Below are 57,671 nucleotides of genomic sequence, written 5' to 3'. Positions count from 1 at the left end.
AAAGAATACCGAAAAAACAAATTTACATCCAAGGAATCTACACCGATTTGGATATGACTTTGAATTATTAGCACAAAATAATCCTGAATTAGGGAAATTTGTTTTTGTTAATGAACACAATATAGACTCGAGCGATAGCGAACAGGCGAAGCAAACAATTGATTTTAGTAATCCCGATGCCGTAAAAGCGCTTAATAATTCCTTATTAATAGCCAATTACGACATTCAAAACTGGGATATACCAGAGAACTTTTTATGCCCTCCAATTCCCGGAAGAGCTGATTATATACACTATCTAGCCGATTTATTGGCTACTACAAACAATGGCGTAATTCCGAAAGGAGAAACAATTGTAGGTCTGGACGTTGGTATTGGAGCCAATTGTATTTATCCCATTCTTGGAAATGCCATTTATGGTTGGTCATTCGTAGGTACTGATATTGATGAAAAAGCGATTCAAAATTGCAAAAAAATCATAGAGCAAAATCCAAAATTAATAGAAGCCATCAGTTTACAATTACAAGTAAACCCGCGTTTTATTTTTAAAAACATAATTGAGCCCGAAGATAAATTTACATTTACCATCTGCAATCCTCCCTTTCATTCTTCTCCAGAGGAAGCTACGAAAAGTGCGGTTCGAAAAGTAACTAACTTGGCTCCAAATGCTCCCAAGACCACAAAACCTGTGCTCAATTTTGGTGGTCATAATGCAGAACTTTGGTGTGAAGGTGGAGAACTCGGTTTCATTAAACAAATGATTTACGAAAGTGCCAAATATCCTATGCAGTGTCTTTGGTTTACCACATTAGTATCGAAACAATCCAACTTGCCCACTATTTATAAAACATTAAATAATGTGGCAGCTATTCATAAAACCATAGACATGGCGCAAGGCCAAAAAAATAGCCGCATCGTTGCTTGGACTTTTATGACTGAAGCACAACAAAAAGCTTGGAAGTTTTAGATTTTCAGTAGACTATTTACTTCGTATCTTTACCACCAAGTACCATAGCAACTCTAAATAAATGAATTTCCAAGTCATATCTGAATACCAACCCAAAGGGGATCAGCCCCAAGCCATTGAGAAATTAGCTCAAGGCATTGAGGCGGGCGAACGTTACCAAACCTTGCTTGGTGTTACGGGTTCAGGAAAAACTTTTACCGTTGCCAATGTTATTCAAGAAGTCCAAAAACCAACATTGGTCTTGGCACACAACAAAACGTTGGCAGCGCAACTGTATTCGGAGTTCAAACAATTTTTTCCTAATAATGCCGTAGAGTATTTCGTATCCTATTACGATTATTACCAACCCGAAGCTTTTATGCCAGTTACAGGGGTTTTCATTGAAAAAGATTTATCTATCAATGAGGAGCTGGAAAAAATGCGTTTAAGCACCTCCTCTTCCCTTCTTTCTGGCCGAAGAGACATCATAGTGGTCGCTTCTGTTTCCTGTATTTATGGTATTGGAAATCCCGTGGAATTTCAGAAGAACGTCATTGCCATCGAGAAAAACCAAATGATTTCCCGAACCAAATTATTGCACAGTTTGGTTCAAAGTTTATATTCCAGAACCGAAGCCGATTTTACCCCCGGAAATTTTCGCATAAAAGGCGATACGGTCGAAATATACCCGAGTTATGCCGATGATGCCTTTCGGATTCACTTTTTTGGGGACGAAATTGAAGAAATGGAAAGTTTCGATGTAAAAACGTCCAAAGTCATTGAACGATTCGAAAAACTTACCATATATCCCGCCAATATGTTTGTGACATCACCCGATGTGTTGCAAAATGCAATATGGGCAATCCAACAAGATTTGGTCAAGCAAGTCGATTATTTCAAAGAAATCGGCAAACATCTGGAAGCCAAACGCCTCGAAGAACGCACCAATTTTGACTTGGAAATGATTCGGGAATTGGGGTATTGCTCCGGAATCGAAAATTATTCCCGTTACCTTGACGGAAGAGAAGCCGGATCAAGACCTTTCTGTTTATTGGATTATTTCCCAAAAGATTATTTGATGGTCGTTGATGAAAGTCACGTAACACTTTCTCAAGTACAGGCAATGTACGGTGGGGATAGAAGTCGTAAAGAGAATTTAGTGGAATATGGTTTCCGTTTACCTGCCGCAATGGATAACAGACCATTAAAATTTGACGAATTTGAGGCCATGCAAAACCAAGTCATCTATGTTTCTGCAACTCCTGCCGACTATGAATTGCAAAAATGCGATGGTGTTTACGTAGAACAAGTGATTCGCCCAACGGGATTATTAGATCCTATAATCGAAATACGTCCGAGTCTAAACCAGATTGATGATTTGATTGAAGAAATTCAACAACGTTGTGAACTGGACGAAAGGGTTTTGGTCACTACTTTGACCAAAAGAATGGCTGAAGAACTGGCCAAATATCTGACGAAAGTTTCCATTCGTTGCCGCTACATCCACTCCGATGTGGACACGCTGGAACGCATCGAAATCATGCAAGATTTACGAAAAGGCATATTTGATGTTTTGATTGGAGTCAACTTATTACGCGAAGGATTGGATTTACCTGAGGTTTCATTAGTTGCCATACTCGATGCCGATAAGGAAGGTTTCTTGAGAAGTCATCGTTCACTGACTCAAACCATTGGTCGTGCGGCAAGAAACTTAAACGGGAAAGCGATAATGTATGCCGATAAAATCACCAATAGTATGCAAAAAACTATCGATGAAACCAATTACCGAAGAACCAAGCAAATCAATTTCAATACTGAGAATAATATAATTCCGCAAGCGTTAAATAAAAAAATTGAAAGTGCCTTTACCAATAACAAATTGGTAGAATATGAATTGGGTCATATTATGAACACAGCTGCAGAACCTGAAACAGCCTATATGTCCAAACCAGATTTGGAAAAACTCATTCGCGAAAAACGAAAAGCTATGGAAAAAGCGGCAAAAGATTTAGACTTTATGCAAGCAGCGAAACTGAGAGATGAGATTAAGGATTTGCAGGCAAAACTCCATTAATTAAGTTGTTCCTGAAAATGCTCCAATAATACGTATGGGGGAATCATAGCAGTGGGAGATGCTTTCATTAATTTAAGAACACGATTCGTTGCACTTGGATTTAACCCCATGTTAATCGCAATTTGTCGAATGGCTTCTTCTTCTTTTTGATGCAACACCCCATCTACATGCATCAATAATGCCAAACGATAAAACTGCTGAATTCTTTCAAATTCAGATTTTATAACACGGGCAGGTAATTCTTGATGAAATAAATCATTAAACTCTTTTTTAGGGATGCCTAATTCTTGGGCAACAATCCAAACAAATTGATATTCTCTTTCATGCAATCGACCATCAATAACTGAAAACGCAATCATTTCAGACATTAAATTAATTTTCTCTTCGTATGTGTCCATCTAATTAGTATTTTTAGCTAAACTATTCTTTTTTTTATAAATCTAAAAATTAAATCCTATTGAAATTATTTTTCATAATCCCTCTATTTCTATTTCTAGGTAAAACAACTGCTCAAGAAAGCACCGCTTCCAAACAAGTTTCTACTTTTACAATAGAAGCTCCACAATTGAAAACAAAACGGAAAATTTGGCTCTATTTGCCTAAAAATTATGAAAACTCTACCAAAAAATACCCCGTCATCTACATGCATGATGCTCAAAATTTATTTGATGCCAAAACTTCCTTTGCAGGTGAGTGGAATGTCGATGAAAAATTAGACAGTTTGAATGCCCAAATAATTGTAGTTGGTATTGAAAACGGGGGCGAAAAACGTTTAGAAGAATTGACTCCTTATAAAAACGAACAATACGGTGGTGGGAATGCCGGTAAATACCTCGAGTTCATCGTAAACACCCTAAAACCTGAAATCGATAAAAAATACCGAACAAAACCTAATGCCAAAAACACGACCATTATAGGAAGTTCTTTGGGTGGTTTAACTTCCTTTTATGCCGTTATAAAATATCCTGAAGTTTTTGGAAAAGCTGGTGTCTTTTCTCCGGCTTTTTGGATTAACCGAAAAGAAATAAATGAGTATATGGCAAACAGTAAAAAACTAAAAGCTAAAATTTACTTGCTCTGTGGCGATTCCGAAGGGGATGATGATATTATGGTAAAAGACCTCAATCATATAGAATACCTACTGAATCTAAATCGTTGTTATTGTTTTCATCTAAACAAAAAAGTAATCGTTAAAGGAGGTCAGCACAATGAGAAACTATGGAGAGATGGTTTTATAGATGCTATCCTTTGGTTGGGGTACTGATGATTTGATTTTAGATTGATGATTTTAGATTAACGATTTTAGATTTGCACAACACCTTAAATCGTTAATCTTAAATCACTACTTTTTAGAATACTCTTTTTCCATTTGGGTAATGATACTTTTTATGGCTTCGGAACCAATTCCTTTGGCTTTGATGACTTTGTTTTTGTCTAGAATATACATTACGGGAGTCGTCACCACGTCGTATTTTTCTTTGAGATTATTGATATGAACTCCGTCATAGACATTGATCCAATCAATTTTATTGTCAATGATGTATTTTTTATATTTATCAAATTCGTTTTGGGTGTAAACCCCAAAAACTTTGACATCTTTCTTTTCTTTTTGAAAATCGTGGTACATTTCGAGAATTTTCGGCACTTCTTTTTGGCAATGACCACAATCGACATCCCAAAAGAGAAGTATTAAATAATCGGCTTTTATGCTGGATAAAGTCACGTATGTCTTTTCGATTTCCGGTTTGTTGGCGTAATAGATTTTCGTGATTTCGTCGCTGGTTTTGGCCGTATCAAAACCCATTTTCGCAATTACATCATGACCCGGGATGTCTATCATATAGAGTTCGGGAGCAGTTTTTCCAAGTTGCAATGGTGCCAAAACATTCCCTCGTTTTATGATAATATCGATTACACTTTCGTCATAAACCCCTTTGGCCTTACCGGTTTTAAAATAATTATCGACCATGTAAACAAAAACTTTATCCATTCCCATGAGTTTTGGAATTTCGTAGGTTTGGGTAAAATACGCCAATAAAAGCATATTCATTTTGGTGTCCTTCTTGGTTTTGAGCATCATACGGTCAATCTCCACACAAACCGAATCGGGATGCTGTACCACGACCGTATTAAAATATTGCTTTATTTTATTCGTAAAAAAAGGGTTGCGTAACATGGCATCATCCTGAAAATTGACTCCATCCCAAAAATGTTTTTTATAATAATTATATACAAAAATACTGTCGGGTCTGCCATTGGAAGCTTTGGGAATATCCTTGGTTGTTTTTTCTGTTTTCAAATTAATGATATCGGCAAGATAAGTTCCTTTATTTTGGGCAATCGTATTTGCATCATTTTCCAAAATACCATCGTTTAACACTTTATATTCTTTGGTTAAAAGAGCAATAGAATCAGGTTTTTTTTGCTCTTTTATGGATTTTTTAAAACCCTCAAATTCTTTATTTTTGGCAGTTACAAAACGAATGTAGTTGAAGAAATTTTCATTTTGTTTAGAGTTAACGGCTTTCAAGTTCTCAAGCAAATTAGCTTTATCCGAATTGATTTGTTGCTTTTGAGACTGCTCGTCAATGATGAAATCAAAATAATTTCCTTTTGCCTGGCTGAGTAAAAAGTAAACTCCTTTGTCTAAATTTTTCTTCCCTTTGAAAATGATGTTTCCGTTGACTACTTTTTGGCAAGTGTCTGAAATATACAATTTGTCAAACTGATAAAAGGCCAGATAAGCAACGGTATCATTACAGTTTTTTAAATTAATCTTGATCTCATGGCCTGTCTGAGCTTGCACGGTCATTAAACCAAAAAAGAGAACGAAACTTAATGTGATTTTCTTCATAACCAGTAATAATCTTTGGGGTATTTTTAGCGTAAAACTTTTTTTAGAGAATAAATCTCATTTTAATATTCAAAAATAATTGAATTTAAATCTAATTTCAAAGAATTTGCAAAGTGTTTTTCGTACCATCTCGCATAATTGCAAGAAATTCATTTTCAAAATGTGTACCTTTGTACTTTAAACACATTTAAAATGACAAATAACGATATATTCAAAAAACTTCGAGTAGCCTTGATGTTACGCGATGATCAAATAGTGGAAATTCTAGAATTGGTAGATTTTAGAATTACAAAATCAGAATTGGGAGCTTTTTTCCGTGATGAAAAGCACGAAAACTACATGGAATGTGGAGATCAAGTGTTGCGTAATTTCCTAAATGGATTAGTGATTCACTTGAGAGGTACCAAAGAAAATCCTAAAAACCCGAATGACGTTTTGGCCAAACACAAAGCACAAATTCCGGTAAAAGATGGAGCTTCAGAAAGAGCTGAATTCAAGCCAAAAGCAAAAGACAAAGAAAGAGCCAGAGGAGACGAAAGCCCTTCTAAATCGAAGCCAGCTGCCAAAAGACCTGCCAAAAAGCAATATCCAAAAGGAAACGACAAAATACAAGTTGTGGAGAAAGTGAAATTTAATTTTGGTAAAAACCAAAAATAATCAATCCTAAATTTTACAGTTTATGGAATCCGATTGGATTCAAGGACAATAAAATGGTAAAAAAACCTGACGAAAGTTCAGGTTTTTTTATGCTTAGTGACCACCATAAATAACAAAGGAAACCTATTTGGCTTCCTTTGATTGACATTTCATAAACATCAAATACATCCCTAATCGATAAGTAAGCACGAGAACAAGCCTACTTCTTTATTGCAATTCTCTAGTTTTTAAATTTTACTTCAAAAACATAATCTTTCCCAACAGTTAGCTCATTCGAAGACAGTTTTTTATAATTAAGCGCTTGCTTAACATACGATTGAATCTCTGAACTGTTAGAATTCACTTGCAACACTACAAGTTGGTGTAATTCATTCACTGTAAAAGTGACTTTAACTAATTCTTCTTTTTCTAAAGTATCTTCAGTATAAGACTTGTTTAGTAATTGAGATAGTTCTTTTGTGGTTTTTGACAAAGCAACATTTGGATCTTCATTAATAGTAGAAGCAAATACTGCACTTGCGAATAAAGAAACAATAGCGGATAATAATAATTTTTTCATGTTTTTTGTTTTAAGATTATATGCCAAAATTACACACAATACCTACATAAAAAACACTTTATCAATCACTTAACCAATTGTTAAAACAAGAAAAACATTCGATCAAAAACCTTTTTATGTCCCCAATATTACTCAGCAATTAAAAATAAATACTTTTAAAATTTAAACCTAAAAAACTAAGAAAACAGCAACAAAAAAGCAATTTTCCCTATTTAAATTTAAATCCCTTTTTTTGGTAACATTGGGATTAAAAAGCCCCCTAAGAACTACAACTTAACATTGAGCAACCGACTTTATCTCTGGCCCAATCTGGTCTTTTAGCAAACCATTTTTGATAGTTCGGTTGTTCATTATAAGGCTTTTTAAGCAATTCATACAATTCATTTACCAAAGAATAGTCCCCTTTATCAGCTGCATCAATACTTAATTGTGCCATATAATTTCGCAACACATATTTTGGATTTACTTTATTCATTTGCTCTTTCCTTTCGACATCCGAAAAAGGTTCTTCATTTATTCGATTGCCATAACGCTCTAGCCATGCATACCAATTATTCAAAACAGTTTCATTAAGGTCTTTTTCATTGTAAAAGGCTTCTTTAATTGTATTCAAAGCCACTTCTGGAGTATCTTCTTTTTGAATATTACCCAGATTCCTAAAGAAAATAGTCATGTCGGTTTCAACCAATTGAAGCAGTTCGGTTAGAATTTCGATTAAAAAAGCATCATCATCCTTTTTAACCATGAAACCGAGTTTATTTCGCATCATATTCAGATACTCCTTTTGATAATCAGTACTAAAAGCATCTAAAATTGTTTCTAATGGTTTGGCATCATTAATTAAAGGGTACAATGCATTGGCCAATTGGTATAAATTCCACAAAGCAATTTGGGGTTGATTGCCAAATTGGTATCGTTTATGTTGTATATCGGTTGTATTGGGAGTCCAATCGGGGTTATAATCCTCCAGCCATCCATAAGGACCATAATCAATAGTAATTCCGTGAATCGACATATTATCAGTGTTCATAACGCCATGCACAAAACCAACGCGTTGCCAGTGTACAATCATGTCAAGCGTAGTTTGAGTCACTGCTTGAAAAAAGGCAAGATATTTTTCGATTCCTTCTACTTTGATATCTGGGAAATGGTGTTTAATGGTATAATCCGTTACTAATTGAAGCGTAGCATGATCTTTTCTGGAAGCAAATAATTCAAAATTTCCAAAACGGATAAACGAAGGCGCTACTCTGCAAACGATAGCTCCTTTCTCATAAGCAGGATTTCCATTATACAATACATCCCTTAAAACGGGATCTCCGGAAAGCATTAGCGAAAGTGAACGGGTTGTTGGAACTCCTAGATAATGCATGGCTTCGGCACATAAATGTTCTCGTATGGAAGATCTCAATACGGCAAAACCATCGGCTGTCCGAGAATATGGTGTAGGACCTGCTCCCTTTAATTGTAAAGTGTACAACTTATCATTATGCATCACTTCGGTTAGATTAATCGCACGTCCATCACCCAATTGACCTGCCCAATTTCCAAATTGGTGTCCCGCATAACTCAAAGCATAGGGTTTGGTTTCTGGATAAATGGTATTACCAGAAAAAGTATTCAAAAAATCTTCTGAAAGTATATCTTCCTGTGACAATCCTAAAAAATTAGCCACCTCTACTGAGGCATGAATCAAAGACGGATTTGAAGGTTTCTTTGGTACTACATACGAAAAACAGGCTTGTTGCACCTGTCTCGGACTATTGGTTTCGTTTGGGTCAGCAGGTAATTCGGTAGTAAAATTATTTTGTATATGGAGTTTCATAGTGTTCAAAAAAGGATTTTTTCTTAGGGTTAGAGATGCACTACAGTGCGTCTCTACTAATTTTACATCATTTCTAACTGTAAAGGTAATAGATGCAAGACACTGTTGTCAAGACTTTCAGTTAATTTTATGATTTGTTGAATAGCGCAATATTGTATTTAACAAAAAAACTAAGCTTTCACTCCTGATTTTTGTGCTCGGAAATAAAAGTTCCCAAATCGAGAATTTTATATATCTTTTTTTTAGAATTCACACTAAAAATGTCTAGAATATTTGTAAAAGGAACATTGAGAGATTACTGGGAAATACATCCTGAAACCGAACAATATCTAAAAACTTGGTATGACACTGCAATCAATGCCAATTGGAGAAATCCAAATGATGTAAAACAAAGTTATGCGAACGCCAGTATTCTAAAAGAGAGTAGAATTGTTTTTAACATAAAAGGCAACTCACATCGTTTAGTGGCAAAATTTAATTTTGAAAGACAATGGATTTTATTCGGTTTATTGGAACTCATTCCGAGTATGACAAAATAGATGCCAATACAATTTAAAAAAATAAAAAATGAAAATTACTCCAATAAAAACAGAAATCGATTACCGAGCAGCATTAAAAAGATTTGAACTCCTTTTTGATGCTACAACTGGAACTCCGCAAGGCGATGATGCAGAAATTCTTGCCCTATTGATAGATGAATATGAGAATACACATTATCCAATAGAAGCGCCAGATCCAATAGAAGCCATAAAAATAAGAATGGAAGAAATGCACCTAAAACAGATTGATCTAGTTGATGCAATAGGAGGAAAAAGCAGAGTTTCGGAAATATTGAATCGCAAACGAAAATTAACTGTTGAAATGATTCGTAATTTAACAGTACATCTAAATCTATCACCAAGTGTATTGATTAATGATTATGAATTAACGAGATAAAAAACATCCCTTAAAACAAAAAATCCTGAGCTTTCACTCAGGATTTTTAATATATAACTTTTTTCTAATTAAGAAAGCGCCGCTTTTACTTGGTCAGCAGCTTCTTGGAATTCTGTAGCTGATAAAATTGGCATACCCGAATTTTCAATAATTTGTTTCGCTTCAACAGCATTAGTACCTTGCAAACGAACAATGATTGGCACTTTTATAGCATCACCCATATTTTTGTAAGCATCAACAACTCCTTGCGCCACACGGTCACAACGAACGATTCCACCAAAAATATTGATTAAAATTGCTTTTACGTTTTGATCTTTTAAGATAATACGGAAAGCCGTTTCAACACGCTTTGCATCAGCAGTTCCACCTACGTCAAGGAAGTTTGCAGGTTCAAAACCAGCATACTTAATTAAATCCATAGTCGCCATTGCAAGACCTGCACCATTTACCATACATCCTACAGTACCGTCAAGATCTACATAGTTCAATCCTACTTCTTTTGCTTCAACTTCGATTGGATTTTCTTCAAGAACATCACGCATCTCAGCATAAGCTTTTTGTCTGTATAAAGCGTTATCGTCGATATTTACTTTAGCATCAACAGCTAAAATTTTATTATCAGATGTTTTCAAAACTGGGTTGATTTCAAACATAGAAGCATCAGAACCAATGTAAGCATTGTATAATGAGTCAATGAATTTAACCATTTCTTTGAAAGCATTTCCAGAAAGACCTAAGTTAAAAGCAATTCTTCTTGCTTGAAAACCTTGCAATCCAACAGCTGGATCAACTTCTTCTGTAAAAATTAAGTGTGGAGTATGCTCCGCAACTTCTTCAATATCCATTCCACCTTCAGTAGAATACATAATCATATTACGTCCTGTTGCTCTATTCAATAATACAGAAACATAAAACTCAGATGTTTCACTTTCACCAGGATAGTAAACATCCTCAGCAACTAAAACTTTATGCACTTTTTTACCTTCAGCTGAAGTTTGAGGTGTTACCAATTGCATTCCGATGATTTCGCTTGCAATTCCTTCCACTTTGTCAATTCCTTTGGCAAGCTTAACCCCACCACCTTTTCCACGCCCACCAGCGTGAACTTGTGCTTTCACCACATACCAACTGGTACCAGTTTCTTCAGTTAATTGTTTTGCAGCAGCAACAGCTTCTACAGGACTATTAGCAACTATTCCGCGTTGAATGCGAACTCCGTAGCTAGCTAAAATTTCTTTTCCTTGATATTCGTGTATGTTCATAATATAGAATTTGTCTGGTTTCTGAATCTATTTCAGAATAAAAGTGGCACAAAAATAGCAAATTCTATCTATATAGGAAAATCTTTTTCTTATTTAAAAAGCCATAGTTATTTTAATCAGAATAAAATCACATATCAAAAAGCCGTTTATAACTAAAAATGAAGATTATTGTAATTGTCTAAAACACTATAACGTTTTCGAATAATGCACCTAAAATAGAAATTGTAGCCGAATAGTATCAATTTATTTATTTCAAAAAAATTCAAATTATCAAATTGATAATTTACATAGTATTTTAAAAAATTATTGACAATTATCACCCATATTTTCAAATCTAACCACAAAAATACAGGCGTTTCGAGACTTTTGATACATTATATTTAACGAAATCTTTAAATTTGTAAAAAAAATATAAGCATGAGAGTAAAAGAACAAGGCCTTTATTTGCCGGAATTTGAACACGACAACTGTGGCGCAGGATTTATATGTAATTTGAACGGAATTAAGTCTAATGACATCATTCACAAGGCTCTAGATATTTTAATAAAGTTAGAACATCGTGGTGCCGTAAGTGCTGATGGAAGAACTGGAGATGGTGCTGGAATCCTTTTTGACATTCCACATACTTTTTTTAAGAAGGTTTGTGATTTTGAAATTCCAGAAGTTAGAGAATATGCTGTAGGTATGACTTTTATGCCAAAAAGTCCTAATCAAGTTAACTTTTGCAAAACCACCTTTGAAACTGCTATAAAAGATCAAAACCTATCTGTATTAGGATGGAGAGATGTTCCAGTTGACGTTTCCAATCTAGGTGAAATTGCCGCAGAAAAAGAACCAACCGTTAAACAAGTTTTTGTTGGTAAAAACGGAATGGATATTACAGAGCAACAATTCAATGCCAAACTTTTTATGGCTAGAAAAATTGCAGAACACACTATTCGAAATTCCAGAACTTCGGAAAGTCATATGTTCTACTTTTCAAGTTGTTCTACTACTACTATTATATACAAAGGTTTGTTGATGCCGGAAGACATTAGCAGATATTATACTGATTTATTAGATACCGACTTAGTGACTCGACTAGCTCTTGTTCACCAACGTTTTTCTACCAACACCTTCCCTTCTTGGGATTTGGCACAACCGTTTAGATACATGTGTCACAATGGAGAAATCAATACTTTAAGAGGAAACGTAAGCAGAATGCGTGCTCGTGAAGAATTGATGCAAAGTGATGTTTTTGGAGAGGATCTTAAAAAATTATTCCCAATCATTTTAGAAGGAAAATCAGATTCGGCTTCTATGGACATGGTCGTTGAGTTATTATTAATGACAGGCCGTTCTTTGCCAGAAGTAATGATGATGGTCGTTCCTGAAGCTTGGGAAAAACACCAAACGATGTCGGACGAAAAGAAAGCTTTCTATGAATACAATGCTTGTATCATGGAACCATGGGATGGCCCGGCATCTATTCCGTTTACAGATGGAGATGTAATTGGAGCGCTATTAGACCGAAACGGATTGCGTCCTTCTCGTTATACCTTGACAAAAAGTGGTTTTGTGATCATGTCATCCGAAATTGGGGTACTTGACATTAAACCAGAAGATGTAGTACAACACGGAAGATTGGAGCCAGGGAAAATGTTCCTTGTTGACATGAATGAAGGTCGTATTATAGAAGATGAAGAAATCAAAAATTCAGTAGTAACCAAACGTCCTTACAGAGAATGGTTGGATAAAAATCTATTGCAATTGGCTAAAATCCCTTATACGAACAATCCAATTCCAGTAGAAAAAATTGATTTTGAAACTAGACAACGTTTGTTCGGTTATACCATTGAGGATTTAAAAACAATCATCAACCCAATGGGAGGTCAAGGTAATGAAGCCTTGAGTTCTATGGGTAATGACACTCCTCTTGCGGTATTATCAGATCAACCACAATTATTATATAACTATTTCAAACAATTATTTGCACAAGTAACCAACCCACCTTTGGATGGTATTCGTGAAGAAATAATCACAGACACTAGTTTAGCAATTGGTGGAGACTACAATCTTTTTGATATTACTGACATTCATTGTAAAAAGATAAAAATCCAAAACCCTGTTATATCAAATGAGGATTTAGATAAGATAAAAAACATTTCACACGATGATTTCAAATCGGTTACTATTTCTACCTTATACAAAATAGAAAAAGGAGTAAATGGTTTAGAGCGTGCATTAGAAAAATGCGTGCAAGCGACTTTCAAAGCCGTTTCTGAAGGATGCAATATTGTTATCCTTTCAGACAGAGGGGTAAGTGAAGCAATGGCTCCGATACCTATGTTATTAGCCACTTCTTATATTCATCACTCTTTGAATATTCTAAAAGTTCGTTCGAAGTTCGGAATCATAATCGAATCGGCAGAACCACGTGAACCGCATCATTTCGCACTATTATTTGGATACGGAGCAAGTGCCATCAATCCATATATGGTAAATGAAATCATTCACGACCAAGTGAACCAAGGTTTTATTACGGGTGTAAAAGCAGATTATGCTGTTAAAAATTACAATAAAGCTATTGCAAAAGGGATCCTTAAAATCATGAATAAAATTGGCATCTCTACTTTACATTCGTATAGAGCGGCACAAATTTTTGAGATTTTAGGTTTAAACAAAACATTCAGCTCTAAATATTTCCCCTACACTCCTTCTCGAATTGAAGGTATTGGACTAATGGAAATTGAAAGAGAAGTTAAGAAAAGATATCAAAATGCATTTCCAAAATCGGAAATTGCAAACCTATTGCCTTTAGAAATTGGAGGAATCTACAGATGGAGAAGAAATGGTGAGAAACACATGTTCAATCCAACTACCATTTCAAAATTACAACAAGCCGTTCGTTTGAACAGCCCTGAAAGTTATAAAGAGTACTCAAATATGGTAAATGATCAAAGTGAAAACTTGATGACCATTCGAGGATTATTCGAATTCAATAATTTGGATCCAATTTCCATAGACGAAGTGGAGCCTTGGACAGAGATTGTGAAAAAATTCAAAACTGGAGCCATGTCTTATGGATCCATCAGTCAGGAAGCGCATGAGAATCTAGCGATTGCCATGAACAGAATTGGGGGAAAAAGTAACTCTGGAGAAGGTGGAGAAAACCCACAACGTTTTCAAAAAGATATGAATGGTGACTCTAGAAATAGTGCCATCAAACAAGTGGCTTCTGGAAGATTTGGAGTATCGATCAATTACTTGACGAATGCCAAAGAGATTCAGATAAAAATGGCTCAAGGAGCAAAACCTGGAGAAGGTGGACAATTACCAGGTGAAAAAGTAGTGCCTTGGATTGCAGAAACAAGAAATTCCACCCCTTATGTAGGACTTATTTCTCCTCCGCCTCACCATGATATTTACTCTATTGAAGATTTATCTCAATTGATATTTGACTTAAAAAATGCCAATCGTGAAGCAAGAATCAACGTGAAGTTGGTTGCCGAAGTTGGGGTTGGAACAATTGCTGCCGGGGTTGCAAAAGCTAAAGCTGACGTAATTTTGATCTCTGGATATGATGGAGGAACCGGTGCTGCACCATTAACATCATTACAACACACCGGTATTCCATGGGAATTGGGTCTTGCCGAAGCACAACAAACTTTAATATTGAATGACTTAAGAAGTCGTGTGGTTTTAGAATGTGATGGTCAATTAAAAACAGGTCGAGACGTAGCTATTGCCGCTTTACTTGGAGCAGAAGAATTTGGTTTCGCCACTGCACCACTTGTAGCATCAGGTTGTATCATGATGAGAGCTTGTCACTTGAATACTTGCCCAGTAGGTATTGCAACTCAAGATCCTGAATTGAGAAAAAATTTCAAAGGAACACCAGAGCACATCATTAACTTCATGTATTTTATTGCCGAAGAGTTAAGAGAAATCATGGCTCAACTTGGATTTAGAACACTAAAGGAAATGGTGGGACAATCGCAAAAATTAAATGTCAATAAAGCGATTAAACATTATAAAGCAAGCGGATTGGATTTATCTTCCATCCTTTATAAGCCAGAAAAAGCGAAAACGGTTCCAAATCATAATACAACAACGCAAGATCACGCATTAGAAAATGTATTGGATTTTGAAATCATAAAAGCGGCTATTCCTTCTATTTACAGAAAAGAAAGAACTAGAGTAACCTTTGATATCAAAAACACGGACCGTTCCGTTGGAGCTATTTTGAGTAATGAAATTTCAAAAATTTACGGATCACAAGGTTTACCTGATGATACTATTCTTGTTGACTTTACAGGATCTGCAGGACAAAGTTTTGGTGCATTTGCTACAAATGGATTGTCTTTCAAAATTCACGGAAACTGTAATGACTATTTAGGAAAAGGACTTTCTGGAGGTAAATTAATTATCAAAGTTCCTCCTACTGCCACTTTCAAACCAGAAGACAATATTATTATTGGAAACGTAGCTCTTTATGGTGCAATAACCGGAGAAGCATATATCAATGGTATGGCTGGAGAACGTTTTGCAGTTAGAAATTCTGGAGCAACTGCGGTTGTTGAAGGAATTGGAGATCACGGTTGTGAGTACATGACTGGTGGAACTGTAGTGGTTCTAGGAAAAACAGGTAGAAACTTCGCAGCGGGTATGAGCGGTGGTGTTGCTTATGTATATGATGCCAAAAAGAAATTTGAAGACGGATTGTGCAATATGGAAATGGTTGCCTTAGAAACATTGGAAGAAGATGATTTAATTAAATTAAGACGATTAATCAGAAATCATTCTATGTACACTAATAGTCCTTTAGCAAAACGACTTTTAGCAGATTGGGAAAACGAAAGCAAACATTTCATCAAAGTAATGCCTACAGATTACAAGAAAGCATTGCAAAGATTGGCAGAAGAAAAGCAAATTGAAGAACTAATAGCACAATAGTCATGGGAAAGATAGGTGGATTTAAAGAATATAATAGAACCGACGAAAGTAATGTTGCTGTTCTAGAAAGAGTATCAAATTATAATGAATTTACAATTCCGTTAGCAAAAGACAAAATCAAAGAACAAGGTTCTAGATGTATGGATTGCGGAATTCCTTTTTGTCACAGCTCTTGTCCGTTAGGGAATTTAATTCCTGATTTTAATGACATGGTGCATCAAGAAGAATGGGAAAGTGCTTTGAAGATTTTACAATCGACAAACAACTTCCCAGAGTTTACAGGTCGTTTATGCCCAGCTCCATGTGAAAAATCATGTGTATTAGGAATTATCAGTGAGCCAGTAGCTATCGAAAATATTGAAAAAAACATTATCGAAAGAGGTTTTGCAGAAGGATGGATCAAGCCACAAACACCTGAAGTAAGAACCGGAAAAACAGTTGCCGTAATTGGATCTGGCCCTGCTGGATTGGCCGCTGCACAACAATTGAATCGTGCTGGGCATACCGTTACCGTTTTTGAAAGAGACAATGCAATAGGTGGATTATTACGTTACGGAATTCCAAATTTTAAATTAGAAAAAGGAATTATCGACAGACGTGTAAAAGTACTAGAAGCCGAAGGAGTTGTTTTTAAAACCAATGTAAACGTAGGAGTAAACTACAGCGTAGACCAATTAACCGCTTTTGATTCTATCGTATTATGCGGTGGTGCAACCGAAAGAAGAGGCTTACCTACAAAAGGTGCCGATAGCAAAGGTGTGGTACAAGCAATGGATTTCTTGACACAACAAACCAAAGTATTGTACGGAGAAACAATTGCTGATCAAGTAATGGCTACCGGAAAAGATGTCATCGTTATTGGTGGTGGAGATACAGGATCGGATTGCGTGGGAACTTCAAACCGACACGGTGCAAAATCCGTGACTAATTTTGAAATCATGCCTAAACCTCCAGTAGGAAGAAGCGAAACTACACCATGGCCATTTTGGCCGTTGCAACTAAAAACATCTTCATCGCACGAAGAGGGTTGCAACAGAAACTGGTTGATCAATACCAAAGAATTCCTTGCTAACGAAAAAGGGGAACTTGTTGGATTGAAAACCGTAGAAGTTTCTTGGAAAATAACACCAGGACAAAGACCTGAACTAATCGAAAAAGAAGGTTCTGAAAAAATATGGCCTTGTGATTTGGCTTTATTAGCTCTTGGATTTACAGGTCCTGAAAAAACTTTAGCCGAACAATTAGGACTACAAATTGATATGCGCAGCAATTATAAGGCGACCAATTATCAAACTAATGTTCCTCACATTTTTACCGCCGGTGATATGAGAAGAGGGCAATCCCTAATTGTATGGGCCATCTCTGAGGGTCGTGAGGCTGCAAGAGAAGTAGATTTATATTTAATGGGTTTCACCAATTTACCAACCAAAGGAAAAGGGGATTTACCTGCTTTGTAACAAATAATTATTTTTTTTTTAAATCCCTTGACATAATTTTTTTGTCAGGGGATTTTTTTTTAATTGTTAAATAACCCCACAAAACCTGAACAATTGTTTAATATTAAACAAATTGTTACATTTTGTTAAATACATATAATTTGTTTGGTCACAATAATAAAGTATAATAAATTTGTAAAAAAATAATAGAAAGATGCAAGCAAACGATTTACTACACCTAGCGGAACAATTTGGAAGTCCGGTATATGTTTATGATGCCGAAAAGATACAATCTCAGTACAATAGATTGACAAAAGCTTTTTCTAAAGTACCGAATTTACGCATCAATTATGCGATGAAAGCGTTGTCGAATGTAGCCATACTCCAATTATTGAGAGATATGGGATCTGGATTGGATACTGTTTCTATTCAAGAAGTATTGTTAGGATTACATGCTGGCTACGCCCCAGAAAAAATATTTTACACCCCAAATGGAGTTTCTCTTGAAGAAATTGAAGAGGTACATGCATTGGGTGTTCAAATCAACATTGACAACTTGTCTATCTTAGAGCAATTTGGTGCAAAACATCCACACGTACCGGTTTGTATTCGTATTAACCCACACGTAATGGCTGGTGGAAACGCCAATATTTCGGTAGGACATATCGATAGCAAATTTGGTATTTCGGTACACCAACTACCTCATTTAGTACGTATCGTTGAGAATACAGACATGAATATCGTGGGTATCCACATGCACACAGGTTCAGACATATTAGATATTGAAGTGTTTTTATATGCCGCCGAAATTTTGTTTGACGCAGCAAAAAACTTCAAAAATTTAGAGTTTTTAGACTTCGGAAGCGGTTTTAAAGTTCCTTACAAAAAAGATGATATCGAAACCGATATTGAAGAGTTAGGCAAAAAATTATCAAAAAGATTCAATGCTTTTTGTGTTGAATACGGTAAAGATTTGACATTAATATTCGAACCAGGTAAATTTTTAGTGAGTGAAGCTGGTTTCTTTTTGGCCAAAGTAAATGTGGTTAAACAAACTACATCAACCGTTTTTGCTGGAATAGACACTGGATTCAATCACTTGATTCGACCAATGCTTTATGGTTCACAACATCATATAGAAAACATTTCTCATCAAAAAGGAAAAGAACGTTTTTACTCCGTTGTTGGATACATCTGCGAAACAGATACTTTTGCTACCAACCGAAAAATCACTGAAATCAAAGAAGGGGACATTTTATGTTTCCGTAATGCTGGAGCTTATTGCTTCTCTATGGCTTCCAACTATAATTCCCGCTACAAACCAGCTGAAGTTTTATGGATGAATGGAAAAGGACATTTGATAAGAGCTCATGAAACCTTTGAAGATTTATTAAAAAATCAAATTCCGTTGCCTGTAGAAGCAGCGGTTTAATCAAACAAAAAATCCCGAAACCATTACAGTTTCGGGATTTTTTGTTTTTCAAAAGCTGGCTATTTTTTAAGTAGAAGCTCTTCCAAAACTTCGGATTCTGTCCCATTTGTAAAAGGAATTTTCAGTAATCTAGATAGTGTTGGAGAAATAGTTGTAATGTATTCTTTTTTATAAGATTCTCCATTAGGAATATGCCATCCATAAAAAAGCAATGGCACATTCGTATCATAACTATTAGGTGTTCCGTGAGTGGTACCCGTTGCAATGCTTTCCAAATATCCGGTACCTTCAAGAATAACAAGATCACCATTGAGTTTAGGATCATATCCTTTAAAAATAAAGTTCAAATAATAATCTCCACCAGTAGTTGCCAAAACTTCTTCTTCAGTATACACCCTTTTTACTTGTATTTGCCCCATCAAAAAGTCTTTAAAAGTTTGCTTTACTTTAGTCAATTCCAAACCTTTCTCTTTTATAACATCTCTGTTTAAGTAAACATTATAATTAGAATAATTAAGCACCAGATTAACCCCAAAAGTATCTGTCGAAAACTTAGTCAATGAAGCAAAAAGATCTTTAGAAGGAATGTTGGTCACATTGTATTTACGATCTTTCAGGTAAATAGGATTTTCGGCTACAGCATGATCAGCGGTCAGGAAAACCAAGTAATTATCTTTACCTACCGTTTTATCCAAATTATCTAAAAAAGCAGCAATAGTAAGGTCCAAACGCAAATAAGTATCTTGAATCTCCATCGATCTTGGACCAAAAGTATGCCCAACATAATCAGTTGAAGAAAAGCTTACCGCCAGGAAATCGGTAATATCATCTTTACCTAATGCTTCTTTATCAATGGCTCTTATGGCAAAATCGGCCAAAATATCATTCCCGAAAGGTGTACTTTTTATGACTTCTAACCCGTTTTCTTTGTATATTTTATTCAAATCATAAGGAAAAACAGGTCTTGCCGATTTATCCAATTTTCCTTCATACGGATTATCATCAGGAAGACTTTCATTGTATGTATCAAGAGGGCGCAACAAATTCCAACCCTTTTCGATATATTTCATATATGTCTTTTCACTATTATATGCGGTCACCCATTCTGGCAACTTATCACCATAAAAATCACTTGAAATAAATGAACCTGTTTTAGTATACCAAAATGCCCAATTGGCAAAATGTCCAGCAGGTAGAATCGCACCACGATCCTTTATACTCAAACCAATAACTTTCCCCTTAAAGTTTGTTGCCATACGCAATTCATCCGTAATCGTAGTACTCAAAAGATTTTTCGGAGACATTGCACCTTCCTTTTCTGTACCTTCCACAAGCGTTTTTACACTAGCATCATCAGTACAATAAGTACTTTTACCCAACGAGCGTAAATACCAATCATTACCAATAATCCCATGTGTATTAGGAGTTGCCCCAGTATAAATTGAAGCATGACCAGGTGCTGTATAAGTAGGAACATAATTATAATTCATATTGTGAAAAGTAAAACCTTTATCCATCAGTCTCTTAAAACCGTTATCGGAAAAATCGTCTGAAAATCGATACAGATACTCCATTTTCATTTGATCCACTACTATTCCAACCACCAATTTTGGGCGCTGTTGTGCTTGACCATGAATAGAAAAAACACATACTAAAAACAACAATAATTTTTTCATACTATATTTTAAATTTTAAACAAAAATACACTTTATCCTTAAAAAAAAACGAAACCAAAATAAGTAAAACAATAAATTAACGCCTTCATAACCAAAAAACAGTAAATCATCAAAATCATCAGGGCATGACCCCGCTAGAAAAAAAGCAATACAACAATTTGATTTTTACATTTATTTCTGCCTTAGCGTCTTTACTTCGTCCGTTCGCTTTTGCTCGGGTGTGGCAAAAAAAAATATCCTTATCCTTTTGCAAAAAGAAAAAAATAAATCCTAAATTTGAGTATCAAACCACTGACTATGAATATGTACGACAACGAAAATACCGTCCAAAAATCATTTGACGACCATTATTTATCCGAAGATTTAATACAAGCCCAATGGGCCGAATTTACGGAACTCAAAAAAGTCATCTCAGAAGTATTTCTAAAAAAAGGAAGCCCGCTTACCCTTTTGGACATCGGAATAGGAAGCGCCAGAATAGCCAGACACCTAAGCGCCATACCAGAAATGTGGAAAATGATTGAAATCTACGAAGGCACTGATAACGCCGAAGCCTGTATAAAACTGTCCCAAGCCACCGCCAAAGAATTGCGTATCGAAGACAAATTAAAGGTGCATTTACTAGATGCCATACATTTAGACCAATTACCAAAAAAATACGATTTAATAATTTGCACTTGGTTTACTCCTGGTAATTTCTATCCCGAGAATTTCCCTTTCAGCGAGTATAATGACTCCAGTAAAAGATTCGATTTATCCAAGAATGAAAAATTCAGCAGTGTTTTTTCAAAAGCCAATTCGATACTCAATTCTGGAGGAGAAATAATTCTGGGTGCCTGCTACATCGACAATGACAACACCCGAAAAAAACAAGAGCAATCCTATCTAAAAATGGGAATGAAAGTAATCACAAATGCCAGCGATAGTTTTACCGCTACCAAAGAACAGTTTTGGTCACAACGATTTACGCAAGAAAAAATCAAAGCCTACTTGCCTTTTGTAGCTCCCGAAAACATAGTATTTACAGCTCTTGACCCTTATAATTATGCTATGCAAATCAGGATTAAAAAATAGCTCAAGTTAATTACTTAAGAAACAATCCTAAGCTTATCTATTTAAAAAAAAGAATCTTAAAATCAGTGACTTTTTTCGAGTTAAATTAATGAAATTGTGGGATCAAAAAAACCATTAAGAAATTAAGATTCATTAAGCATGGAGTCTAAATGAGTCTTAATTTCTTAATGGTTTTAAAAAAAATTCTAAAATTGAATTGGTATTTATGTACCTAACTCGAAAAACAGTTAATCCTTTTTACTCAATATTAACAACATTGTACACCAACACTCTATCTTCGTATTTGATATAGAGCTGTTTTCTGTTTTCTTGATTTTTTCGGGTAATAAAAGAAATCGTGCAGTCTTCTCCATTGTTATCTTTACAAATAAACGGGTAAACAATATCGGTTTCATTTTCTTCGGCAGGAAGGTATTCGACGATTTCAAATAACTGTATCGCCTCCGAATAAATCACAATTCTATTTTTGTTGGTATCCAAATTTACCAATATATTCACCAATTTTAAATCACTCCAACCTCCAAATTTACCATTTCCCTCTTTTACGGAAACGCTTAAACCTGTAGTTTTGAATTTATAGGTTTGACTATATCCTTGATTAAAAACAAGAAAAAGAAACGCTAAAAGAATACCTATTTTAACCTTATTCATATGTAGATAATATTGTTTTTATTGGAATATGTAATTGCTTCGCCTATTCGCTATCGCTCGGGTCGCACATCTTCATTTGTATTTGCGACAAATTGTTGTAATACTCATTTCATTTTAAAAAAAATTTGCGGAATAACAAATATACCATTTTAAAAATCAAACAAAACTACTTCTTTCTTTGCTTGATCAAAATCAGCTAACATTTCAATTACTATCTCTTTTGCCGGAACTATCTTTTTGATCAAACCTGCTATTTGGCCAATTTCTAATTCCCCTTCAATCAAATCGCCTTCAAACATACCTCGTTTAGCTCTTGCTCTCCCCAGTAAGGCGGCTAATTCTTCTTTGGTGGGACATTTTTCATATAACTCTTGTACGTCTTGATAAAACTTATTTTTGATCAAACGTACAGGCGCTAATTCCTTCAAAGTCAGCTGCGTATCTCCTTCTTTAACACCCACAATGGTTTGTTTAAAATTTTCATGTGAAGACGATTCTAACGAAGCTGCAAATCGACTCCCAACCTGCACCCCATCTGCTCCAAGAACCATTGCGGCAAGCATACCTCGACCTGTTGCAATACCACCCGCAGCAATTAGCGGAATTGAAATTTTATCTTTTACCATCGGGATTAAAGTGAAGGTTGTCGTTTCCTCTCTCCCATTATGACCACCAGCTTCAAAACCCTCGGCAACGACAGCATCTACTCCTGCCTCTTGTGCTTTTAACGCAAAAACCGAACTACTCACTACATGCACCACCGTTATTCCGTTCTCTTTCAAGAAAGCCGTCCAGGTTTTAGGATTTCCCGCCGATGTAAAAACAATTTTAACGCCTTCATCAACAATGATTTTCATTATTTCTTCGATGTTGGGATACAACATCGGGACATTGACACCAAATGGTTTATCTGTTGCTTTTTTGCATTTTTGAATGTGTTCTCTCAATACTTCTGGATACATCGATCCGGCTCCAATCAAACCCAATCCGCCAGCATTACTCACGGCACTGGCTAATTTATAGCCACTATTCCAAATCATTCCCGCTTGGATAATAGGATATTTAATATTGAAAAGGCTTGTAATTTTGTTCATATAAAAATCGAGTTTATTGTTTGATTAGTTTCCCTGTTTTAGTATTTCCATTATAATCCATTTTATAAATATAAACGCCAGATTGTAATGTTTTTAACGAAATAGTTGGTGCTGTTTTTGTGATCGTTTGTTCCATCATTTTTTGTCCAAGTATTGTATAGATCTGAAATACTCCTATATCAAAATCCTCAGAAAAAGAAACCGTACTAAAGTCACTTACTGGATTCGGATATAAAAAGACATCCGTTTTCAAAAAATCACTCACTCCTAAACCATTGGACAAAGCCAAACTAAAATCTGGAATTCCATATCCGTATTGTGTTGTTGGAGTCATAAATCGATCAGCCGATTTTACAATTAAATCCTTAATTGCTGCATTGGTCTTGTTGGGAAACGCTTGCCACAAACACGCCACCATTCCCGCCATTATCGGACTAGAAAAGGAAGTTCCATTAGCCGTTACTATACTTCCAGATGGGTTAGCCAAAACAGCTGCTTGACCTTGAGCCATAACATCTGGTTTTACTCGCCCATCAAATGACGGACCGATAGAACTAAAACTCGCCACTGTTTTTGTTGAAGTTACCGCACCAATCGCAAGCACCGAAATCCCATCAGCTGGCACAGCAATATGCGGATTTGCTGATCCTCCACTATTTCCTGCAGAGGCCACTATTATCATCCCTCGACTAAAAGCGATTTCGGCACCACGAGTCATAAAGGCCGTTTTACCATCCATATCACTATAAGTATGATTGTATGCTGTATTATCAAATTCAAAATAACCTAATGATGTATTGATTACATCGACTCCTAGGCTATCCGCTTTCTCTGCCGCTTCCACCCAATAGGATTCCTCTACAGGGTTTTCAGTTGCAGCGTCTTCTGTTCTAAATAAATAATAAGAAGCATCGGGAGCCGTTCCCACCAAGGCATTTTCCTGATACCCACCCATAGCCGACAACACCATAGTACCATGTGAATCCCCCGAATAAAAATTGGCATTTCTATTCACATAATCATAACCTCCCAATATTTGATTGTTAGTTTGCAATCGTTGAAAAGGTTGCGCCGTATTCACTCCAGGAAAACCCGCATCCATAACGGCTATTATTTTTCCGAAACCGGTATAATTTTGCTGGTGCAAAAGATCACCTTTAAGCATTTGAATTTGATTTAACGAACTACCATAGGCATAATTCAGTTGTGTTTCCAAAACCTTATTGACCGCTTTAATCTTGGCCGCTGAAGCTTTCTTTCCTGTTTGATTGAGTGCTTTATTGGCAAAATCAACTTTACCCACAAACGCAAAAGATTTTAAGGAATTGATAACCGATTGAGTTCCTCGAATATGCAAGGCATTCAACCATTTGGATTGCGCCATAACAGTAATACCAGAAACCGCTTTTACTTGGTTAATTAAACTTTTATCAATAGGAATATCTTTTGAATCCAAAGAAATATTTTGTTGGGTTCTTCTATCCAAAGCTCTTTGGGAAAGCATAAGTGAAGGATTGTCAAAGTAAGACTGAGAACTATTTTTGACATTAAAATACACCCAAGCATCTTCTTGGGAAAACCCAATAAAACAGGGGAACAATAAAATAATTAGCAGTGCTTTCTTCATATTTAGTCCAAAAATAAGGGTTCTATTCTATTAAAAAAACATAATGAAAAAATAAAAAAAAATCAACCATATAAGTCATATAAGTTCATTTAAGTTTTGCAACTTTTTTGAAATTGTGTGGACTTACATTAACGTATATGGCTTATATGGTTAAAATCAAACCTTTTACTATTTAAACAAGCTATGAAATAACCCCAGAACCGATCAACTCGTCTCCATGATACCAAGCAGCAAATTGCCCTTCAGTAATGGCAGATTGAGGTTCTTCGAACGAAATATACATTCCGCTTTCATATTGATGCAAAGTCGCTTTCTGTAATGGTTGTCTGTATCGTATGCGTGCCATAACCTCCATCGACTCTCCATTGGCTATAGCCAAATCTCTACGAATCCAATGTACTTCCGATTTTTCAATAAACAAGGCGCTTTTGAACAATCCCGGATGCATACTCGATAAACCCGTATAAATAGTATTGGTTTCAACGTCGGTAGCAATGACAAATAAAGGATCTGTGGTTCCTCCTACATTCAAACCTTTTCTTTGACCAACCGTAAAATAATGCGCTCCTAGATGTTTTCCCATTACCTTCCCCATTTTTGGAGCATACGGCATTTTTCTTGAAGCATATAACAATTGTTCCTCCAGTGACAATTCGGCCTGCATTTCATAACAATATACCGGATCGTTTTTGTCAATTTGAATAATCTCCCCTTCTTTGGGTTGCAGTTTTTGTTGCAAAAATTCGGGTAAACGCACTTTTCCAATAAAACACAGCCCTTGGGAATCTTTCTTTTCGGCAGTAACCAATTCCATTTGAGCTGCAATTTCACGCACTTCGGGTTTGGTTAATTCACCAATTGGGAACAACGATTTCGCCAATTGCTCTTGAGATAATTGACATAAAAAATAAGATTGATCTTTATTATTATCTACCCCTCCAAGAAGTTGGTATACTTTTTCTCCATTGACTTCTATTTCCCCTTTTCGGCAATAATGACCTGTAGCCACATAATCGGCACCAAGACTTAAGGCGATTTTCATAAAAACGTCAAATTTTATTTCGCGATTACAAAGTACATCAGGATTTGGAGTTCTCCCTTTTTCGTATTCGTTGAACATATAATCAACAATTCTCTCCTTGTATTCTTCACTTAAATCAACCGTTTGAAAAGGAAAGCCTAGTTTTTCGGCAACCAATAAGGCATCATTACTGTCTTCCAACCAAGGACAATCATTGGAAATGGTCACCGAATCATCGTGCCAATTTTTCATAAAAAGTCCTATCACTTCGTATCCTTGTTGTTGCAACAAATAAGCAGCAACACTCGAATCTACACCACCAGAAAGACCTACAACTACACGTTTCATATGTTTGATAAATTGAATATTTATAATTTAATCTTTTGCAAAAGTACAAATAATATACCTAGTTCTCATTACTTGTAGATTGGCTAAAACAATACTGGAATAAATATAACTAATGCATATTTACCCAATATTACATTAGAAAAATCAATCAATTTTCACTTTATCTCTTTTAAGCATCGGTTTTTTAGGTTTATCCATATCCTCTTCGCTTGATAATTTATCATTGACAAAAAACTGCCACTTCCCTACTTTTTTACCATTCTTGAATTTTCCTTTGGCAACAACTAAACCATTTGGATCTTTATAGATAGCCTCCCCATCATATTCCCCATTTTTAAAAAAACTATTTTCTAGAACAATTCCATTTTCAGAATACTTTTTATAGACACCTTCTTTTAATCCATTTTTGTAAATTACCTCATCGACAACTTTCCCACTTGGATAATAAACTGTACGGGTTCCTCCCAACTTCCCTTTTTTATAGTTCTCCAATGTCATAATAGCTTTGGATGCTTTATGATAGTATTTCCATTGTCCCTCATGCAATCTATTAATCTCTTTGCCTTCGCTAACTACATTTTTATTTTGGTCATAAAAAATAGTATAGCATGAATTTTCTTTGGGATTAAATGCTCTGGTTGCAATAATGGATTTGGCTTTGGTATCATCAAAAAAATTAAAAATACCTATTTCAACACCATGCTCAAAAGTACCTTCGTATCTGGGTCTGCCCGATCCTTCATAAACTCCTTTCCAAACGCCGTGCTTTCTCCCCTTATCATCTAATGCGTTAAAATCGGTTTGAGAAAACACCGTTTGACAACAAAGAAAAACCATCAAAATTCTAAAAATATAAAACATATAACTTTATTTAAGTGATTCAAAGTAACTAAAAAAAAAGCCACGTACCGAAATTTATCGAAACGTGGCTAAATCATTTTATTCAATGCGCGATAGATTTTTTATCTATTACTTTTTGTCCTTAGCTTTTTGAGCTTCGGCTTGTTCCATAGCTGCTTGCAATTTTTGTTGAAACTTACCTGGTTTTTTAGGCTCTTTCAACTTATTCTCTTGAATTTGCGCATGAATCTTATCCGAATCTACAATGTAGTTCTTGATAACAAACATAATTCCGATTGTAATTAAGTTGGATATAAAGTTATACAAACTCAATCCTGCACCATACGTATTGAAGAAAACCAACATCATGATTGGCGAGATATAAATCATCATCTTCATCATTTTGGCCATATCTGGCATTCCTTCTTGTTGAGGAGCCGCCATTTGTTGATCACCAGAAGTCATTTTCATATAAAAGAAAATAGCTATTGCTGCCAAAATTGGAAACAAACTAATATGATCTCCATACAATGGAATAGTAAACGGTAATTGATAAATCGAGTCAAATGAAGACAAATCATCTGCCCAAAGGAATCCTTTTTGTCTCAATTCAAAAGCCGATGGAAAAAACTGAAACGACGCATACATAAATGGAATCTGAATCAAGGCTGGAATACAACCCGCCATAGGATTCACCCCCGCTTTATTGTACAGCTTCATGGTTTCTTGTTGTTTCTTCATTGGGTCTTTCTTGAATTTCTCACCCAATTCTGTAATATCCGGTCGCAATACTTTCATCTTGGCCTGAGACAAGAATGATTTATAGGTAATAGGCGACATGGCGATTTTAATAAGAATCGTAAATAAAATAATGGCGATTCCTAATGACATTCCAATTGTTGAACTCAAAAATCCAAATAATGGAATAAAAATGAATTTATTAATCCAACCAAAAATTCCCCAACCCAATGGAACGATTTTTTCTATATCCTTATCATACGCTTTCAAAGTCGCATAATCCGTTGGTCCAAAATACCAACTCATTTTATAATCGATTTCACCATTTTGAAACGCCAATGGCACTGTCGCTTTAAATTCTTTGGTAAAAACAGTATCCTTTGCTTCATCCAAAACCAAGTTATTTGATTTCAAACTTGCTTTTTCAAATGACGTATTGGTCAATAAAATAGAAGTAAAGAAATGTTGCTTGAAAGCTATGTAATCTACTTTCACAGGAGTTTCTTCATCATTAGTCCCTGCACCTACATAATCGTGCTTACCTTCTTCATATTGAAAACGCAATTCGGCATATCTATTTTCATAAGAAATACTCTTCTCGTTTCTGTACGCTTTCATATCCCAAACCAAATCTACTGGTTTAGCTGTATTCAAAACTTTATTCAAACCTTGAGAGCGAATATCAAAACCAACCATATAATCGTTTGGTTTCAAAATGTATTTGTATTCTAGAAACTCATTGGCTCCAGCTTTCAATCTCATCGAAAGTATTTGATCCGCACCCACTTTGGACAATGTCGGTTCAAAATACAAGTCTCTTGAATTTAAAACTCTATTGTCATTAGTTTGCAATTGAATATTCAAACTGGCATTGTTGTCTTTAATTAAAGAAACCAATTGCCCAGAATTTTTTTCAAATCTTTTGAAATTTTTCAAAGTGGCTTCAACGATATACCCACCTTTATTGGCGATTTTTAAGACTACAAAATCATTTTCGATTGTTGTAATATCATTTTTCGCAGAAGGCAAAGTCGCAGAATAAGCGAAACCACCTAATGTCTTTTGCAATTGAACCAATTGTGTAGAATCTCCAGCTACTACAGCAGTAGGAACTACAATCGCTTTTACCGCAACCGCTTTGGCTTGAGCTTCTTTTGCAACCAATTCTTTTTTAGCCTTATCCGCAGCAATAGTTGCTTCTGAAGGTTTGTTTTGGTACATAATCCAAATCAAAATACCAAAAATCAATACAAAACCTATAATCGAATTAAGGTCTAATTTTTTTTCTTCCATTTTATTTATTGTTGTTTTTCGTCTTTCAAATTTAATCCCAAAATTGAGATGAATTAGAATCCGATTTTGTTAGTCATCAAAACCGCTATAATGTTACATTTTGCCCCTTATAACTGTCTAGAAAACTTAATTATAAAATTTTATTTCTTTTTTGCCTTAACAGCGGCAGCAACAAAACTCACAAAAATTGGATGTGGATTGGCCACGGTACTTTTGTATTCTGGATGGTATTGCACACCGATAAAGAAAGGATGATCTTCTAATTCAACAATCTCTACCAAACCTGTATCAGGATTTACTCCAGAAGAAATCAATCCTGCTTTTTGCAATTGATCAACATACTGACTGTTGTACTCGTAACGGTGACGGTGACGTTCTGATATAGATGTCTTTCCGTAAATTTTATACGCTAATGAATCTGGCGTGATATCACATTTCCAAGCTCCAAGACGCATTGTTCCTCCTTTATCCGTAACCGTTTTTTGATCTTCCATCAAATTCACTACAGGATGTTTGGTGTTCTCATTCATCTCAGTAGAATTGGCATCTACATATCCTAATATATTTCTAGAATATTCGATAATAGCCATTTGCATACCCAAACAAATTCCAAAAAACGGAACTTTATTTTCACGAGCATAACGAATGGTTTCGATTTTACCTTCAATACCTCTTTCTCCAAAACCTGGAGCAACAAGAATTGCATCTAAACCTGATAATTTCTCTTTAATATTATCTGAATCTAAAAACTCTGAATGTATAGAAATAACATTTACTTTGGTTTCATTCGCAGCACCTGCATGAATGAAAGCCTCAAGAATAGACTTATAACAATCTTGCATTTCTACATATTTCCCAATCAAACCAATATTTACAGTATGTTTTGGAAATTTTAATCTGCGCAAGAACGTATTCCAATTTTTTAAATCTGGAGCCGCTTTTTTAGGTAAATCTAATTTTTTCAAAGCCACTACATCCAGTCCTTCTTCTAACATCAAATTAGGCACTTCGTAAATAGTAGCAGCATCGATAGATTGAATAACAGCTTCTCTTTTTACATTACAAAACAACGCTAATTTATTGCGAATCTCATCCGAAATTTCATGCTCTGTTCTACAAACCAAAATATCAGCTTTGATACCGCTTTCCATCAAAGTTTTTACAGAGTGTTGAGTTGGTTTTGTTTTCAATTCACCAGCAGCGGCCAAATAAGGCACCAAAGTAAGATGAATCACGATAGCATTGTGCTCTCCTAAATCCCAAACCAATTGACGAACTGATTCTATATAAGGTAACGATTCTATATCTCCTACTGTACCACCAATTTCGGTAATAACAATATCGTAATCGCCAGAGTTACCTAGCAATTGCATTCTTTCTTTAATTTCGTTTGTAATATGAGGTACAACTTGAACCGTTTTACCAAGGAATTCTCCTCTACGTTCTTTTTCTATTACCGAAAGATAAATTCTACCTGTAGTAACATTATTCGCCTGAGAAGTAGGAACATTCAAGAAACGTTCGTAGTGACCTAAATCCAAATCTGTTTCTGCACCATCATCGGTTACGTAACATTCTCCATGCTCATACGGGTTCAAAGTCCCCGGATCAACATTTAGATAAGGATCAAATTTTTGAATAGTAGTCCTATAACCTCTTGCTTGTAACAATTTTGCCAAAGATGCCGCTATAATTCCTTTTCCTAAAGAAGAAGTCACACCGCCTGTAACAAAAATATATTTCGTTTGATTCATTCTGTTGTTGTTTGTATTGTAGTTGAGTAAAAAACGTGGCAAAAGTACAATTATAAATTGGATTATTTAATCACCGATTAATGATTTTTGATTAACGCTTTTTTTGATTTCTGATGTTAAAAAAACATCCTAAATTCAATTTACACTTCTGCAATCTAAAATCATCATTCTGCAATCAAAAATCTTTTTTAGGGTTTTGGATAGTTCTTCTTTATATTTCGAATTAATTCCTCGAGTCCGTTGAGTTTTAACTCGTAAATTAATTTCAATTGTTCACCCAATTCTCCTTTCGGAAAACCTTTATTACTGTACCAAACAATATAATATTCCGGAATATCAATAAGAAACCAACCTTCATATTTGCCAAAGGGCATTTTGGTGTGTGCTAGTTTTATAAGTTGTTTTTGGTTTTGATCCAAAGTTATGAGGTTGTGGGTTTTATGATTCTTTTTAAACTGATCACTGAAAAACTGATCACTGAATACTAAATACTACTTCCAATTAAAAGTAATCCTCTTCTCAATATCAGCATTCAAACTCAAGAAAACTGGACAGGTCATTGAAACTCTTTCTAGAATAGTTCTATCTTTTGACTCTGAAACGCCCTGCATGTCAAAAACGATTTCAATAGCACCGATGCGTCTTGGCTCAGCATTCATGATTTTAGTCACTGCAGCTGTTGAACCTTTCAAATCAACACTCATATCCCTTGCTTTTATTCCCATTACGGTCATCATACAACTAGCCAAAGCATTGGCAACTGTATCTGTTGGAGAGAAAGCTTCTCCTTTTCCGTTATTATCTACTGGAGCATCCGATATAATTTCACTACCCGATTGTAAGTGTATCGATGAAGTTCTTAAATCTCCTAAATAAGTTACTTTTGATGTCATTATTTTTTTGAGTTATGGGTTATGGGTTATGAGTTTTCTGTTTTCTGTTTTCTAAAAACTGATAACCGACAACAGAAAACTGTCTTCCTACTTCGCTTCTTTAATAGTCATATCGGTATCATAATACAAAATATAGGTTCCGTTATTGGCATAACCACCTTCTTCTTTTTTACGATATTCAAACTTATTTTCTACCTGTTCGGTGATCATCGTTTCGGCCGTTTCTTGATAGGTTTTATCCTGAGACAAGCGCATCATGGTATCAAAAGTAATATCAAACCCACGAATAGCAAAGGCACTAGGATTCACTTTATTCTTAGCTCTATAATTCTTCATGAAAATTTGCGCTTCCGGAGACATATTTTCTCTAGTTGGCGAAGGGTACATTAAATGCAACTTCATTAAATTCTCAAAACTGATTTCATCCGTATCCAAAGTTTCATTGGGTTCTAAAATAACCAACTGCACCTGATAATTAGCCATAACAGCCAACATTGTATTCATCGTATATTTTATCATGCCCGTATTAGCGGTTTCTAAAATAACGTAGTTCATCTTACCCTTTACCAATAGTTTTTTAAATCCTTCAATATTCACCCCCCCCGTTTCGGTCAACGGAGCGATTTTAACTTCTTTTTGATTTTCTGAAATGTATTTTCTAATGGTTTCTTTTTTCTTATCAATTACCGCAATTACATTTCCTTGTTTGGCATTCATAAAATCGAACATTGCAGCTTTTAAAACCGGAGCAGCAACAATAGATTGGTATAAATTCTCAAAAGGATTTCCACCATCTTTTGATAATGGAGAAATTACAGGAACATTATTTTGAGCAAACAAACCAGCTGTTTTCTCCACATTGCTTTGGTAAAACGGCCCTACAACAGCGTCTGCATTTTCTAAATGATTTGCTGCAAAAACAGCTTCAACATTAGAAGTCGTTTTCGTTTCATTAGAATCGAAAATTTTAACATCCACAGAAAGCCCCATTTGTTTAGCCGAATCAATAGCCACCAAAGCTCCCGAATAAAAATCTAATGTCATATTAAGGAATTTATCATTCTTTAATTGATTTACCATATCTGGCTCATTTTTGGTAACATTAAAAGGCAACAACAACACTAAAGTCTTTTTTTCTTGGCTGTTTTTTTGAGACAAAACAACTTTTTGCTTAACCGAATTCGAAACAATTTGATTTGATTTTGATGGCACTTTCAACACCATACCTTCAACAACTCCTCCAGACAAAGCCGGATTCAATTCGACTAATTGTTGCTGAGCCAATCCAAACATTTTAGACAAACTATAAAAAGTCTCTTTTGCTTTTACGGTATAGTCAACATACACTATTTCTTTTGCAACTTTCGGTGTAATAGGTTTACTGCTTTCCACTTTTGTTTCGGCAGCGGCAACTTTAGCAACAGCTTTAGGTCTATTCCCTTTTATCAATAATTCATATCCAATAGGTAAATTAGCAACTATTTCGGGATTTCTTTTTTCTAATTCTTCAATAGTCATGTCATACTTTTTGGCTATTGAATACTTAGTTTCCTTTGGGAGCACTGTATGATAAACTACGACATCCTTCTTCACAACCACAGCTTTAGCACTACTTTTTGAAGGTATATTCAAAATTTGACCTACTTTCAACCCGTATTTTTCAAGATCTGGATTGGCTTTTTTCAAAGCTTCATCAGTTACGTCGTATTTTTTTTCAATACCAAACAAAGTTTCCTTCGCTATTACTTCATGCTTTGTAGCCTGTCCTTTTGTAGTTTTTGATGAGGGCCCATTACTTTTGCCAGTACTTTTAGGAATCAGCAAAACACTATTGGGTTTCAAACCGCTTTGAGCATCTGGATTGAGTTTATAAATATCGAATGGAGTGATTTTAAATTTCTGGGCAATTTGATTAATCGTTTCTCCTTTACTTACGACATATTTATCAATCTTATCTTGGGCAAAAATAGATATAGAGGTTAAAAAAAAGAAGCAAAATAATACTGAAAAATATTTCATATGTAGGTTAATAAATTTATGTTTTTATTTAGCAAAAATACCATTGTTGTTTACAACAGCATCGTTTTAGCTTGTTAATTATTACTTAATATGGCTATCAATAACTAATACCAAAGAATGTTTTTCGCCACAGATTAAAAAGATTTTCACAGATTAAAGAAAAGTGAATTAAATTTATTGGAGAAAATCAGTGGAAATCTTTTAAATTCTATCTAACTCATTTCATTGAAAGTTAAAAAAAATGCTTCTCGCAAAGCCGCTAAGTCGCCAAGACAAAGCTTTGCGACTTAGCGGCTTTGCGAGAAAAAATTATTGATCGAGAAATTCAGTATTCCTCCCTCAAGTTAGCAACTCTTTGTTAAAGTTCCAAACCCACTTTCTTGAAATCTGTGGCAAAAAAAATTAAGTTAGTCCGCAAAACGGACAGTCATATTACTTAATTTCATTTTCGCTTATCACATTAACAACCATCATTTTTTCAAAAAGTGGTTTTCCTTGTTTTTTAATGTATTCATAAATAGCTTCCTCTTTTGAAGGAAAATAATTGGAGTACACATCATAGGACAAAACATTGAAATTATAAAAGAAATTTGCGTCCAAAGATCCTGAATCTGTCAATTTCATAATAAAAGAATCCCTTTGTTTTGCTTCCTGATATTCTCCCAAAACAATATAATACCCCTCTTTAACCTCTTTAAGATTATCCAAAGTCACTATTTTAACGGCTTTTACTTTATTAGGCTGTTTGGCCAATTCTTTTTTAATTTGCTCTACAGCAAGTGCTTTTGAAGCCACTCCGGTTTTAACTTTAGTTTGAGACTCATAAGCCTTATTTTGATAGCTTTGATTTTTTACTTTAGCTAAATTATCATCAAATAATCGGGCTTGTTTACTATAAAAAGTAGCTTTACTGATGTGTAATCTCAATTCTGATTTACTTTCCCTATTTAACGAATCCAGTTTTGTGATTAATCTTATGTTCTTTAAATCGCGTACACGTTGCTCCATTTCCAAGTTTTTCAACTCTTCAGGCGACAATTTTACAGCTTTTGTTTCAGCAGGTTTTGTTTTACTATTCTCGCGGATGCTCTTCTTGTATTCTTGATTTTCTTCAACAGCAATACGTTCCGCTTTGTCCATCAACCCCGAATACACTTTTCTGTTATCAGCCAATTGTTTTTTAAGCTGTAGGGAAAGTTCATTGGTCTTAGTAATATTTTCGTTCGATATTTTTTGCAAACGAATGGATTCATCAAGATCTACCAACTCTGTTTTTTTCAATTGCGTCAAATCTTTATTCATCGTACTTACCAATGAATCCAGTTTAACCAAAAGAATTTCTTGAATGTTTTTATTTGCTTCTATAACCAATTTTAGCTTTTCGGCAGAACCTTCTTTCGTATTATCAATTTCTTTTAGATTTACCAAAAGACCATTTACATTGATCACCTTTTGATTGATTTCTTCTTGTAATACTAATTTTTCCTTTAAGCTGTTAATTTCTTTTGTGTTGGCTTTTGATTTTTCGACTACAACTTGTTTTTCGGCCAAAGCCAGCATCAACTCTTCATTTTCATTGGTTGGCTTTACTTCTCTAACGTTTATTGCTAATTTATTTCCTTCGGTTAATCCGTTTACGATTTCAGGATTTTGAGATTCTAATTGTTCTATTGTTATCCCGAATTGTTTCGCGATAGAATATTTGGTTTCTTTGGGTTGTACGGTATAAAAAACTGTTTCGGCGTTTATAACTCTCACTCTACCGTCTAGTGTTTTCTTTTTGTTTGGAATGTTTATTTCCTGACCTACTTGCAAACCGTTTTTAAGAATCTCAGCATTAGCTTTATCCAAATCTTCAACCGAAACATTATAGAGTCTCGCAATACTAAAAAGAGATTCCTTGGCTTGAACTGTATGTTTTGTTTTTGCAGCTGAAACTTCAGCTTTTAGATCTGATTCTTGTGGGATCACCAATTCTTGCCCTATTTGCAAACCATTTACAAGTGCGGTTGCATTGGCATTTTGAATCGCCTCCACTTTTACATTGTATTTAGTCGCCAAACCAAACAATGTTTCTTTTGGGGCAACGATATGAGTAATTGTATTTTTAGGTTGAGGAAGTAATTCTGGAACTAAAATAATTTGATTTTCTGCAATTCCATTTTGAGTTTCTGGATTCAGTCTATAAATTTCAGAAGGGGAAGTTTTATATTTTTGGGCGATTTGGGTAATTGTTTCGCCTTTTAAAACTGTATGTTTTGTTGCGGATTCTTGTCCAAAAGCAACATTAGAAATAAAAACAATAAAAAATAAAACTCTTAAAAAATCTTTCATATGTAGATAATATTTGTTTTTAAAAGGAATATGGAATTCGCATAACTGCTATTGGTGCTTGCGACCAATCTTCGGTAATGCTCATTTCATAAATATATTTTAAAAAATTAAGTCGTTACAAATGTAACGACTTAATGTTAAAAAATATTGTTATTCCCATTCAATTGTTGCTGGTGGTTTTGAACTAATATCATAAACTACTCTATTAACTCCTTTCACTTTATTGATAATATCATTAGACACTTTCATCAAGAAATCATAAGGAAGGTGTACCCAATCAGCGGTCATACCATCGGTAGATTCTACGGCACGAAGCGCAACCACTTTTTCATAAGTACGTTCATCACCCATAACCCCAACACTGTTTACAGGAAGCAAAATAGCTCCCGCTTGCCAAACTTTATCATACAATCCCCAAGATTTTAATCCGTCAATAAAGACTTTATCTACATCTTGCAAAATTTGAACTTTCTCTAGCGTGATGTCTCCTAAAATACGAATAGACAATCCAGGTCCTGGAAATGGATGTCTTCCTAATAATTCTGGATCGATTCCTAAAGTTGCTCCCACTCTACGTACTTCATCTTTGAAAAGCATACGCAAAGGTTCAACAATTTTTAATTTCATATAATCTGGCAAACCACCCACATTATGGTGTGATTTGATAGTTGCCGATGGTCCTTTTACCGAAACTGATTCGATTACGTCAGGATATATCGTTCCTTGCGCTAACCAAGTAACATCTTCAATAAGATGTGATTCTGCATCAAAAACTTCGATAAAGGCATTACCAATTGCTTTTCTTTTTAATTCCGGATCAGTAACTCCAGCTAAGGCATCATAAAAACGTTGAGAAGCATCAACTCCTTTAACGTTTAATCCCATTCCTTCGTATTGATCTAAAACGCTTTGAAATTCATTTTTTCTAAGCAATCCGTTATTCACAAAAATACAATACAGGTTTTTACCAATTGCTTGATGCAATAAAACAGCGGCTACAGTTGAATCTACACCTCCAGAAAGCCCCAAAACCACTTTGTCGTTCCCTACTTTCTCTTTCAATTCTGCCACCATTTCTTCAACAAAAGCATTTGGTGTAAAATTTTGAGGAACTTCGGCAATTTTCACCAAGAAATTCTCCAACATTTGTTTTCCATCTGTAGAGTGAAAAACTTCTGGATGATATTGAATAGCATAAGTAGTTTCTCCTTCAATTTTGTAAGCAGCAAATTCTACATCGTGAGTACTGGCTAACTTCACACCATTAGTTGGTAAAGCTTTGATACTATCACTGTGACTCATCCAAACCTGACTGTTTTCTGAAACACCTTCAAAGAAAATTTCGTTCTCTTTAATATAGGATAAATTGGCTCTACCATATTCTCTAGTGTTTGAAGCCGCTACTTCCCCACCACTAAAATGAGATAAATATTGTGCTCCGTAACAAACGGCTAGCATAGGTAGCTTTCCTCTAATTTGAGATAAATCTGGATGTGGCGCATCTTCTCCTCTAACAGAGAATGGACTTCCACCAAGAATTACGGCTTTATAACTTGATAAATCACTCGGAAAATGATTGTAAGGGAAAATTTCGCAGAATATATTTAATTCGCGAACTCTACGCGCAATAAGCTGAGTATATTGCGATCCGAAATCTAAAATAAGTACGTTGTGTTGCATGTGCAAAAATACTTTTTATATTTTGATTTCGAAAATTGAATTTCGAAAATTTTTAAATTAATATTTAAAATAAACTTGAATTCTATTTAACCTCTAAATCAGAAAGAAAACACTTACTCCTTCACAATAATAATAGAGGCCTTAAAACCGGTACCTAGATTCCATTCGCTTGCCGAAACCAGTTTTTCCTGATCATCATACACCTTAAATTCAGCAGTGTTTGGCCCAGAATCTCCTTGATTTAACGCTTCAAAATCAATTTTATTGAAGCCTTTCTCCAGGACAATCTCAAAACCTTTAAAACTACTATCTAAATACACTTGAGATTCGATTATTCTTCCATTTAAATAAACCCGTATTAAATCCCCATCTACATATTGGGCATCTCTATACATTACTTTTGCAGAAATTGATTTGGTTTTATAAGTTCCTAAACTTTGATTGCGACGGTATTCTATTCCTTCTTGTCGATCTGTTTTTTGATTTAATCTATCCCTGATTTCATCCCCTGGATTGATAAATCCGTTATTTTTGGGAATCATAGAAATTTCACTTGGTTTCCCAATTTGATAAGACGATACCGGATTTGGCGGTGATTTTATGATATCGGGACTTTTATAAACATTAGGAGGTATAATTACCGGAAAATCAGTTGTAGGTGGAAGTGTTGCCTTCTTTTCTGGCTTTGGACTTGTATTAGATGGCGGAATAGCCTTGAACTTTTTGCTAGACTCAAATTGAGCATAACTACTAGTCATGAAACCCATTAGAAAAACAAAAAAATAAAAATGCTTCATAATATTCAAAAAAGTTACTTTTAATTTTTTTAATATTTTCAAAAATAAAAAAACACCTATTATAAAATCACAAAACTAACATAATTTATTTCCGATCACTTGTTAAGTTATTCTAAATTTTCTTTTACCAAAAAGATTCTAATCAAAAAAAGAACCTTTTATACTTACCCAAATACTATACAAATTCTTAACGGTTTAGTACCCTTTTATTCACATCCTTAATTTCGCTCATCCCTATTTAAAATATAGATTTGAAAAAAAATAAATTGAATTAAAAATGAAGACTGTTTTATTTAGTATTTATGCATTACTGTTTTTCTTTAATGCTAATGGACAAACCAAAAACGATGTGCTTTTTCAAGCCAAAATAGAAAACAGAAATTGGGATCATCTCTATATTAAGGATACCGACTATAATACTGTACAAATAATCGACATCAACAATGCAGGTTTTTTCAAGGACACTTTATCTGTGCAAGACGGACTTTACTTGCTATTTGACGGAACAGAATATTTTAAAATTTATCTAAAAAAAGGATATGATTTACAAGTAACCATGGATGCCAATAATTTCCGAGAAACAATTCAGTATACCGGAATAGGCTCCGATGTGAATAATTTCCTGGCAAAAGAATCTGCTATTGAAGTAGATTATGATTATGGAAAAATTTCTGCTATCAAAAAAAGCAAGAAAATAGACAAAATAATAGCCGAAAAAGAAAATGCATCAATCAAAAGATTAAAAGCAAACACCACTTTCGATCAAGACTTTATAGCTTTAGAACTCAGCGCCTACAAATCCCATACCGACGAGTTAAAAAAATACTTTGGCGAACTTAGAGAAATAAATTAATGTCAGAAATTAAAATATCAATATTATTTTGTTATAAAAGATGAAATACTACCCTAAGAAGGCCTCTCCCACAAAAGAGGTCTTTTTTTTAATTCTAATTTTTATAAATTGCGAACTTTAACAGAAAACCTAATAATTTAGACAACCTATTAACAGTAATCAACTAATCTAAAAACTAAATAATGAAAAGAGAAAACATCTTAACCGGATCTCCTTGGGAAGACAAAATGGGTTATTGCCGTGCAGTCCGCATAGGAAACATCATAGAAGTATCCGGAACTGTTGCCATCGTTGACGGTAATAAAGTAAGAGCCGACGATGCGTATGCGCAAACTTTGAACATTCTAGAAAGAGTAGAAAAAGTGCTCGAAGATCTTAATGTAGGAATGAAAGACGTAATACGTACTCGAATTTTCACTACAAATGTTGCTACTTTTGAAGCAGTTGCTACAGCGCATGCTACTTTTTTCAAGGACATCAAACCAACTACAGGATTTTACGGGATTAACCAATTAGTAGCACCTGAATATTTGGTTGAAATCGAATTTACGGCTATTGCTTCAGAATAATTCTAAAATTTAAACGGATTGTAATACTTTAGCAAAAAAACTTCTTGTTAAATCATAGTTATTAGATCTGATGAATTTTAAGAAAATAAAAAAATGGATGCTTATCACGCTCAAATGGATTTTCATTTGTAGTTTGATAGGCATTTTTTCTGGATCGGCATCAGCTTTTTTTCTGGTTTCCTTAGACTTTTTTACTCAATTTAGGAATCAGAACAATTGGATTATTTGGTTCTTACCCCTTGGAGGTTTACTGATTGGATATCTCTATTTTTTCTATGATTCCAAAATTGCAAAAGGAAACAATCTACTGCTGGAAGAATACAACAAACCCGAAAAAAGAGTTCCGTTTATGATGGCTCCGTTGGTTCTTTTGAGCACATTAATCACGCATCTTTTTGGAGGATCTGCTGGTAGAGAAGGTACGGCGGTACAAATGGGGGGCGCCATCGCCGATTTATGTACCGATATTTTTAAACTGGACAAATCCGAAAGAAGAACTTTGATCGTATTAGGGATCAGTGCCGGTTTTGCTTCGGTTTTTGGGACACCACTTGCGGGAGCGTTATTTGCATTGGAAATTGTTCTTTTTAGCAAAATCAATTTCAAAAGCAGTGTTCTTTCTTTTGTGGTTGCTTATATCGCCTACTTTACGGTTGAAATTTGGGGAATAAAACACACCCATTATAGCATCCCTTTAGTACCCGAAATGACTTTTACCACTCTCTTTTGGCTACTAATTACTGGCATTTTATTTGGATTTGCTGCATTACTTTTCTCCAGAAGCACTCATCTTTGGGGTAAATTATTTTCAAAGAATATAAAATACCCCCCATTAAGACCTTTCATTGGCGGAATCATACTAGCTGTCTCCATATATTTTATTAGCACCACAAAATATATAGGACTAGGAATACCCATGATTGTTGATGCCTTTTCAATTCAGAACGCTCCTTATGATTTTCTTTTAAAAATACTGTTTACTGGTTTTACACTTGGAGCAGGCTTTAAAGGCGGCGAAGTGACGCCACTTTTTTTCGTGGGTGCTACACTAGGAAGTGCTTTGACAGCTGTTATTCCTTTACCAATTGCATTATTGGCCGGAATGGGGTTTGTGGCCGTATTCTCGGGGGCAACCCACACTCCTATTGCTTGCACCGTAATGGGCATGGAACTTTTTGGTATGGATAGCGGTGTTTATATTGGTATTGCCTGTACAATCGCCTATTTTTTTTCGGGCTCTATCGGGATTTACAAATCACAAATTGTGAAAGGACCTAAATCTATTTTATACCAAAGCATTAGAAAAAAAGGATTGAAATACCTTTAATCTATATTTCTTTATAATTTCTTAAATGTTTTCAACTTTTAGTTAAAAAACAGTAATTTCGCAACATATGAATACACTAGACATACAAGCAATACAGTTGTTATTAGCAACTCCAAAAAAAATTGCCATAATTCCGCATCGAGGTCCAGACGGAGACGCCATGGGTTCTACCTTAGCATTATATCATTTTTTATTAAAAAACAATCAGCATCCGGTGGTGGTTTCTCCTAACGAGTTCCCCGATTTTCTAGCTTGGATGCCAGGTTCTGAAACCGTTAAAATTTACGAAAAAGACAAGGAAAACTGCACGAAGATTCTTGAAGAGGCTGAGTTGATTTTTACATTGGATTTCAATGCACTTCACAGAGTAGGTGAAATGGAACAGGTTTTAGAAAAACTTACCGCTCCGTTTATCATGATCGATCATCATCAAAAACCGGATAATTATGCCACCTATACCTATTCGGATACGGCATTTGGATCTACTTGCGAGATGGTTTATAACTTCATTTCCTTTTTAGACAAAAAACAAGACTTAGACAAAACTATAGCCACTTGTATTTATACTGGAATATTAACTGATTCTGGATCATTTCGTTTTCCCAAAACAACAGGAACAACGCATAGAATCATTGCAGAATTAATCGATCTTGGTGTCGAAAACACGGTAATTCCAACTTTACTTTTTGACAATAGTTCCTATAACCGCCTGCAATTATTGGGTAGAGCATTGCAAAACATGAAAGTGATGATGGATCATAAAACATCATACACTTCATTAACACAGGAAGAATTAAACTCTTTTAATCATATAAAAGGGGACACAGAAGGGATTGTTAATTATGGCTTAAGTATCAAAGGAGTTCTTTTTACTGCCATTTTTATTGAAAATAAGGAAGAAGGAATCATTAAAATTTCTTTTCGTTCCCAAGGTAGTTTTGATGTCAACCAGTTTGCCAGAGACCACTTCCAGGGAGGTGGGCATAGCAATGCCGCTGGAGGAAAATCAGAAACTTCTATGGAAGAGACGTTATTTAAATTTGAAAGTTTAGTACAAAACATAAAAATATAACAGCCATGACTTATTCAAAAATCATACTGATTGCATTCTTTGCAACCGTTTTATTTTCGAGTTGCAAACAGCATCAGGAAGCGAGAAGACCCGTTTCTCAATCTTCTGGAAGCTTTATGAAACAATCGATAGCCCGAAATAAAAAATTAATTGCTGGAGAAGAAGACCAAATTGATTCTGTCATAAAAAGTAATCCTGCCCAAAAATATATCGCTTCAAAAAAAGGATACTGGTATTATTACGAATCCAGAAATCTTACCGACAGTATTACTCCTAAAAAAGGCGACATTGCTCTATTTGATTATGAGGTAAGAGATTTAAAGGGCAATATTATTTATTCACAAGCAGAATTAGAGCCTCAAGTTTACAAAGTTGATAAGCAAGAGATCATGATGGGATTGCGAGACGGAATAAAACTGATGCGCAAAACCGAGAAAGTACACTTTCTTTTTACCTCGCATATGGGTTATGGTTTTCATGGAGACAACAACAAAATAGGTACTAATCAGCCTTTATCTTGCACGGTAACCCTTCGTGATTTTATGCCAGAATCTGCATATAATAAGCAAAATGAACTGAAACAAACAATAAAAGCCGAAACCACAACAAAAGACTCCATAACAAACTAAAAGCATAGCAGAAATGAAAAAGAACATTTTATTTGTACTACTACTAATTACCACGTTATTTTCTTGTAACAAAGAACACAATAATTTACCCGATGGCCTTTATGCCGAAATTGAAACCAACAAGGGGAGTATAATACTTGCTTTAGACTATAAAAAAACACCGGTTACTGTAGCCAACTTTATCACATTGGCCGAAGGAGAAAATCAATTTATTACCAATGACACCCTTAAAGGAAAACCTTTTTATAACGGATTGAAATTTCACAGAGTCATCAAAGATTTTATGATTCAGGGAGGGGATCCATTAGGAACTGGTTCTGGAGATACCGGTTATAAATTCAAAGACGAGATTACCGATTTGAGATTTGACAAAGGAGGAATTTTGGCAATGGCCAATAATGGACCAGGAACCAATAGCAGTCAATTTTTTATCACCCATCTCGAAACACCATGGTTAGATGGAAAGCACACTATTTTTGGTCATGTAATCGATTATAACCTAGAAGTGGTTAATAAAATAGAGCAGGATGATTTTATAAAAAGCATAACCATCATAAGAAATGGTGAAGAAGCAAAGAAATTTGACGCCAAAAAAACTTTTTATGATTATTTTAGAGTGGAATCCGAAAGTCAAAAACAAAAAGTGGCTGCTGAGGCCCTCGCTAAAAAAGAATATGAAGCCAAATACAAAGCCGTTTGTGAGCAAAAAGTAGCCTCTTTTATGGAATTGAAAAGCAAATCCACAAAAACAGCAACTGGACTTCAATATGTGATTACTAAAAAATCTGGAGGCAAAAAACCAGCCATCGGTTCAACGGTTTATATTCATTATGCAGGATTTTTAGAAAACGGTACTTTATTTGATACTAGTATCGAAGAAGTATCCAAAACCTTTGGAACATTTGACCCAGCAAGAGCAGCCGCAAGACAATATATCCCGATACCTTTTCAAGCAGGAAAAAAAGACGGTTTGATTCCTGGTTTTATTGAAGGAATAGAAAAAATGGCAATTGGAGACAAAGCAGTTCTTTTTATCCCATCACATCTTGCTTATGGTGAAGCTGGAGCCGGTGATGTAATTCCGCCAAATACCAATATCATTTTTGAGATTGAATTAATGGAAACAATGCCTAAATAATTTAAAAATAATAGAAACTAAAATTTTACCAAATGAAATCTAAAATCGTATTATTCCTCTTTTTAGGGTTTTTTAATTTACAAGCACAAAACACTAAAAAACCAATTACTGCCAAAAAAACCACTGCAACAACCGTAAAAACTCCTGTTGCGGCCGAAGGTATTTTTGCCACTATCGCCACCAACAAAGGGAATATCACTGTTGAATTATTTTACAAAAAAACACCTGTCACAGTTGCCAATTTCATTGCTCTAGCAGAAGGTAAAAACCCATTTATGTCTGTTGAAAAACTAAAAGGAAAACCTTTTTTTGATGGATTAAAATTTCATAGAGTCATCAAAGACTTCATGATACAAGGGGGGGATCCCGATGGCACTGGTTCTGGAGGACCTGGTTATGCTTTCAAAGATGAGTTTAACGATTCTAAATTTGACAAACCCGGAATATTAGCTATGGCAAATTCTGGTCCAGCAACCAACGGGAGTCAATTTTTCATCACACACAAAGACACTCCTTGGTTAAACGGAAAGCATACTATTTATGGTCAAGTGACACAAGGGATGGCAGTGGTTAATGCAATAACTCAAGATGATGTAATCATTAAAATAACCATTAACCGAAAAGGAGATTTGGCCAAAAAATTTGATGCAGCAAAAGTATTCTCAGACTATTTTAAAAACAAAGCGGTTGAAGAAAAACTAAAGTCAGAGAAAGAAGAAAAAGAAAGAATCGCTGCAAATGAAATTGCCTTGAAAGAATTTGCTAACGGACAAACAACCGCAAGCGGATTAAAATACATTGTCTTAAAAGAAGGTACTGGTTCAATACCAACAGTAACAAGTAATGTTAAAGTACATTATACAGGAACTCTTAATAATGGCAAAGTTTTTGACAGTAGTGTTCAACGCGGAGAACCAATTGATTTTAATTTAAATCAGGTAATTAAAGGTTGGACAGAAGGAGTTCAGTTAATGAAAGAAGGTGCTAAATATAAATTTTACATACCATATACTTTAGCTTATGGAGAACGAGGCTATCCGGGCGCAATTCCTCCAAAAAGTGATTTAATCTTTGAAGTAGAATTGATTAAAATAAACCAATAAATTTCAGTATTCAGTGTTCAGTCTTTTTAGTGTTCAGTTGCCGTTTATAAACTATCGGGACTAAACATGAAAATAACACAAAATAAACCCGACAGCTTTTAAAAAACTGTCGGGTTTATTTATTTAACGGATACTATTACTTTTTAAACTTCCAATCAAATTCGTCTTTGTCATTGATTATCGCTCCAATTTCGAATTTCACTACCTCTTCAAATTCGGTTTGAAGAATTATCCAATTCTCTTCATTAAAGTAGTTTTCGAAAGTATCAAATTCTTCCTGCGTAAATTTGGTTATTCCTTTTTGAGCCAAATCTTTTTTGACATCCGTTATTTTTCTGTTGATTACTTTATTGCCAAATAACTCTAAATCTGGACTTGAAGCAACTAAATATCCTAATTTCAACTCTTCTTCTTTATAAAAAGTCAAACGTATTTTAAGGGCATTATAGGAAAAAATCACATTATCATCTTCGTCTTTGTAATTCCTATTGGGTTTACCGTAAATGGCAATAACATCATTTTGTTTCATTCCGAAAATGAGTTTATCAATTCCGTTTTTAGGATTTATTTTCATCAACAATTTATTTTTATGTTTAATATTTATTTTACTGCTTTACAAAGGTATTCTTTTTTACAGGAAACCCTTTTTTTTGATTCTAAAAACCCAAAAAAAGGAATTAATTCGAATCCATAGTTGAAAATTATTTCAAATCTTTTATCACTAATGCTATTATAACTATCTTTTCCAACAGTGACTATTTGCCGCTTTAAATCCCACATAATAACTACCCTAAATACAAATAACTCAATTATTAAATAAAACAAAAAAATATAACCATTTTTTACTTACAAACACACTGATATAACGCACTATACCGTTTTTTACATAACTTTTGGCGCCATATTATAAGAAAAAAAATTATATTCGCGCTTCCAAAACTTATAGCAATTCGCTTTTTAATAATTACAGATTATGGTATCTATAGCTAGAACAACAATTGTATTCTTATTCGTATTAAGCAATGCTCTTTTTTGCCAAATCAAAACTTATTACCCATCAGCAACTGATCATATGGTAGTCCTACCGTGATAAACCAAGTACGCACTTTGAAAGATACTTTGCAAAGAGTTCTCTAAAAATAGGGTTAAAAACGAAAAATAAAAGAAATCTACGTTTTAAACTAATTTTCCAAAAAAACAACCAACTAAATTGCCTTTACTTTTTAAAATAATGAAAAAATATATTTTATTTCTCTTAATTCTCACTATCAATTTTTCTTTTTCCCAAAAAAGCAAAGAACAAAAAATTGATTCCTTAAAAATTGAATTAAGCCACGCTAAAGAAGATACTCTAAAAGTAAAAACACTAAATCGTTTATCCTCCTTAAACTATTATAGAGATTCTAATTTAAGCCTTAAATATGCGAATTCAGCACAATTGCTTTCACAGAAACTAGGGTATAAAAACGGAATAGGGTACGCTTATGATAATATAGGAATCTATTATTGGTTAAAAGCAGATTTCCCAAAGGCACTAGATTATATGTATAAAGCGCTAAAAATTCATGAAAATGCAAACGATAAAAAAGGAATTGCCGGTTCAAACAACGGACTTGGAACAATCTATGTAGAATTCGAAAATTACAAACTGGCAATTGCGTGTTATACTAAAGCATTAAAAGTAAGTCAAGAAATAAAAGACCAAAAATCTATTGCCACTTATTTGAACAATATAGGAGATGTTTATTTAAGGATGAAAGATTATCCAAAAGCACTTCACTATTTTGATAAAGCCGCCAAAATGAACGGATTCAAAAAGAATAGTTTTGAATCTGGGTTAAACTATACCAATATAGGCATCACGTACAACTTCTTAAAACAGTATAAAAAATCAATTGAAGCGACCAATAAATCTATTTCAATATATAAAAACGATTCTAGTTTACACAATGGCTTTAACAAAATAGAATTAGGAAAATCCTATTATTTTCTGGCTTTAGAAGAGCAAAATAAAACAAACAAGGAAAAGCTATTGCAAAAATCTTTGGATTATGTAAATGAATCGATGCTAACCTTTAAAAAACAAAAATCCCTGATTGACATCAGAGACGCTTATCTGTATCTGTCAAAAATAAAAAAAGCACAAGGCAAGAATCTGGAAGCGTTAAACTTCTATGAAAAAAACACCAATCTTAACGACTCCATTTTTTCTAATGAGAATAAAATACAAATAGCACTCTTAAAATCACAAAGAGAAATAGAATTAAGAGATAAAAAAATTGAGATTCAAAACCTTAAAATAAAAAATGCTTCACGAAAAGTATACTTATTAATCACCATAACCGTAGGAGTTATCATTTTGTCAGCATTATTCTTATCTCTATATCTTGCCAAAAGAAAAACGAATCAATTATTGAATGATAAAAACAAAATAATCTCTACTATTAACAGTCAAAAAGACAAATTCTTTTCGATTATAGCACACGATTTACGAGGCCCTTTTAATGGATTTCTTGGATTATCCGAATTATTGGCCGAAGATCTTGACAACATGACTAAAGAGGAAATCCAGTTTGCTGCCGTAAGCATGAAAAGTTCTGCAACCAATTTATTTCAGCTTTTAGAGAACTTACTCGAATGGTCTAGAATGGAGCAAGGACTAATACCCTTTACACCTAAAGAAAATGAATTAGATACTGTGGTTTCAGAATGTGTCGTTACCCTTCAAGATGTCGCAAACAAAAAAGACATACAAATCAGTACTTATATTCCAGAAAGCATGGTCGTTTATGCTGACAATAATATCCTTCATGCCGTGATTAGAAACATTTTATCAAATGCAATAAAATTTACTCCTAAAGGAGGAACTATACACATCCAAGCCAAAGAAGATGACAAAAACACCACTATTTCTATAACCGATACAGGAATTGGAATGAATTCAAAAATGATTGAAAACATATTTCGACTCGACGTTCAAACCAATAGAAATGGCACAAATGATGAACCCAGTACTGGTTTAGGATTAATTCTTTGCAAGGAATTTATAGAAAAGCATGGAGGAGAAATTTGGGTAGAAAGTGAGGAAGGAAAAGGAACAACATTTAACATTGTTTTTCCTAAAAAATAATACAGCTCTATTTAAATTCATGCAACAAAACAATTTCTAATACACAATAGTTAGAAAATCAATTCATTTTGTATTTTTATGCATCCCTAATACAAAACCATGCTAAAAAAACTACTTTTAATTCTGACACTTTTTATAGCCCTTTCTTCATGTACGTCAAAAACAGATGTTCTACCCGCAAATATAAGTGGATTGTGGACAGATGTAAACTCTAGTAATTTTAAGAATTGTTACGTGATAATTGCTCAAGATGGAAATAAAATCATCATGAATCATTATCTTGAATTTAAAGGCACCGCAATGGTCGAATATGGTGTCGGAAAAATAAAAGACGCCTCTGTTTCCTACGATGTTGTCGTTACCAAAGCAATCCCAGGTTGGGCAACCAAAGGAAAACACTTCCTGACATTAAACAAACGAGGGGATACTTTAAGAGGAACCTATCAGGATGAGCAAGGCAAACGCGGATCAATTGTATTTGCTAAGTTAAAGTAAACACTGAATAAACTTTAAACCATATAAGTCATATAAGTTCATTTAAGCCTAGCTTTCTTTATAATAGCAATTGTTGCAAAAACAATCATAATTTTGCTTTCAAATTTGATTTTACCTCATCAAACCATTCGTTTTTAAGGATACTCAAAATAATACTGTCTCGACGCACCTCACTTCCTAAAGTAGGCATATGACTTCTCAAAACGCCTTCGACTTTACAACCAATGCTTTTCATGGCTGCTATGCTCTTAAGGTTATTATTATCTGCACGGAATTCTACTCGCTCCATTCCAAGGGTTTCGAAGGCATATTGCAATAATAGATACTTGCAATGTTTATTGAGTCCCGTTCCCCTAAACTCTTTTCCGTACCAAGTGTATCCCAATTGCAAAGTCTTAAACGTAATATTTATGTCATAAAAACGAGTACTTCCTGCATATTTCCCAGATTTCTTATCGAAAACCACAAAGGGAAATTCGGTTTTATTTTCCCTCGCTTTTAGGGCTATCTGAATATAATTTTCTAGGTTCTCTTTTCCGTTAGCACGAACTAAGGAGTATTCCCAAGTTTCGGGTTCATTAAGGGAAATATCCAATAGGTTATCGACATCGGTTGCTTGCAAAGGACGAAGTAAAACCATTTCGTCTTCGAGGATTGTATTTTGAAAGAAATCTAAACTCATGTTCTGACTTTTTATTACAAAGAAACAAAGTTTTATAAATAAAAACCATTAAGACATTAAGTTTATTGAGATTCAGATCTTAATAAACTTAATGTCTTAATGATAAAAAATAGAATTAACAATTTAATTTATGCTACTCACTCATTTCATCATAACGCTCCGGAACCTGTGGATCATATAGCGGACATTTGAATTCGGCCATGGTGTCTACCAATAAATTCATGGTTTTTCCTTCGGTGCCGTAACAATCAATCTTTATGCTTTGAGGAGTGGTTCTTATTTGAAAAGCTCCTTTACCATTGGTGTTTTTCCAACTATTTTCATCTACTTTTTCCCATTTTGAAAAAACGGCATGAAATCTATTTAGAATTACGTCAACAGGAAGTATTTCGAGACCTTCGACTTCTTGTTGTTCGTCTATGGCTTCGTAAACCTCTTGGTGGTTTAAATAAATTCCGTCTAGGTATTTCCAAAATAGTAGTTCGTACATTTTTTGCTGGTATTAGTTTATTTGAAATTAATACTCGAAAGTACCGTATTCGCTAGTAATTGTAAGTTTCTTAGCATCGGAAGCCTCAACTCTACCGATGATTTGCGCATCGACATTGAATGATTTTGAGATGGCGATAATATCCTGAGCTACCTCTTCGGACACATACACTTCCATACGATGTCCGCAATTGAAGACTTGATACATTTCTTTCCAATCTGTTTTTGACTGCTCTTGTATCAATTGAAATAATGGTGGAACCGGGAATAAATTATCTTTTATAATATGAAGATTTTGTACAAAATGCAAAATTTTGGTTTGTGCACCACCACTACAATGTACCATTCCGTGAATATCACTAGAGGTATATTTATCTAAAATTTTCTTGATAATTGGTGCATAGGTTCTTGTTGGAGAAAGCACCAATTGTCCAGCATCTATAGGCGAATTAGCCACAGGGTCTGTTAGTTTTACCTGTCCAGAATAGATTAATTCTTGCGGCACTGCGGCATCAAAACTTTCTGGATATTTGGTTGCCAAATACTTTTCGAAAACATCGTGACGAGCAGAGGTAAGACCGTTGCTTCCCATTCCGCCGTTGTAACTTTTCTCGTAAGTGGCCTGACCAAAAGAGGCCATTCCTACTATGACATCACCTGCTTTTATATTGGCATTATCGATAACTTTAGAACGTTTCATTCTGGCTGTTACGGTAGAATCTACGATTATGGTTCTTACCACATCGCCTACATCGGCAGTTTCGCCACCTGTAGAATGTATCGTTACTCCAAAAGAATCTAACTCTTTTATGAGTTCTTCGGTTCCGTTGATAATAGCAGACAAAACTTCGCCCGGTATCAAATTTTTATTTCTACCAATTGTGGAAGAAAGCAAGATATTATCTGTAGCTCCTACACACAATAAGTCATCAATATTCATGATTAATGCATCTTGAGCAATGCCTTTCCAAACCGAAATATCTCCAGTTTCTTTCCAATACATATAGGCCAACGATGATTTTGTACCTGCTCCATCTGCGTGCATAATGAGGCAATAGTCTTCGTCTTGTGTTAAATAATCTGGGACAATTTTACAAAATGCCTGTGGAAACAATCCTTTGTCTATATTTTTAATGGCGTTATGCACATCTTCTTTGGATGCCGATACACCGCGTTGCGCATATCTTTTTGAAGTATCTGAACTCATTTTTTTGTTGTGTGTATGTTAGGCAAAGATAATTTTAATGTGACAATTATACAATTATATAGGAGATCAATTTCAATGGCGAAAATTTCAATGGCAATGGCAATTTCAATAGCAATTTTAAATTCTAAAATCTAAATTCAAAATCTAAACTATTCTCTATTCTCCATTCTCTATTCTCTATTCTCTATTTTCTAAACTCTGCCCTCGCTAATTCGAAATAATTTCAATCTCAACTCGACGGTTTGCTTCTCGTTCTGCTTCTGATTTTTCGGGTATTGGATACAAGGGTCTATCACTACCATACCCTACAAAAGTCATTCTACTTTTGTCAATTTCATTATATTCTAAAAACTTATAAATAGCTTTAGCCCTTTGTGTGGCCAAATCTCTAATATCTTTAGTTACACAACAAATATGCCCTTGTATTTGTATTTTCATATCTGGACAGCTTTTTAGGACGGTCAACAGTTCATACATTTTTGCTCGAGATTGAGGCATTATGGCAAACGTATTGATATAAAAATTCATGTTTTCGAGTTTGATCTTCTCCCCTACATTGGCTAAGCTTACTTTTCTCATAAAAATTGTATCCATTTTAAACTCAGTAATGGAGCCATCAGGATTTTCGAAAGCTAATTTATCCGGAAATTTTACAATTTCTCTTTTCTTTACAACCTCAATTTCTTTCTTCTCCTTTATAATTTCCGTTTCATGACCAAAATCTTTTGGCTGAATATAATACAATGTCACCTTTCTGTTTTCTGCTTTTATTTTAGACAAAGCATGCAGTTCTCCAAAACTTCTGGTCTTAAAATCTTCCCTAATTTTAACTTTACCTTTTATGGCATTAAACACATAATCAATTCGTTTTCTAGCCAAAGTATCATTATAACCTACTGAACCTTCTTCATCGCAAAAACCATAAACTCCCAGAATTTTATCCTCTTTATGCTTAACCAGCCATTGGTTTAATTTTAATAATTCTTCTTTTTTTAAACTAAAGGTATTACTGTCAAAATAAAAGGAGACCTGTTCTTGCGAAAAAACAGAAGATACCGTAAAACAAAAAAGTAGTGCCGCTAAAAATTTCATATTTGATGCTTTATTTTATCAAATCTACAATAAAACCAGAGGGATTACAACTAAACCTTTTCAGAATTAGGACACCTAAATTTCTAATAGTGTCAATTATTGAAAGTCGTCAGAAAAAGTTTAGCATAAAAAAATTAAAAAAATAGCAAGTTTTGGTTTGGTTTTTGATATACCTTTATGAACTTTAAAACATAAAAAGATGAAAAGAATAATTATACTTTTAGCCGTAGTAGGAATGTTTGGTTTTCAAGGATGCACTGGTCCCGAAGGACCTCCAGGACCTCCAGGATATGATGGACAGGATGGATTAATCGCTGATGCAATAGAAATTAGAAATGTTTCATTTACTACTTCAAATAATTTTGGGATTTTCAAAAATTTCACAACCCCAATTTTTGCATCAGACATGGTTTTGGTATATCGATTATCTGCTGTGGTAAATGGGGCTGATGTATGGAGTTTGCTGCCTGAAACGCATTATTTTAATGACGGGACACTTGATTTTAGTTATGATTTTGATTTTACCCGATATGATGTAAACATATTTATGGTAGGCAATAATTTAGGAACAGTTGCAAATCAATTTAGATTAAATCAAGTTTTTAGGATTGTGGTTATACCAGCGAATCTTATCAATGGAATTGATAAAAACAATTATAACGCAGTGATGTCGGCTTTGAAAATAAATGAAAATCAAATTCAAAAAATTGATTTATAAAAATAAATTCATAAGCTTAAGGATATAAAAAAAGGAAATCTCTCGATTTCCTTTTTTTGTGCTTATTTGTTTTTTAGAAAATTCTTAGTCTTTATCCTCTTCTGATGCGCTTTCCTTTTTACTGATTTGCAACGAAACGATCACACCAATAATAAGTGTCGAAGCAATAAAAGTTAATGAAACCCATTCCGGGATTTCTATATAATCATGTAGTAGCATTTTTAAACCTACAAAACTTAAAATAGCAATTAAGCTGTATTCCAGATGACTGAATTTCTCCAGCATATTAGCCAAAAAGAAATACATCGACCTCAATCCTAAAATCGCAAAAATATTAGAACTAAAAACCAAGAATGGATCTGAGGTAATGGCTAAAATGGCGGGAACGCTATCTATAGCAAAAACGACATCCATTACTTCAATGACGATTAAAGCTACGAATAAAGGAGTGGCTGCATTTCCTTTTTCGGTTTTAATAAAAAAATGTTCTTTTTCGGTGTGAGTTGAGATCGGGATTATCTTTCCTATAATTTTATAAATCAACGATTTTTTAGGATTAAATTCCTCCTCATCTTCGGAGGCGAACAACATTTTAATGGCTGTAAACAATAAAAATGCGCCAAAGATATAAGCCATCCATGTGAACTTATTAATCAATAAAACACCAAAGTAGATCATCAAACCACGGAAAACTATCGCCCCTAATATTCCCCAAAATAAAACACGGTGTTGGAATTTTTTCGGTATTTTGAAGGAAGCAAAAATCAAAGCGATTACAAAAATATTGTCGATACTTAATGACAACTCAATTAAATACCCTGTAACAAATTTCATTGCAGCGACAGAAGGCTTTAAATGATCTGGATTTAATACATAATCGGTGGTGTACAGCCAGTAAACCACCCCAGAGAACAACATGGATAAAGTCACCCAGATCGCAGTCCATTTGCTGGCTTCTTTGGTGCCAATAACATGGGGCGTTTTATTAAAAACACCTAAATCTAAAGCCAAAATTAGCATTATCAATACGATAAATGATATCCAAACGATCATAAGTTTTCTTTTTTAAAAGTTGATACAAATGTACTTTTTGATTTTTGAATTTATACTATGTAAGGCGAAGTTGATGGAGTTTATTTAAAAAAAAAGTGCCCTCAATTAAGAAGACACTTTTAAAAATAAAAATTGGCTTTGTTATGCTAATTCAGGAATCAAAGCAGTGTTTACTGTTTTGATGATTCTTGCAGCAATTTTGTATGGATCACCATTAGATGCTGGTCTTCTGTCTTCCAACCATCCTTTCCATCCTTTTTGAACGGTAATTAATGGGATTCTTATTGAAGCTCCTCTATCCGATACTCCATAAGAGAAATCGTGGATAGATGCAGTTTCGTGTTTACCTGTTAAACGTTGGTCGTTATAAGCACCGTAAACAGCAATGTGTTCTTTAGTAACCGGACGGAAAGCTTCGCAAATAGTTTCGTAAACTTCTTGAGAACCACATGTTCTTAATACTTCGTTAGAGAAGTTTGCGTGCATTCCAGATCCATTCCAGTCTGTATCTCCCAATGGTTTTGGGTGGTATTCTATATAGTAACCGTATTTTTCAGTAAGACGGTCTAATAAATATCTGGCAATCCAGATTTCGTCACCAGCTTTTTTAGCTCCTTGTGCGAATAATTGAAATTCCCATTGTCCACAAGCTACTTCTTGGTTAATCCCTTCAAAGTTAATACCCGCGGCTATACATAGATCAGCATGTTCTTCTACAAATTTTCTTCCGTGCGTGTTTTTTCCACCTACTGAACAGTAGTACATTCCTTGTGGAGCAGGGTAACCACCTACAGGAAATCCTAAAGGCAATTGTGTTTTAGTATCCATAATGAAATACTCTTGTTCGAAACCAAACCAAAAATCACCATCATCATCAATAGTTGCTCTTCCGTTAGAAACGTGTGGAGTACCATCAGCATTCATAACTTCGGTCATTACCAAGTACCCGTTGATACGGGTTGGATCAGGATAAATTGCAACCGGTACCAGTAAACAATCAGAAGCACCACCTTCGGCTTGTTTAGTTGATGAACCATCAAAAGACCAATTTCCTATTTCTTCTAATGTCCCTTTAAAATTTTCGTGCTCTTCAACTTTAGTTTTACTTCTAAGATTTTGAGTTGGTTCGTATCCATCTAACCAAATGTACTCTAATTTAATTTTAGCCATAATTATATAAATTTTATTTCTTGATAATTTTCTGTGGCAAATATAAAATATTTTAACTTTGTGGTAAAATAAAGGGGGTGTTTTTTATTTGTACAAACTTAATTTTTAGCATAACTGCATTTTACAAGGGGTATAATTGTAAAAATGCAATTATAATGGGGTGTAAAAATTAATTTCACAATTACTGGTTTTGATCTAATACGATATAATTAAGATTTTTATTACTTCAAAATTCAGATTGACTCCTTATCTTATTTTTTGATTCCTATTTCTGTTAAAAATCAGATATATACAGACATAGGAATTAATTGTTCCCAAGAATAATTTATATTTGTTATTACTTTATAATCGAAAATTAAAACTTTAAAAACTATAATTATGTCATCAATTCGATTTCAGGCTTTAAGAGAAGCTACCAATAGAAAGTTAGTCGATTTCCATGAATCTGGAAAAAAATCAGTCCTTTTTGGTTCAAATGTCTTCAATGACAAAGCCATGAAGCAATATTTGACTTCAGATGCTTTTAAAGGAGTACAAGGAGCCGTTCAGCATGGAACTAAAATAGACCGAAAATTAGCGGATTATATCGCTATGGGAATGAAAGAATGGGCGCTGTCTAAAGGAGTAACACATTATACCCACTGGTTTCAGCCACTTACTGGTTCTACTGCCGAAAAACATGACGCTTTTTTTGAAACCTCTTATGACGGAAGCGATCCGGTAGAGAAATTTGGCGGAGCACAATTGGTACAACAAGAGCCTGATGCTTCCAGTTTTCCAAATGGTGGAATCAGAAATACATTCGAAGCCAGAGGCTATACCGCTTGGGATCCAACCTCTCCTGCTTTTATTTTTGGAACCACTTTATGTATTCCAACAGTTTTCATTTCGTACACAGGGGAAGCTTTAGATTATAAAACCCCTTTATTGAGAGCTTTGACCGTTATGGATGAAGCAGCTACCGAAGTATGCAAGTATTTTGATAAAAACGTAAAAAAGGTTACTGCAACTTTAGGATGGGAACAAGAATATTTCTTAATAGACAGAGCTTTGGCTCAATCTCGTCCTGACCTTATGATGACAGGAAGAACTTTATTGGGACATACCTCTGCCAAAGGACAACAATTAGACGATCATTATTTTGGTGCTATCCCAACTCGTGCTTTAACCTACATGAGAGATTTAGAGCAAGAGTGCATGTTATTGGGTATTCCCGTAAAAACACGCCATAACGAAGTGGCTCCGAACCAATTTGAGTTGGCTCCAATTTTTGAAGAAACCAACCTTGCAGTAGATCATAACTGCTTGTTGATGGATGTGATGCAAAAAGTGGCCGAACGTCATGATTTTAAAGTATTGTTCCATGAAAAACCTTTTAAAGGTGTAAATGGATCCGGAAAACACAACAACTGGTCGTTGGCTACAGATACTGGGGTAAACTTGTTGAGCCCAAGCAAAACGCCAATGAGTAATTTGCAGTTTTTGACTTTCTTTATCAATACCATAAAAGCGGTAAATGATAACGAATCCTTATTGAGAGCAGCAATCGCTTCTGCCAGTAATGATCACCGATTGGGAGCAAATGAAGCCCCTCCGGCAATTATCTCTGTGTTTATCGGAGAGCAATTGACTAAAGTTTTGGCTGAATTAGAAGGTGTTACTACCGGAAAATTATCTCCAGAAGAGAAAACCGATTTAAAATTAAACGTTGTCGGAAAAATTCCAGATGTTCTTTTGGATAATACCGACAGAAACAGAACCTCCCCATTTGCCTTTACCGGAAATAAATTCGAGTTTAGAGCAGTGGGTTCTATGGCAAACTGTTCTAATGCAATGACTACTCTCAATGCTATTGTTGCCAAACAATTGAGAGATTTTAAAGTTGAAGTTGATGCTTTGATCGAATCTAAGGACATGAAGAAGGATGATGCCATCTTCAATGTATTGAGAGAATACATCAAACAATCTAAAAAAATTCTTTTTGAGGGCGATGGATATAGTGAAGAATGGGAAATCGAAGCGGGAAAAAGAGGTTTGAGTAATTTTAAAACTACTCCCGAAGCATTGAAAGCCAGAATTTCTAAGCAATCTTTTGATTTGTTTTCTGAATTGGGCATCATGAACCATATAGAAGTTGAGGCCCGTTACGAAATTGAATTGGAAGAATACACTAAAAAAATTCAAATTGAAGG

46 protein-coding genes and 1 pseudogene (1 of these 47 running past the window's edge) are annotated in these 57,671 nt (G+C 34.6%); 21 read left to right on the top strand and 26 right to left on the bottom strand.

The window, feature by feature from the left end:
• Positions 1–964: the 3' portion of a 23S rRNA (adenine(1618)-N(6))-methyltransferase RlmF gene (gene rlmF, locus DB891_RS14905; protein WP_116764381.1), read on the top strand. 11 nt of this gene lie to the left of the window's left edge; the window shows 964 of its 975 coding nt (coding positions 12–975); its start codon lies beyond the left edge, outside the window; it ends in the stop codon at positions 962–964.
• Positions 965–1,025: 61 nt separating this feature from the next.
• A complete protein-coding gene (gene uvrB, locus DB891_RS14900) occupies positions 1,026–3,017 on the top strand; it encodes an excinuclease ABC subunit UvrB (RefSeq protein ID WP_116764380.1) in 1,992 nt (663 codons plus the stop codon).
• On the opposite strand, the gene DB891_RS14895 is transcribed toward uvrB, so the two are convergent.
• Positions 3,014–3,415 (bottom strand): TerB family tellurite resistance protein, encoded by a 402-nt coding sequence (locus DB891_RS14895; RefSeq protein ID WP_116764379.1) that lies wholly within the window; start codon positions 3,413–3,415, stop codon positions 3,014–3,016. The two genes, uvrB and DB891_RS14895, sit on opposite strands and share 4 nt — an antisense overlap.
• 59 nt (positions 3,416–3,474) lie before the next feature.
• On the opposite strand from DB891_RS14895, the gene DB891_RS14890 reads away from it, so the two are divergent.
• Complete coding sequence (locus tag DB891_RS14890) at positions 3,475–4,281, top strand: alpha/beta hydrolase (RefSeq protein WP_116764378.1); 807 nt, start codon at positions 3,475–3,477, stop codon at positions 4,279–4,281.
• Positions 4,282–4,359: 78 nt separating this feature from the next.
• Here DB891_RS14890 and DB891_RS14885 read toward each other — a convergent pair whose 3' ends face one another.
• On the bottom strand, positions 4,360–5,871 hold the full coding sequence (locus DB891_RS14885) for a thioredoxin-like domain-containing protein (RefSeq protein WP_116764377.1): 1,512 nt from the start codon (positions 5,869–5,871) through the stop codon (positions 4,360–4,362).
• 192 nt (positions 5,872–6,063) lie between these two features.
• Here DB891_RS14885 and DB891_RS14880 point away from each other — a divergent pair, with 192 nt between their 5' ends.
• Positions 6,064–6,528, top strand: coding sequence for a DUF1456 family protein (locus DB891_RS14880; protein ID WP_116764376.1), 465 nt, complete (start codon positions 6,064–6,066; stop codon positions 6,526–6,528).
• Between the two features lie 220 nt (positions 6,529–6,748).
• On the opposite strand, the gene DB891_RS14875 is transcribed toward DB891_RS14880, so the two are convergent.
• Together DB891_RS14875 and DB891_RS14870 are read right to left on the bottom strand one after the other, a co-directional pair.
• Positions 6,749–7,087, bottom strand: coding sequence for a hypothetical protein (locus DB891_RS14875; protein ID WP_116764375.1), 339 nt, complete (start codon positions 7,085–7,087; stop codon positions 6,749–6,751).
• 259 nt (positions 7,088–7,346) lie between these two features.
• Entirely contained in the window at positions 7,347–8,912 is a 1,566-nt protein-coding gene (locus DB891_RS14870) for a protein adenylyltransferase SelO (RefSeq protein ID WP_116764374.1), read from the bottom strand.
• A 260-nt stretch (positions 8,913–9,172) separates the two neighbouring features.
• On the opposite strand from DB891_RS14870, the pseudogene DB891_RS14865 reads away from it, so the two are divergent.
• Positions 9,173–9,468 (top strand): annotated as a pseudogene (locus DB891_RS14865) (type II toxin-antitoxin system HigB family toxin).
• A gap of 11 nt (positions 9,469–9,479) precedes the next feature.
• The gene (locus tag DB891_RS14860; RefSeq protein WP_116764373.1) at positions 9,480–9,848 is read left to right on the top strand and encodes a helix-turn-helix domain-containing protein; all 369 of its coding nucleotides are present in this window, start codon (positions 9,480–9,482) and stop codon (positions 9,846–9,848) included.
• A 68-nt stretch (positions 9,849–9,916) separates the two neighbouring features.
• Here DB891_RS14860 and sucC read toward each other — a convergent pair whose 3' ends face one another.
• A complete protein-coding gene (gene sucC, locus DB891_RS14855) occupies positions 9,917–11,110 on the bottom strand; it encodes an ADP-forming succinate--CoA ligase subunit beta (protein WP_116764372.1) in 1,194 nt (397 codons plus the stop codon).
• A 417-nt stretch (positions 11,111–11,527) separates the two neighbouring features.
• On the opposite strand from sucC, the gene gltB reads away from it, so the two are divergent.
• From gltB to lysA, 3 genes are all read left to right on the top strand, one after another.
• Entirely contained in the window at positions 11,528–16,045 is a 4,518-nt protein-coding gene (gltB, locus tag DB891_RS14850; protein WP_116764371.1) for a glutamate synthase large subunit, read from the top strand.
• 2 nt (positions 16,046–16,047) lie between these two features.
• On the top strand, positions 16,048–17,502 hold the full coding sequence (locus DB891_RS14845; protein WP_116764370.1) for a glutamate synthase subunit beta: 1,455 nt from the start codon (positions 16,048–16,050) through the stop codon (positions 17,500–17,502).
• Between the two features lie 193 nt (positions 17,503–17,695).
• On the top strand, positions 17,696–18,913 hold the full coding sequence (lysA, locus tag DB891_RS14840; RefSeq protein ID WP_116764369.1) for a diaminopimelate decarboxylase: 1,218 nt from the start codon (positions 17,696–17,698) through the stop codon (positions 18,911–18,913).
• A 59-nt stretch (positions 18,914–18,972) separates the two neighbouring features.
• On the opposite strand, the gene pafA is transcribed toward lysA, so the two are convergent.
• Positions 18,973–20,589 carry an alkaline phosphatase PafA gene (pafA, locus tag DB891_RS14835; RefSeq protein ID WP_116764368.1) on the bottom strand — a complete coding sequence of 539 codons (1,617 nt, stop codon included), beginning with the start codon at positions 20,587–20,589 and terminating at the stop codon, positions 18,973–18,975.
• A 297-nt stretch (positions 20,590–20,886) separates the two neighbouring features.
• Between pafA and DB891_RS14830 the strand changes: the two genes are divergently transcribed.
• Positions 20,887–21,663 carry a class I SAM-dependent methyltransferase gene (locus DB891_RS14830; RefSeq protein WP_116764367.1) on the top strand — a complete coding sequence of 259 codons (777 nt, stop codon included), beginning with the start codon at positions 20,887–20,889 and terminating at the stop codon, positions 21,661–21,663.
• A gap of 237 nt (positions 21,664–21,900) precedes the next feature.
• Here DB891_RS14830 and DB891_RS14825 read toward each other — a convergent pair whose 3' ends face one another.
• From DB891_RS14825 to DB891_RS14765, 13 genes are all read right to left on the bottom strand, one after another.
• Positions 21,901–22,314, bottom strand: coding sequence for a hypothetical protein (locus DB891_RS14825; RefSeq protein WP_116764366.1), 414 nt, complete (start codon positions 22,312–22,314; stop codon positions 21,901–21,903).
• 149 nt (positions 22,315–22,463) lie between these two features.
• Positions 22,464–23,408 (bottom strand): NAD(P)H-dependent flavin oxidoreductase, encoded by a 945-nt coding sequence (locus tag DB891_RS14820; RefSeq protein ID WP_116764365.1) that lies wholly within the window; start codon positions 23,406–23,408, stop codon positions 22,464–22,466.
• A gap of 13 nt (positions 23,409–23,421) precedes the next feature.
• Positions 23,422–25,035, bottom strand: a complete 1,614-nt coding sequence (locus DB891_RS14815) for a S8 family serine peptidase (RefSeq protein WP_116764364.1) — start codon at positions 25,033–25,035, stop codon at positions 23,422–23,424.
• A gap of 181 nt (positions 25,036–25,216) precedes the next feature.
• Positions 25,217–26,404 carry a tRNA 2-thiouridine(34) synthase MnmA gene (gene mnmA / locus DB891_RS14810; RefSeq protein ID WP_116764363.1) on the bottom strand — a complete coding sequence of 396 codons (1,188 nt, stop codon included), beginning with the start codon at positions 26,402–26,404 and terminating at the stop codon, positions 25,217–25,219.
• A 144-nt stretch (positions 26,405–26,548) separates the two neighbouring features.
• Positions 26,549–27,265, bottom strand: coding sequence for a toxin-antitoxin system YwqK family antitoxin (locus DB891_RS14805; protein ID WP_116764362.1), 717 nt, complete (start codon positions 27,263–27,265; stop codon positions 26,549–26,551).
• Between the two features lie 108 nt (positions 27,266–27,373).
• Entirely contained in the window at positions 27,374–29,275 is a 1,902-nt protein-coding gene (gene yidC, locus DB891_RS14800; RefSeq protein ID WP_116764361.1) for a membrane protein insertase YidC, read from the bottom strand.
• 140 nt (positions 29,276–29,415) lie between these two features.
• Positions 29,416–31,029, bottom strand: coding sequence for a CTP synthase (locus DB891_RS14795; protein WP_116764360.1), 1,614 nt, complete (start codon positions 31,027–31,029; stop codon positions 29,416–29,418).
• 188 nt (positions 31,030–31,217) lie between these two features.
• Positions 31,218–31,448, bottom strand: coding sequence for a DUF3820 family protein (locus DB891_RS14790; RefSeq protein ID WP_116764359.1), 231 nt, complete (start codon positions 31,446–31,448; stop codon positions 31,218–31,220).
• Between the two features lie 72 nt (positions 31,449–31,520).
• Positions 31,521–31,922, bottom strand: a complete 402-nt coding sequence (locus DB891_RS14785) for an OsmC family protein (RefSeq protein WP_116764358.1) — start codon at positions 31,920–31,922, stop codon at positions 31,521–31,523.
• A gap of 87 nt (positions 31,923–32,009) precedes the next feature.
• Positions 32,010–33,941, bottom strand: coding sequence for a LysM peptidoglycan-binding domain-containing protein (locus DB891_RS14780; protein WP_116764357.1), 1,932 nt, complete (start codon positions 33,939–33,941; stop codon positions 32,010–32,012).
• 432 nt (positions 33,942–34,373) lie between these two features.
• Positions 34,374–36,275 (bottom strand): LysM peptidoglycan-binding domain-containing protein, encoded by a 1,902-nt coding sequence (locus DB891_RS14775; RefSeq protein ID WP_116764356.1) that lies wholly within the window; start codon positions 36,273–36,275, stop codon positions 34,374–34,376.
• 150 nt (positions 36,276–36,425) lie between these two features.
• Complete coding sequence (guaA, locus tag DB891_RS14770; protein WP_116764355.1) at positions 36,426–37,955, bottom strand: glutamine-hydrolyzing GMP synthase; 1,530 nt, start codon at positions 37,953–37,955, stop codon at positions 36,426–36,428.
• A gap of 113 nt (positions 37,956–38,068) precedes the next feature.
• Positions 38,069–38,713, bottom strand: a complete 645-nt coding sequence (locus tag DB891_RS14765) for a hypothetical protein (RefSeq protein WP_223256118.1) — start codon at positions 38,711–38,713, stop codon at positions 38,069–38,071.
• A 316-nt stretch (positions 38,714–39,029) separates the two neighbouring features.
• Here DB891_RS14765 and DB891_RS14760 point away from each other — a divergent pair, with 316 nt between their 5' ends.
• From DB891_RS14760 to DB891_RS14730, 7 genes are all read left to right on the top strand, one after another.
• Positions 39,030–39,605, top strand: a complete 576-nt coding sequence (locus DB891_RS14760; RefSeq protein WP_116764354.1) for a hypothetical protein — start codon at positions 39,030–39,032, stop codon at positions 39,603–39,605.
• Positions 39,606–39,787: 182 nt separating this feature from the next.
• On the top strand, positions 39,788–40,174 hold the full coding sequence (locus tag DB891_RS14755) for a RidA family protein (RefSeq protein ID WP_116764353.1): 387 nt from the start codon (positions 39,788–39,790) through the stop codon (positions 40,172–40,174).
• 70 nt (positions 40,175–40,244) lie between these two features.
• Positions 40,245–41,501: a voltage-gated chloride channel family protein gene (locus DB891_RS14750; RefSeq protein ID WP_116764352.1), complete on the top strand. Its 1,257-nt coding sequence runs from the start codon at positions 40,245–40,247 to the stop codon at positions 41,499–41,501.
• A gap of 67 nt (positions 41,502–41,568) precedes the next feature.
• Positions 41,569–42,573: a DHH family phosphoesterase gene (locus DB891_RS14745; protein WP_116764351.1), complete on the top strand. Its 1,005-nt coding sequence runs from the start codon at positions 41,569–41,571 to the stop codon at positions 42,571–42,573.
• A 5-nt stretch (positions 42,574–42,578) separates the two neighbouring features.
• Complete coding sequence (gldI, locus tag DB891_RS14740; RefSeq protein WP_116764350.1) at positions 42,579–43,202, top strand: gliding motility-associated peptidyl-prolyl isomerase GldI; 624 nt, start codon at positions 42,579–42,581, stop codon at positions 43,200–43,202.
• Positions 43,203–43,215: 13 nt separating this feature from the next.
• A complete protein-coding gene (locus tag DB891_RS14735) occupies positions 43,216–44,340 on the top strand; it encodes a peptidylprolyl isomerase (protein WP_116764349.1) in 1,125 nt (374 codons plus the stop codon).
• 32 nt (positions 44,341–44,372) lie between these two features.
• The gene (locus tag DB891_RS14730) at positions 44,373–45,443 is read left to right on the top strand and encodes a peptidylprolyl isomerase (protein WP_116764348.1); all 1,071 of its coding nucleotides are present in this window, start codon (positions 44,373–44,375) and stop codon (positions 45,441–45,443) included.
• Between the two features lie 136 nt (positions 45,444–45,579).
• Here DB891_RS14730 and DB891_RS14725 read toward each other — a convergent pair whose 3' ends face one another.
• Positions 45,580–46,017, bottom strand: a complete 438-nt coding sequence (locus tag DB891_RS14725) for a hypothetical protein (protein ID WP_116764385.1) — start codon at positions 46,015–46,017, stop codon at positions 45,580–45,582.
• 657 nt (positions 46,018–46,674) lie between these two features.
• On the opposite strand from DB891_RS14725, the gene DB891_RS14715 reads away from it, so the two are divergent.
• Positions 46,675–48,573 (top strand): tetratricopeptide repeat-containing sensor histidine kinase, encoded by a 1,899-nt coding sequence (locus DB891_RS14715; protein ID WP_116764346.1) that lies wholly within the window; start codon positions 46,675–46,677, stop codon positions 48,571–48,573.
• Between the two features lie 99 nt (positions 48,574–48,672).
• Positions 48,673–49,068 carry a hypothetical protein gene (locus DB891_RS14710; protein ID WP_116764345.1) on the top strand — a complete coding sequence of 132 codons (396 nt, stop codon included), beginning with the start codon at positions 48,673–48,675 and terminating at the stop codon, positions 49,066–49,068.
• An 85-nt stretch (positions 49,069–49,153) separates the two neighbouring features.
• Here DB891_RS14710 and DB891_RS14705 read toward each other — a convergent pair whose 3' ends face one another.
• The 4 genes from DB891_RS14705 to DB891_RS14690 form a co-directional block, all read right to left on the bottom strand.
• The gene (locus tag DB891_RS14705; protein ID WP_116764344.1) at positions 49,154–49,750 is read right to left on the bottom strand and encodes a GNAT family N-acetyltransferase; all 597 of its coding nucleotides are present in this window, start codon (positions 49,748–49,750) and stop codon (positions 49,154–49,156) included.
• A 133-nt stretch (positions 49,751–49,883) separates the two neighbouring features.
• Positions 49,884–50,240, bottom strand: a complete 357-nt coding sequence (locus tag DB891_RS14700; protein ID WP_116764343.1) for a hypothetical protein — start codon at positions 50,238–50,240, stop codon at positions 49,884–49,886.
• Positions 50,241–50,267: 27 nt separating this feature from the next.
• Positions 50,268–51,446, bottom strand: a complete 1,179-nt coding sequence (locus DB891_RS14695; protein WP_116764342.1) for an AIR synthase related protein — start codon at positions 51,444–51,446, stop codon at positions 50,268–50,270.
• 207 nt (positions 51,447–51,653) lie between these two features.
• Entirely contained in the window at positions 51,654–52,538 is an 885-nt protein-coding gene (locus DB891_RS14690) for an OmpA family protein (RefSeq protein WP_116764341.1), read from the bottom strand.
• Positions 52,539–52,737: 199 nt separating this feature from the next.
• On the opposite strand from DB891_RS14690, the gene DB891_RS14685 reads away from it, so the two are divergent.
• Positions 52,738–53,256, top strand: coding sequence for a hypothetical protein (locus DB891_RS14685; RefSeq protein ID WP_116764340.1), 519 nt, complete (start codon positions 52,738–52,740; stop codon positions 53,254–53,256).
• Positions 53,257–53,340: 84 nt separating this feature from the next.
• On the opposite strand, the gene DB891_RS14680 is transcribed toward DB891_RS14685, so the two are convergent.
• Both DB891_RS14680 and DB891_RS14675 read right to left on the bottom strand, forming a co-directional pair.
• Complete coding sequence (locus tag DB891_RS14680; RefSeq protein WP_116764339.1) at positions 53,341–54,309, bottom strand: TerC family protein; 969 nt, start codon at positions 54,307–54,309, stop codon at positions 53,341–53,343.
• Positions 54,310–54,450: 141 nt separating this feature from the next.
• Positions 54,451–55,479: a glutamine synthetase beta-grasp domain-containing protein gene (locus tag DB891_RS14675; RefSeq protein WP_116764338.1), complete on the bottom strand. Its 1,029-nt coding sequence runs from the start codon at positions 55,477–55,479 to the stop codon at positions 54,451–54,453.
• A 378-nt stretch (positions 55,480–55,857) separates the two neighbouring features.
• On the opposite strand from DB891_RS14675, the gene DB891_RS14670 reads away from it, so the two are divergent.
• Positions 55,858–57,671, top strand: a 1,814-nt coding sequence (locus DB891_RS14670) for a glutamine synthetase III family protein (RefSeq protein WP_116764337.1), incomplete at its 3' end; no start/stop codon positions are given.

Origin of the sequence: Flavobacterium laiguense (assembly GCF_003097655.1) — a bacterium.
GTDB lineage: Bacteria > Bacteroidota > Bacteroidia > Flavobacteriales > Flavobacteriaceae > Flavobacterium > Flavobacterium laiguense.
Note: the sequence above shows the minus strand (reverse complement) of the source record. Positions and strands in the feature narration are given on the sequence as shown.

Coding starts and splice junctions, on each gene's coding strand:
- DB891_RS14895 (WP_116764379.1), bottom strand. CDS start 3,415: ATGGACACATACGAAGAGAAAATTAATTTAATGTCTGAAATGATTGCG.
- DB891_RS14710 (WP_116764345.1), top strand. CDS start 48,673: ATGCTAAAAAAACTACTTTTAATTCTGACACTTTTTATAGCCCTTTCT.
- DB891_RS14780 (WP_116764357.1), bottom strand. CDS start 33,941: ATGAAATATTTTTCAGTATTATTTTGCTTCTTTTTTTTAACCTCTATA.
- DB891_RS14715 (WP_116764346.1), top strand. CDS start 46,675: ATGAAAAAATATATTTTATTTCTCTTAATTCTCACTATCAATTTTTCT.
- DB891_RS14805 (WP_116764362.1), bottom strand. CDS start 27,265: ATGTTTTATATTTTTAGAATTTTGATGGTTTTTCTTTGTTGTCAAACG.
- DB891_RS14675 (WP_116764338.1), bottom strand. CDS start 55,479: ATGGCTAAAATTAAATTAGAGTACATTTGGTTAGATGGATACGAACCA.
- DB891_RS14775 (WP_116764356.1), bottom strand. CDS start 36,275: ATGAAAGATTTTTTAAGAGTTTTATTTTTTATTGTTTTTATTTCTAAT.
- gldI (WP_116764350.1), top strand. CDS start 42,579: ATGACTTATTCAAAAATCATACTGATTGCATTCTTTGCAACCGTTTTA.
- DB891_RS14880 (WP_116764376.1), top strand. CDS start 6,064: ATGACAAATAACGATATATTCAAAAAACTTCGAGTAGCCTTGATGTTA.
- DB891_RS14860 (WP_116764373.1), top strand. CDS start 9,480: ATGAAAATTACTCCAATAAAAACAGAAATCGATTACCGAGCAGCATTA.
- DB891_RS14680 (WP_116764339.1), bottom strand. CDS start 54,309: ATGATCGTTTGGATATCATTTATCGTATTGATAATGCTAATTTTGGCT.
- uvrB (WP_116764380.1), top strand. CDS start 1,026: ATGAATTTCCAAGTCATATCTGAATACCAACCCAAAGGGGATCAGCCC.
- DB891_RS14795 (WP_116764360.1), bottom strand. CDS start 31,029: ATGAATCAAACGAAATATATTTTTGTTACAGGCGGTGTGACTTCTTCT.
- lysA (WP_116764369.1), top strand. CDS start 17,696: ATGCAAGCAAACGATTTACTACACCTAGCGGAACAATTTGGAAGTCCG.
- DB891_RS14825 (WP_116764366.1), bottom strand. CDS start 22,314: ATGAATAAGGTTAAAATAGGTATTCTTTTAGCGTTTCTTTTTCTTGTT.
- DB891_RS14885 (WP_116764377.1), bottom strand. CDS start 5,871: ATGAAGAAAATCACATTAAGTTTCGTTCTCTTTTTTGGTTTAATGACC.
- DB891_RS14690 (WP_116764341.1), bottom strand. CDS start 52,538: ATGAAATTTTTAGCGGCACTACTTTTTTGTTTTACGGTATCTTCTGTT.
- DB891_RS14705 (WP_116764344.1), bottom strand. CDS start 49,750: ATGAGTTTAGATTTCTTTCAAAATACAATCCTCGAAGACGAAATGGTT.
- gltB (WP_116764371.1), top strand. CDS start 11,528: ATGAGAGTAAAAGAACAAGGCCTTTATTTGCCGGAATTTGAACACGAC.
- DB891_RS14745 (WP_116764351.1), top strand. CDS start 41,569: ATGAATACACTAGACATACAAGCAATACAGTTGTTATTAGCAACTCCA.
- DB891_RS14815 (WP_116764364.1), bottom strand. CDS start 25,035: ATGAAGAAAGCACTGCTAATTATTTTATTGTTCCCCTGTTTTATTGGG.
- DB891_RS14725 (WP_116764385.1), bottom strand. CDS start 46,017: ATGAAAATAAATCCTAAAAACGGAATTGATAAACTCATTTTCGGAATG.
- DB891_RS14685 (WP_116764340.1), top strand. CDS start 52,738: ATGAAAAGAATAATTATACTTTTAGCCGTAGTAGGAATGTTTGGTTTT.
- DB891_RS14820 (WP_116764365.1), bottom strand. CDS start 23,408: ATGAACAAAATTACAAGCCTTTTCAATATTAAATATCCTATTATCCAA.
- DB891_RS14730 (WP_116764348.1), top strand. CDS start 44,373: ATGAAATCTAAAATCGTATTATTCCTCTTTTTAGGGTTTTTTAATTTA.
- DB891_RS14700 (WP_116764343.1), bottom strand. CDS start 50,240: ATGTACGAACTACTATTTTGGAAATACCTAGACGGAATTTATTTAAAC.
- DB891_RS14750 (WP_116764352.1), top strand. CDS start 40,245: ATGAATTTTAAGAAAATAAAAAAATGGATGCTTATCACGCTCAAATGG.
- DB891_RS14765 (WP_223256118.1), bottom strand. CDS start 38,713: ATGACTAGTAGTTATGCTCAATTTGAGTCTAGCAAAAAGTTCAAGGCT.
- DB891_RS14875 (WP_116764375.1), bottom strand. CDS start 7,087: ATGAAAAAATTATTATTATCCGCTATTGTTTCTTTATTCGCAAGTGCA.
- DB891_RS14830 (WP_116764367.1), top strand. CDS start 20,887: ATGAATATGTACGACAACGAAAATACCGTCCAAAAATCATTTGACGAC.
- DB891_RS14785 (WP_116764358.1), bottom strand. CDS start 31,922: ATGACATCAAAAGTAACTTATTTAGGAGATTTAAGAACTTCATCGATA.
- DB891_RS14845 (WP_116764370.1), top strand. CDS start 16,048: ATGGGAAAGATAGGTGGATTTAAAGAATATAATAGAACCGACGAAAGT.
- pafA (WP_116764368.1), bottom strand. CDS start 20,589: ATGAAAAAATTATTGTTGTTTTTAGTATGTGTTTTTTCTATTCATGGT.
- DB891_RS14760 (WP_116764354.1), top strand. CDS start 39,030: ATGAAGACTGTTTTATTTAGTATTTATGCATTACTGTTTTTCTTTAAT.
- guaA (WP_116764355.1), bottom strand. CDS start 37,955: ATGCAACACAACGTACTTATTTTAGATTTCGGATCGCAATATACTCAG.
- DB891_RS14755 (WP_116764353.1), top strand. CDS start 39,788: ATGAAAAGAGAAAACATCTTAACCGGATCTCCTTGGGAAGACAAAATG.
- mnmA (WP_116764363.1), bottom strand. CDS start 26,404: ATGAAACGTGTAGTTGTAGGTCTTTCTGGTGGTGTAGATTCGAGTGTT.
- DB891_RS14695 (WP_116764342.1), bottom strand. CDS start 51,446: ATGAGTTCAGATACTTCAAAAAGATATGCGCAACGCGGTGTATCGGCA.
- DB891_RS14735 (WP_116764349.1), top strand. CDS start 43,216: ATGAAAAAGAACATTTTATTTGTACTACTACTAATTACCACGTTATTT.
- yidC (WP_116764361.1), bottom strand. CDS start 29,275: ATGGAAGAAAAAAAATTAGACCTTAATTCGATTATAGGTTTTGTATTG.
- DB891_RS14870 (WP_116764374.1), bottom strand. CDS start 8,912: ATGAAACTCCATATACAAAATAATTTTACTACCGAATTACCTGCTGAC.
- sucC (WP_116764372.1), bottom strand. CDS start 11,110: ATGAACATACACGAATATCAAGGAAAAGAAATTTTAGCTAGCTACGGA.